This is a genomic window from Pseudomonas sp. S30 (assembly GCF_016518545.1).
Lineage (GTDB): Bacteria > Pseudomonadota > Gammaproteobacteria > Pseudomonadales > Pseudomonadaceae > Aquipseudomonas.
The window spans coordinates 230685-288355 of sequence record NZ_JACVTO010000004.1 but is presented as its reverse complement, the minus strand read 5'-3'; the positions used below and the strand labels follow the sequence as shown (position 1 = coordinate 288355).

46 protein-coding genes (2 of these 46 cut by a window edge) are annotated in these 57671 nt (G+C 61.9%); 27 read left to right on the top strand and 19 right to left on the bottom strand.

Translation table 11 applies throughout. From position 1 onward, the window contains the following. Together IAE34_RS07085 and IAE34_RS07080 are read left to right on the top strand one after the other, a co-directional pair. On the top strand, positions 1-810 hold the 3' portion of the coding sequence (locus IAE34_RS07085) for an ATP-binding protein (protein ID WP_200138155.1). The gene continues 486 nt to the left of window position 1, outside the view; the window shows 810 of its 1296 coding nt (coding positions 487-1296); its start codon lies off the left edge, out of view; its stop codon occupies positions 808-810. Further along, the gene (locus IAE34_RS07080) at positions 785-3025 is read left to right on the top strand and encodes a DEAD/DEAH box helicase (RefSeq protein WP_200138154.1); all 2241 of its coding nucleotides are present in this window, start codon (positions 785-787) and stop codon (positions 3023-3025) included. Before IAE34_RS07085 ends, IAE34_RS07080 begins: the two co-directional genes overlap by 26 nt. Positions 3026-3340: 315 nt before the next feature. On the opposite strand, the gene IAE34_RS07075 is transcribed toward IAE34_RS07080, so the two are convergent. After that, the gene (locus tag IAE34_RS07075) at positions 3341-3979 is read right to left on the bottom strand and encodes a DCL family protein (protein ID WP_200138153.1); all 639 of its coding nucleotides are present in this window, start codon (positions 3977-3979) and stop codon (positions 3341-3343) included. Positions 3980-3999: 20 nt separating this feature from the next. After that, positions 4000-4983 (bottom strand): 5'-nucleotidase, encoded by a 984-nt coding sequence (locus tag IAE34_RS07070; RefSeq protein WP_200138152.1) that lies wholly within the window; start codon positions 4981-4983, stop codon positions 4000-4002. A gap of 304 nt (positions 4984-5287) precedes the next feature. Between IAE34_RS07070 and IAE34_RS07065 the strand changes: the two genes are divergently transcribed. Then, entirely contained in the window at positions 5288-6205 is a 918-nt protein-coding gene (locus tag IAE34_RS07065) for a LysR family transcriptional regulator (protein WP_200138151.1), read from the top strand. 50 nt (positions 6206-6255) lie between these two features. On the opposite strand, the gene madM is transcribed toward IAE34_RS07065, so the two are convergent. Genes madM through mdcA form a run of 9 tightly spaced genes read right to left on the bottom strand, consistent with a single transcriptional unit; the run spans position 6256 to position 13480 of the window. Continuing rightward, positions 6256-7017: a malonate transporter subunit MadM gene (gene madM, locus IAE34_RS07060; RefSeq protein WP_200138150.1), complete on the bottom strand. Its 762-nt coding sequence runs from the start codon at positions 7015-7017 to the stop codon at positions 6256-6258. 1 nt (position 7018) lies between these two features. Next, the gene (gene madL, locus IAE34_RS07055; RefSeq protein WP_200138149.1) at positions 7019-7444 is read right to left on the bottom strand and encodes a malonate transporter subunit MadL; all 426 of its coding nucleotides are present in this window, start codon (positions 7442-7444) and stop codon (positions 7019-7021) included. Positions 7445-7503: 59 nt separating this feature from the next. Then, the gene (gene mdcH / locus IAE34_RS07050; protein ID WP_200138148.1) at positions 7504-8430 is read right to left on the bottom strand and encodes a malonate decarboxylase subunit epsilon; all 927 of its coding nucleotides are present in this window, start codon (positions 8428-8430) and stop codon (positions 7504-7506) included. Next, positions 8427-9032, bottom strand: coding sequence for a malonate decarboxylase holo-ACP synthase (locus IAE34_RS07045; protein ID WP_200138147.1), 606 nt, complete (start codon positions 9030-9032; stop codon positions 8427-8429). Before IAE34_RS07045 ends, mdcH begins: the two co-directional genes overlap by 4 nt. Positions 9033-9036: 4 nt before the next feature. After that, positions 9037-9819, bottom strand: coding sequence for a biotin-independent malonate decarboxylase subunit gamma (gene mdcE, locus IAE34_RS07040; protein ID WP_200138146.1), 783 nt, complete (start codon positions 9817-9819; stop codon positions 9037-9039). Further along, on the bottom strand, positions 9816-10670 hold the full coding sequence (locus tag IAE34_RS07035) for a biotin-independent malonate decarboxylase subunit beta (protein ID WP_200138145.1): 855 nt from the start codon (positions 10668-10670) through the stop codon (positions 9816-9818). The genes mdcE and IAE34_RS07035 overlap by 4 nt, the downstream gene beginning before the upstream one ends. Then, positions 10663-10962, bottom strand: coding sequence for a malonate decarboxylase subunit delta (locus IAE34_RS07030; RefSeq protein ID WP_200138144.1), 300 nt, complete (start codon positions 10960-10962; stop codon positions 10663-10665). Before IAE34_RS07030 ends, IAE34_RS07035 begins: the two co-directional genes overlap by 8 nt. A 2-nt stretch (positions 10963-10964) precedes the next feature. Continuing rightward, positions 10965-11819 (bottom strand): triphosphoribosyl-dephospho-CoA synthase, encoded by an 855-nt coding sequence (locus IAE34_RS07025; RefSeq protein WP_200138143.1) that lies wholly within the window; start codon positions 11817-11819, stop codon positions 10965-10967. Further along, a complete protein-coding gene (gene mdcA / locus IAE34_RS07020; protein WP_200138142.1) occupies positions 11819-13480 on the bottom strand; it encodes a malonate decarboxylase subunit alpha in 1662 nt (553 codons plus the stop codon). The genes IAE34_RS07025 and mdcA overlap by 1 nt, the downstream gene beginning before the upstream one ends. 348 nt (positions 13481-13828) lie before the next feature. Between mdcA and IAE34_RS07015 the strand changes: the two genes are divergently transcribed. Together IAE34_RS07015 and IAE34_RS07010 are read left to right on the top strand one after the other, a co-directional pair. Further along, on the top strand, positions 13829-20572 hold the full coding sequence (locus tag IAE34_RS07015; protein WP_200138141.1) for a hypothetical protein: 6744 nt from the start codon (positions 13829-13831) through the stop codon (positions 20570-20572). After that, on the top strand, positions 20569-26229 hold the full coding sequence (locus IAE34_RS07010) for an RHS repeat domain-containing protein (RefSeq protein ID WP_200138140.1): 5661 nt from the start codon (positions 20569-20571) through the stop codon (positions 26227-26229). Before IAE34_RS07015 ends, IAE34_RS07010 begins: the two co-directional genes overlap by 4 nt. Before the next feature lie 206 nt (positions 26230-26435). Here IAE34_RS07010 and IAE34_RS07005 read toward each other — a convergent pair whose 3' ends face one another. Next, positions 26436-27413: a LysR family transcriptional regulator gene (locus tag IAE34_RS07005; RefSeq protein WP_200138139.1), complete on the bottom strand. Its 978-nt coding sequence runs from the start codon at positions 27411-27413 to the stop codon at positions 26436-26438. A 154-nt stretch (positions 27414-27567) separates the two neighbouring features. On the opposite strand from IAE34_RS07005, the gene IAE34_RS07000 reads away from it, so the two are divergent. From IAE34_RS07000 to IAE34_RS06980, 5 genes are all read left to right on the top strand, one after another. Beyond that, positions 27568-28878 carry an MFS transporter gene (locus tag IAE34_RS07000; protein ID WP_200138138.1) on the top strand — a complete coding sequence of 437 codons (1311 nt, stop codon included), beginning with the start codon at positions 27568-27570 and terminating at the stop codon, positions 28876-28878. Continuing rightward, complete coding sequence (locus tag IAE34_RS06995) at positions 28878-29633, top strand: class II aldolase/adducin family protein (RefSeq protein ID WP_200138137.1); 756 nt, start codon at positions 28878-28880, stop codon at positions 29631-29633. The genes IAE34_RS07000 and IAE34_RS06995 overlap by 1 nt, the downstream gene beginning before the upstream one ends. A 2-nt stretch (positions 29634-29635) precedes the next feature. Then, a complete protein-coding gene (locus IAE34_RS06990; RefSeq protein ID WP_200138136.1) occupies positions 29636-30568 on the top strand; it encodes a 2-hydroxyacid dehydrogenase in 933 nt (310 codons plus the stop codon). 27 nt (positions 30569-30595) lie between these two features. Next, a complete protein-coding gene (locus IAE34_RS06985; protein WP_200138135.1) occupies positions 30596-31612 on the top strand; it encodes a histone deacetylase family protein in 1017 nt (338 codons plus the stop codon). Positions 31613-31824: 212 nt separating this feature from the next. Beyond that, complete coding sequence (locus IAE34_RS06980) at positions 31825-33171, top strand: OprD family porin (RefSeq protein WP_233630988.1); 1347 nt, start codon at positions 31825-31827, stop codon at positions 33169-33171. A gap of 133 nt (positions 33172-33304) precedes the next feature. Here the strand turns inward: IAE34_RS06980 and IAE34_RS06975 are convergent, their stop codons facing one another. The 3 genes from IAE34_RS06975 to IAE34_RS06965 form a co-directional block, all read right to left on the bottom strand. Continuing rightward, positions 33305-34369 (bottom strand): ornithine cyclodeaminase, encoded by a 1065-nt coding sequence (locus tag IAE34_RS06975; RefSeq protein ID WP_200138134.1) that lies wholly within the window; start codon positions 34367-34369, stop codon positions 33305-33307. A gap of 12 nt (positions 34370-34381) precedes the next feature. Beyond that, positions 34382-35794: an amino acid permease gene (locus IAE34_RS06970; RefSeq protein ID WP_200138133.1), complete on the bottom strand. Its 1413-nt coding sequence runs from the start codon at positions 35792-35794 to the stop codon at positions 34382-34384. A 92-nt stretch (positions 35795-35886) separates the two neighbouring features. Next, on the bottom strand, positions 35887-36918 hold the full coding sequence (locus IAE34_RS06965; protein ID WP_200138132.1) for a histone deacetylase family protein: 1032 nt from the start codon (positions 36916-36918) through the stop codon (positions 35887-35889). Positions 36919-37043: 125 nt separating this feature from the next. Between IAE34_RS06965 and IAE34_RS06960 the strand changes: the two genes are divergently transcribed. The 10 genes from IAE34_RS06960 to IAE34_RS06915 all read left to right on the top strand — a co-directional run bounded on the left by IAE34_RS06960 (position 37044) and on the right by IAE34_RS06915 (position 46442). Beyond that, positions 37044-37541, top strand: coding sequence for an Lrp/AsnC family transcriptional regulator (locus IAE34_RS06960; RefSeq protein WP_200138131.1), 498 nt, complete (start codon positions 37044-37046; stop codon positions 37539-37541). 247 nt (positions 37542-37788) lie between these two features. After that, positions 37789-39000 carry a methyl-accepting chemotaxis protein gene (locus IAE34_RS06955; RefSeq protein ID WP_200138130.1) on the top strand — a complete coding sequence of 404 codons (1212 nt, stop codon included), beginning with the start codon at positions 37789-37791 and terminating at the stop codon, positions 38998-39000. A 10-nt stretch (positions 39001-39010) separates the two neighbouring features. After that, positions 39011-39379, top strand: a complete 369-nt coding sequence (locus tag IAE34_RS06950; protein WP_029612024.1) for a response regulator — start codon at positions 39011-39013, stop codon at positions 39377-39379. 23 nt (positions 39380-39402) lie between these two features. Next, entirely contained in the window at positions 39403-39687 is a 285-nt protein-coding gene (locus IAE34_RS06945; protein ID WP_200138129.1) for an STAS domain-containing protein, read from the top strand. Positions 39688-39729: 42 nt separating this feature from the next. Next, positions 39730-41769 (top strand): chemotaxis protein CheA, encoded by a 2040-nt coding sequence (locus IAE34_RS06940; RefSeq protein ID WP_200138128.1) that lies wholly within the window; start codon positions 39730-39732, stop codon positions 41767-41769. 30 nt (positions 41770-41799) lie between these two features. Beyond that, complete coding sequence (locus IAE34_RS06935; RefSeq protein ID WP_200138127.1) at positions 41800-43458, top strand: methyl-accepting chemotaxis protein; 1659 nt, start codon at positions 41800-41802, stop codon at positions 43456-43458. A 35-nt stretch (positions 43459-43493) separates the two neighbouring features. Then, the gene (locus IAE34_RS06930) at positions 43494-44033 is read left to right on the top strand and encodes a chemotaxis protein CheW (protein ID WP_200138126.1); all 540 of its coding nucleotides are present in this window, start codon (positions 43494-43496) and stop codon (positions 44031-44033) included. Between the two features lie 9 nt (positions 44034-44042). After that, positions 44043-44852 (top strand): CheR family methyltransferase, encoded by an 810-nt coding sequence (locus IAE34_RS06925; protein WP_200138125.1) that lies wholly within the window; start codon positions 44043-44045, stop codon positions 44850-44852. After that, the gene (cheD, locus tag IAE34_RS06920; RefSeq protein WP_200138124.1) at positions 44849-45382 is read left to right on the top strand and encodes a chemoreceptor glutamine deamidase CheD; all 534 of its coding nucleotides are present in this window, start codon (positions 44849-44851) and stop codon (positions 45380-45382) included. Before IAE34_RS06925 ends, cheD begins: the two co-directional genes overlap by 4 nt. Further along, entirely contained in the window at positions 45345-46442 is a 1098-nt protein-coding gene (locus IAE34_RS06915; RefSeq protein WP_200138123.1) for a protein-glutamate methylesterase/protein-glutamine glutaminase, read from the top strand. Before cheD ends, IAE34_RS06915 begins: the two co-directional genes overlap by 38 nt. A 31-nt stretch (positions 46443-46473) precedes the next feature. Here the strand turns inward: IAE34_RS06915 and IAE34_RS06910 are convergent, their stop codons facing one another. Beyond that, the gene (locus tag IAE34_RS06910) at positions 46474-47373 is read right to left on the bottom strand and encodes a LysR substrate-binding domain-containing protein (protein WP_200138122.1); all 900 of its coding nucleotides are present in this window, start codon (positions 47371-47373) and stop codon (positions 46474-46476) included. Positions 47374-47563: 190 nt separating this feature from the next. Here IAE34_RS06910 and IAE34_RS06905 point away from each other — a divergent pair, with 190 nt between their 5' ends. The 7 genes from IAE34_RS06905 (at position 47564) to IAE34_RS06875 (ending at position 54115) form a co-directional block, all read left to right on the top strand. Beyond that, entirely contained in the window at positions 47564-48514 is a 951-nt protein-coding gene (locus IAE34_RS06905) for a branched-chain amino acid ABC transporter permease (protein ID WP_200138121.1), read from the top strand. Further along, positions 48511-49611 (top strand): branched-chain amino acid ABC transporter permease, encoded by a 1101-nt coding sequence (locus IAE34_RS06900; protein ID WP_233630987.1) that lies wholly within the window; start codon positions 48511-48513, stop codon positions 49609-49611. The genes IAE34_RS06905 and IAE34_RS06900 overlap by 4 nt, the downstream gene beginning before the upstream one ends. Further along, the gene (locus IAE34_RS06895; RefSeq protein ID WP_200138120.1) at positions 49608-50381 is read left to right on the top strand and encodes an ABC transporter ATP-binding protein; all 774 of its coding nucleotides are present in this window, start codon (positions 49608-49610) and stop codon (positions 50379-50381) included. Before IAE34_RS06900 ends, IAE34_RS06895 begins: the two co-directional genes overlap by 4 nt. A gap of 4 nt (positions 50382-50385) precedes the next feature. Next, positions 50386-51090 (top strand): ABC transporter ATP-binding protein, encoded by a 705-nt coding sequence (locus IAE34_RS06890; protein ID WP_233631002.1) that lies wholly within the window; start codon positions 50386-50388, stop codon positions 51088-51090. 83 nt (positions 51091-51173) lie between these two features. After that, a complete protein-coding gene (locus IAE34_RS06885; protein WP_200138178.1) occupies positions 51174-52319 on the top strand; it encodes a branched-chain amino acid ABC transporter substrate-binding protein in 1146 nt (381 codons plus the stop codon). A 72-nt stretch (positions 52320-52391) separates the two neighbouring features. Further along, positions 52392-52883: an L-2-amino-thiazoline-4-carboxylic acid hydrolase gene (locus IAE34_RS06880; protein WP_200138118.1), complete on the top strand. Its 492-nt coding sequence runs from the start codon at positions 52392-52394 to the stop codon at positions 52881-52883. Next, complete coding sequence (locus tag IAE34_RS06875; RefSeq protein ID WP_200138117.1) at positions 52880-54115, top strand: Zn-dependent hydrolase; 1236 nt, start codon at positions 52880-52882, stop codon at positions 54113-54115. The genes IAE34_RS06880 and IAE34_RS06875 overlap by 4 nt, the downstream gene beginning before the upstream one ends. Before the next feature lie 105 nt (positions 54116-54220). On the opposite strand, the gene IAE34_RS06870 is transcribed toward IAE34_RS06875, so the two are convergent. From IAE34_RS06870 to IAE34_RS06860, 3 genes are all read right to left on the bottom strand, one after another. After that, positions 54221-55360 carry a GNAT family N-acetyltransferase gene (locus tag IAE34_RS06870; RefSeq protein ID WP_200604676.1) on the bottom strand — a complete coding sequence of 380 codons (1140 nt, stop codon included), beginning with the start codon at positions 55358-55360 and terminating at the stop codon, positions 54221-54223. Between the two features lie 106 nt (positions 55361-55466). Then, positions 55467-55913, bottom strand: coding sequence for an NUDIX hydrolase (locus IAE34_RS06865; RefSeq protein ID WP_200138115.1), 447 nt, complete (start codon positions 55911-55913; stop codon positions 55467-55469). A 191-nt stretch (positions 55914-56104) separates the two neighbouring features. Next, on the bottom strand, positions 56105-57671 hold the 3' portion of the coding sequence (locus tag IAE34_RS06860; protein WP_200138114.1) for an ABC transporter ATP-binding protein. The gene runs 26 nt beyond the window's last position; 1567 of the gene's 1593 nt are visible here — the last part of the coding sequence; the start codon falls outside the window, past its right edge; it ends in the stop codon at positions 56105-56107.

Here is a 57671-nt window from a genome sequence, read left to right as displayed (position 1 = left end):
TATGACTTTGCCGACGTCATTGCTGCCTATTGTCGCGGTTTCGAGGAAGGCAATGAGCAGCTCAAGGCTGATGCCATCCGTTGGCTGCGCGGCGAATTTTCCACCAAGACCGATGCCCGGGCTGCGCTGGGCGTGCGTACGATCGTCGACGATGCATCCGTCTACGATCAGTTGAAATTGCTGTCACGGTTTGTGCGCCTGGCTGGCTTCGGCGGCTTGATGGTCTGCCTGGATGAATTGGTCAACCTGTACAAACTGGCAAATACGCAAGCCCGCAACGCCAATTACGAACAGATTCTGCGGATCCTCAATGATTCGCTGCAGGGTTCGACTGAAGGCCTGGGCTTTGTCTTGGGCGGCACACCAGAGTTTCTGATGGACACGCGTCGCGGGCTCTACAGCTACCCTGCCCTGCAATCGCGTCTCGCGGAAAACAGCTTTGCGAAGTCTGGCCTGGTTGACCTTTCTGGGCCTGTCATTCGGCTCAGCAGCCTGACCCCCGAAGACTTCTACGTGCTGCTGCAGAAGCTGCGCAATGTCTATGCCTTCGGCGAACCTGAGAAGTTCTTGCTGCCGGACGAAGCCATCCCAGCGTTTATGGCGCACTGCAACCAGCGCTTGGGCGAGGCCTATTTCCGGACGCCGCGCACGACCATTACGGCTTTTATCAATCTGCTCGCGGTAATCGAGCAGAACCCTACAGCGGACTGGCGCACTTTGCTCGGCGCCGTGGAGCTGGCCAAGGATGAGGCTGGGCAACAGGATCTTGAAGTTGAGGCCGACGATGAGCTCGCCAGCTTCAAGCTCTGACTCTTTTTCGTTTGAACGTCTACACCCCGAGGTTCAGCAATGGGTCTGGTCACAGGGGTGGACGTCGTTACGTGATGCTCAGGAGTGGGCGGTACCAGCATTGGTGGCCGCTGATCGCGATGTAATCATTGCAGCGTCCACCGCGGCAGGTAAAACAGAGGCCGCATTCCTACCTATCCTGACCAACCTGCTCAATAACAGTGAGCCCGCCGGCGCAGTGCTGTATATCAGCCCGCTCAAAGCACTGATCAACGACCAATGGGATAGACTTAGCCGGCTATGTGAGAGGCTCGAGGTGCCCGTGGTTGCATGGCACGGTGATGTGGCTGCAAGCAAGAAACAACGGTTTCTGAAATCGCCTGAGGGCATCTTGCTGATCACACCGGAGTCTCTTGAGGCACTCTTCGTAAACAGAGGATTGAGTTTACCTAGGGCTTTTCAGAACCTGCGCTACATCGTCGTCGATGAACTTCATGCCTTCATTGGCAGTGAGCGCGGCAAGCAACTGCAATCGCTCATGCAGCGGGTTGAGATTGTTGTAGGCAGAGCCCTGCCTCGTGTAGGGCTCTCTGCAACGCTTGGTGAGATGTCACTGGCCCGAAAATTCCTGAGGCCCGCTCGCCCCGATGACATCACCGTCATCGAGTCGAAATCCTCTGGCCAGGAGCTCCAGGTGCAGGTACGCGGCTACATTGAACAGCCGATGCAGCAGGTGGCGGCGGAACACCCTGGAAAAGCGTCAACAAGTGAAGACGCCGAACAGGAGGACACCTCTGGCACTAAGGTGGCAATTGCTGGCCACTTGTACAAGGTGCTGAGGGGGCAGAACAACCTGATCTTCCCCAATAGGCGCCAAGAAGTTGAATGGTTTGCCGACCGCCTGCGCTCACTGTGCGAGAACGATGGGGTACCAAACGAGTTCTGGCCGCACCACGGTAGCTTGTCCAAGGAACTGCGTCAGGATGCCGAGCGGGCGTTGAAAGCGGGAGATCCACCCGCTTCGGCCATATGCACTACTACACTTGAGCTGGGTATCGACATCGGTAACATCAGGGCGGTCGCACAGATCGGCAGCCCGCCCTCTGTGGCGAGTCTCAGGCAACGGCTTGGCCGCTCAGGTCGTCGACCGGGTGAGCCTGCCACGCTCAGGGTTTACTGCCGAGAGCGTCCCTTAACGGATGAGTCAGATCTCTCCGACCAGTTACGAGAGGGGTTAGTCCAAACGGTCGCCATGATCCGCTTGCTAATCAGTGGATGGTTTGAACCGCCTCGGTCGGGAGGTCTACACGCCTCGACACTGGTGCAGCAGTGTTTGTCTTCGATTGCTCAGCTCGGCGGTGCCTCGGCGGCGCAATTATGGGGAAATCTGGTATCAAGCGGCAGTTTTGCGAGCGTCACCAAGCCTGATTTTCTTTCTCTGCTCAAAGGGATGGGTGAAAAGGAGTTGATCGTCCAGGACAGTTCAGGACTACTGCTGCCAGGCGAGCTCGGGGAGCGCTTGATCAACCATTATGAGTTCTACACCGCATTCACGAGCGATGAAGAGTTTCGTTTGCTCCGGGATGGCAAACTACTTGGCTCGCTGCCCGTCAGCAAACCTCTGACCAAGGGGCAACGCATCATTTTCGGCGGCAAACGCTGGCAGGTTCAGGATGTCGATCTTGAAGCGAAGGTGATCGTAGTCACGCCGGCGCGGGGCGGCGAGCCCCCTCAGTTTGATGGGCTAGGTGCGCAGGTGGATGATCGTGTCAGGCTTGAAATGCGAAGCGTGCTGATGGAAACCACCCCCTGCCCTTTCCTGGACAAGCACGCTCAAGCCCTTCTGCAGGAGGCTCGGAGTAACTTCCGTGCCCTCGGATTGGGTAGCACGGCAATTGTCGGCTCCGCCAGTGTCAGCTACGTGGCGACCTGGCGAGGGGACTACACCAACGATGCGCTGGCCTTGCTCCTCCGGCATGTAGGCATTCACTGTGAAAATACAGGGCTCTTCCTGGAAGTTGCATTCAGTGAAGAGGATACGTTGCGAGCGTTGCGCGTGGTGGGTCAAGTGGATATTTCAGATGTAGAGCCCATCTTGGAGAGTGTCGAAAACATAATCCGAGAGAAATGGGATTGGGCCCTTCCCCGCTCGCTTCTAATGAAGTCATTCGCCTCAAGCCATCTTGATCTCCACGCCGCGGTTTTAATAGCACGACTTCTTGGCGAAGAGGTGTAGCGCAAGGTTTTTGTGGCGTTTATGAACATTCGACATCGCCCACTTGTTAAATGATGTTTTTGCGGAGCGTGATCAAACATTAACCCCAGATACCGCTGGTCGAAGCTCTGCAAGCGGTCGCGGTAATAATGGCAGTCACCTGCTCCCCCGCGCGCGCAGAACCGTACCCCACCTCGCTGGCACCGCAGCCGCCCTGAAATCGAGTCTTAGATACCTCTCCACCAGGGGTCCGGTATTAGGAAAGTCGGGCTTTTCGGCATCCTCAAGCCACTCATCTCCGGCTGATAGACGATGTGTTCGGAGTTCCCCCGATTTTCACTGCACACGACCGCCCTTGCGAACATTTGCTTGCCTGCTGGTCGGCTGCAACTGAGCGTGGCGAAAGTGATAGTCCACGAAAGCCTTGGTCACTTCTGGGTCTGCTAATTCGAGGGCCATTCCGTTACCCACGACGTCCAGATCGGGCAGAACAACCTGAGACTCGCTACAGAAGTTTGCCAGCAAGCGCCAGAACGCAACTTTATGATCGATGTGAAGGTCGTTCGGATGGGCTATTTCATCGCCGGTAATTGCACAGTTGACGGGCCATGAAAGGCTTGCCCTGAATGCCTCCATCTGTGGCCTCACTGCAAAGCGTAGCGCTTCACACACCTTCCCATGGTGGGATTGAGTAACGCCGGTGATGCAGCGCTTGTAGGAGAAGGTATCTCTCGTTCCGTCGATGCGAACTAAGTGTAAGCCTCGGCCCGCCAGCGGGTTTCGTTCCACGCAGAAGTGATCAACACCCACACCGATCTTGCGCTCAGCATCTGGATGCAGCGCAAGCAGCAAATGTAGTTTTTGCGTCGCTACATCATGAGTGATACGTCCGACATCCGCGGTTCTGATGAAGTGCTTCAGGCCATCCAGAAGCGCCTGTTTGGACGGGTATTCAAACGGGCCTAACCAATACATCCTTGTACTCCTTCAATGGTCTACGCATTATCCTCAGCAGGCACGGGCACTGCGGCAGGAGCTGGTTCGACAGCAGCCTGATTCGTGATACCAAAGGGGATGTGAACCGATGGAACCACAGCGCTGGCGGATTTCAGATGGCCGGATTGGTCATCGAAGAAAATGTGGGGCTTCAGAACAGCCAATACCTTGCCCTTTTCAATACCTCCTAGGAAAAAGGCATCGTTGGCCATAACGCCCCAACTTTTCAGTGTGTTCAAGGCGCGCTCGTGAGATGGAGCGTTGCGGGCGGTGACGATTGACACACGAATACGGTTCTTATACGTAGGATTGAGCTTTTTATGCGCCTCCTCGACTGACTGGATTTTCGCCAGGCGTACCATGAACTCCTTCAACGGCCCCGGGTTGTGCGGCTGCATGACATTCTTGACTTCGTGGTCATGGAACTTGACGAGCCCACCGGTCTGCATCACAGCTTCTGACTCGTCGCCAGCAAGGACGCCGTCAAAGTCGAATGCGATGCGCAGTGTATGGTCGCTCTCATCATCATCGAATTTGGAGTCGAGCATCTGCCCTGCAGGGTGACCAGCTTTGATAGCTGACTCCACGTCCTGCTTGTCTCCTGAAAGAAAGAGTGCAATGTTCAATGCCGGGATGTACTCGTAGGGTGACTGGCCTTGCATGAAAATCGCACGCGTCATGGGAAGGCCGTAGTGCTCGATGGTCTTCATCACGCGCATACCCGTATCGGGATCATTTTTAGAAAGCAGGACTACCTCAACCAGAGGGTCGGCTGGATCAGGCGAGAGGTCATTGACTGACAGGAGTCGCTTGATGAAAGGATAGGCGATTCCTTTTGGTAAAGGGTTAGCCAGGTTGGCCTCCTGGAATTTCCGGTATTTTTCCTCCCCTTCGCTTTTGAACACTGCGTCGGATTCTTGGAGATCAAACACGGCACTGGAGGCCACGCCAATGACCAATCGGCCTTCTAGCTCATACGGCATACAAACACTCCATTAGATGGCTTGGATGATGGCACTTTACAATAGGCCACGCCGGGCTTGGCCAAGCAACCGGAGTGCATTGCACTGCTCGAGTGTCATCGCCTGCTTGGGGCCGTTGCGGGTTGCAGCACCCATGTCGTAGATGCTGACCTACGCAATGTATCTTATGTGGGAGTCAATCCTAGCCGCGCTTCCTGAAACCACCCGAGTACAAAATTGCTCCCCAACCGCCTATCCTGACCCTGCCCCACGCCTCACCCGCAAGCAGCATCTGAAATCCGCCCCACCGCTCCCGAGGCCCACAATGCAGATCGACGAAGAGCTCACCCTGAAGAAGCTCGAAATATTCCTCGCCTTCATGCACAGCGGTAATCTGGCCCGTGCTGCAAACGCGCTGGACACCAGCAGTGTCAGCGTGCATCGGGCCATCCACTCGCTTGAAAATGCCTTGCGCTGCCCGCTGTTCAAGCACGAGGGCCGCACGCTGACGCCGCTGGAAAGTGCCTATGTGCTGGAAGAAAAAGCCCGCAAGCTGATCCAGGACACCACCGAGATGGTCCGAGCCACGCGCGAGGCGGCGGGGTTTTCGTCAGAGCGGTTCAAGCTCGGTGCGTTGTATTCGCTGACGGTGAAAACCGTACCGTTGCTGGTCATGGGCCTGAAGCTGCGCCTCAGCGAGCTGAACATCGACCTGACCTTGGGCTCGAACGTGGACTTGATGTACCGGCTGAAGAACTTCGAACTGGATGCGATTCTGGTGTCGCTGGATGAGAGCACCTGCGATGCGGCGTGCGAGCAACTGCCGTTGTTCTCCGACGATATCTTTCTGGCGGTGCCCAACGATTCGCCGTTCGCTCAGGAGCAGGAGGTCGACCTGGCGGATCTGGCCAACTCGACCTTCATCACCTTGACCCAGGGTTTTGCCACCCATCGCGATGGCGAGCGGGTTTTCCAGCAGGCGGGGTTCAAGCCGAATGTGGCGATGCAGGTCAATGACATCTTCACCCTGCTGAGCATGGTCAGCTCGGGCGTGGGTTATGCGTTGCTGCCGGGGCGGATTTCGGCGGTGTACGAAAACCGTATCCGGCTGATCCCGCTGCAGGCGCGCTACCGTCATCAGCAGCATATCGGTGCCGTGTTCCTGAAAACCCGCGAGCGCGATCCGAATCTGCTGGCGCTGGTTGCCGAGTGCCGCATGTACAGCCGCCAGCGCCAGGGTTGAGACACGAACGCCCCGGCATTCGGGGCTGGGGCGTTCGCCTTCGAGCGGTTTCAGCCGACCAGACCGCGCACGCAGAAGTACAGGATCGAGGGCCCCAGCAAACAACCCAGGCCGGTGTGGAACGTGGCGGTCAATGCGCCGTATGGCACCAGCCGGCGGTCGGTGGCGGCCAGGCCAGCGGTAACGCCGCTGACGGTGCCGGCCAGGCCGCCGAAGACCATGGCCGAGCGTGGATTGTCCAGCGCCAGCCAACGCGCCGAGACGGGGGTGAAGACCATCACCAGAATCGCCTTGATCAGCCCGGTAGCGATCGACAGCGCCATGATGTCAGAGCTGGCGCCCAGCGCGGCGCCGGTGATCGGGCCAACGATATAGGTGACGGCGCCAGCACCGATGGTGGTGATGCTCACCGCATCGCGGTAGCCGAAACTCCAAGCTACCACCGCGCCGACCATGAATGGCAGCACAGTGCCCAGCAACAAGGCGATGGCGCCGATCATGCCCGCCTTGCGCGCTTCGGTGGCCTGCACTTCGAAGGCAGTGGCGACGATGGCGAAGTCACGCAACATGGCGCCGCCCATCAGGCCGATACCGGAGAACAGAGTCATGTCGGCCAGGCCTTTTTGCCCACCGGTCAGGGTGCCGCCAACCCAGGCCAGCACCAGGCCAATGACGATGGCGATCGCCGAGCCGTGCACGCGGCCGAAGGTCAGGCGCCTGGAGAGAATCACCGAGATCCACATCACCGCACCGACTACGGCGAAGGCGGTGATCAGGCTGTTGTGTTCGAGTGCGTTGAGGATGATTTCCATATCAGCGAGCTCCGGCCGGTGCGACGGCGACAGGGGGGTCAAGGGGCTCAACACCCTCCTCTGCCAGCGGCTCGCCACGGTGAGTGCGGCTGATCAGGGCGATGGTCGCGCCACACAGCAGCACCGAGCCGATGGCCGCCAACACTGCGACCGGCCCGCCATGCAACGCAGTGACGACATTCTGCTGGGCGGCCATGGCCACCACGATGGGGATGTACAGGGCGCCCCAGAAGCCAACGCCCAGCTCGCACTCCTTGCTCATGCCACCGTTACGCTGCATGTACAGGCGGGCGAAAATCAGCAGGATCATGGCGATGCCAACCCCGCCAACGTTGGATTTGACCCCCAGCAGAACGCCGAGGAAGTCGCCGAGGATGACACCGGCAAGCGTGCAGATGGCCAGCAAGGCCACACCGTAGATGATCATTGTTGTTTTCCTCACGTTGAATCGAAGTTGTTTGTTGTTGTTCTTCGAAATGCGGGCCGTCAGTGTGTGGTGTTCACCTCCCGCCGCAACAGGGTGTCCATGGTGTCGGCGCGGGCGCTTTGGCAGGCGATCACCGTACCGGAGTCGAATACACGCCGCGCCAGTCCGCTGAGCACTGTGCCGGGAGGCAGTTCGATCAGCAGGCGTACGCCGCGCTCGTAGGCGTTGCACAGCGTGCCGTACCAGTCGACGGTACGGCACATGTTCAGCGCCAGGTCGCGGCGCAAGGCTTCGGGGTCATGCAGTGGGCGAGCGCTGGTGCTGCTCAGGTAACCCAGTTGCGGGCGCTTGAGCGGTACGTCGACGAAGGCGGCTGCCAGTTCGGCGGCAGGTGCAGCGAGCAACGCGCAGTGGGAGGGCACGCTCATCGCCAGGCGTTTGCACGCGCCGGCACCCAACGCCAGTGCCTGGCTGCCAAGTGCGGCCATGGCGGCATCACTGCCGGCGATCACGAACTGATTGTCGGCGTTGATGTTGGCCAGATACAGCGGCTGCGCCGAGGCCTGGAGCAGGCGTTCGAGCGTAGCTTGATCCAGACCGATGATCGCGGTCATGCCGTAACCCTCGGGGTAGGCCTGTTGCATCAGCTCGCCGCGCAACGCCACCAGCCGCAGCGCATCGGCAAAGCTCAAGGCGCCGGCGATGACGGCCGCCGGGTACGCGCCAATCGACAGGCCGGCAACGTAGTCCGGCGCTGGGCTGCGCGCCAGCAACCATCGTGCATGGGCGACCCCGACTATCAGCAGACACAGCTGCACGGCGCGAGTGGAGGCCAGTGACTGCGCGGTATCGAGCTGCAATAGCGATTGCTGGAGCACGTCGCTGGCTTCCTCCAGGCAGGTGCGAACGATGGCGGCATCCGGCAACTGCTGAAGCATGCCAGGCCGCTGCGCGCCTTGGCCGGGAAAGGCGAACAGGCTGCTCATGCCGAGAGTTCCAATGCCGACCACGGGTTGCTGACCAGGCAGGCGCCGTGGCGGCTTTTAAGCAGTACCCGCTTGGAGGCGCCGGCCCACTCGGCCAACGCGACGGCGCCGAATGGGGTTTCCAGCTGCAGGTCGATGCGGCAAGGGGCTGTGCCCAATGCCTGGAGCAGCGCTTTCGCCTCGACGCGACTCAAGGCGGCGGGTGTACGCAACAGCAGATCCAGATCGCTGCCCTGGTGCAGAACCGCGACACCGGTCGCCAACTGGTAGCCCACGCCGCCGGTCGGCCCCCAGGGCAGGCCGAGGCTGTCCATGAGCGGTGTGACAGCGTGCAGTGCCTGCAACGCAGGCACCTGCGCCCTCCCCCCACCACGCAACTGCTCGGGGCGGCACCGGCGCTGGATCGAAGCGACTGGCATTTCAGCCGCCAGGCGATCGCTGCGCTGGCCACCACGCACGCCGACCGCTACTCGCCCTGCACCGATCACAGCACGGCGCACCACCACTGGCCGAGCGGCCAGGAGCACCCGCCGCGCCCACTCGGGCGCGTCTAACGGTAACTGGTCCTGGGTCATGCCCCACAGCAGGTCGTGTGCGTCCATGGCCTCACCATTGCTCGCGCAGCAGCTGCCGGACCCGCGCTGACATCGCCCGGTTCGGCGCGCCAAGACGCCCACGCAGATCGGTGCTGTTGCCGATGTCCTGCACGGCGCTGACCAGCACGTCGCGAACCTTGCCGACATCGGCGGCTGTCGGCTGCTCGACTGCCTCCACCTCGACCCGCTCCCAGAGCAGGCCAAGCGAGGCATAGCTGGCGATGTCGTAGGCCATGGGCGGTACCTTCGCAGCCAGGGCTTCCAGTTCCTCGACACTGCGCAGGGTGATCCGCGCAGCTGCCGCCTTGCCCATGGCATGCACCATCACCCCTTGATCATCCAGTGCGATCAACCGCTGAGCCTGATAGCCGTGGGCGAGAAACGCGCCGGACATGGCCTTGCCCACCAGCAGCCCGATCAGCGCATGGCCGGCCAGTCGCGCCCGGGCATAGGCCTCCACCGCGCCGGCCAGCGCTTGATGGATACCCAGTGCTTCTTCGCGGCGGCCATAGGCCTGGCTGGGCACATCGACGACGGCGACCAGCACCCGCGGCGTGCCGCCCTGGTCAGCCTGGATCGCCTCATCGACAGCCTTGGCCAGGCCCCAACCTTCGAGCAGGCCGACCTCGCCATCGCGCGCCCGTGGAAAGGGATTCTGCGCATCCGGCACTACGGCGATGAAGCGCGTAGGGCGGTCGCCCAATTCGCCGTCGATGACTTTCACCGAGGCAGGATAGCCCGGCAGCTCGCGGCCTTGGGCCAACGCCCGAAGCCAATCAAGACCACGGCTCATTGCAGTTCTCCTCGATACAGCGCCCGCGTCAGGGCAGCGTCCACTTGCGCACACTCAGTGCCCAACGTACCCAGCATTGCCAGGAAGTCGGCATGGCGACGGCTGCGCGGCAATTCCGGTTCGCCTGCCGCCAATTGCGCCACCAGGGCTTCTCGCACCTGAGCCAGGTCGTCCGGTACGTAGGCGTCGGCAAGGCCGCACGCATGACGTTGCTCGCCGCCGGTCAGGCTCCAGATGAACGGCCGGTCGCGGGAGTCGTATTCGTCGATGCCGGCTTCCTGCTCGATGACCTGCGGCCCATTCAGGCCCAGACGGGCTTCGCGGGTGACGATCAACCGGCTGCACAGCCCGGCGGCAATCGACATGCCGCCAAAGCAACCGACCGAGCCTGCGATCAGGCCAATCACCGGCTGGTGCTGACGCAGCTCGACGATCGCCGCCTGGATTTCAGCGATGGCGGCAAGGCCCAGGTTGGCTTCCTGCAACCGCACGCCGCCGGTTTCCAGCAGCAGCACGGCGGCAGTGGGAATGCCGTTGCGGTTGTCTTCGACGGCCAGCTCGAGCGCTCCGGCGATTTTGGCGCCGCCGACTTCGCCCATGCTGCCGCCCTGGAACACGCCTTCGATGGCCGCCACCAGCAGGGGCTGGCCATTGAGGCTGCCCTTGGCGATGACCACGCCGTCGTCCGCTTGGGGCACGATGCCCTGCTGCGCCAGCCACGGCGACATCATCCGGTCGAAGGGCCCGAGCAGCTCGCGAAAGCTGCCAGTGTCCAGTAAGGCGCGGGCCCGCTCGCGGGCGCTCAGTTCGACGAAACTGCAAGCCTGCAGCAAACGGGCGACATCAGTCATGGCGGATCTCCTCGAAGCCTTGTTCCAGCCGCAGCCTCACGACACCTGGGGTGGCGCCGAAATCATGGATCTCGATGTTCATGGCAGGCAGCTCTTGGTCGGCGAACAGGCGCTGAAACAGCTGCTCCCAGCGCGGCGCGCTGCCATTGACCGAGGTCACTACCTGGATGTTCAGCTCGCCACGGGTGCCCGGTTCGAGCATCACCTCAAGGTCGCCGGAACCGACACAACCGACCAGTGCACGGTGATTTGCCGGCGCACCGGCAGGAAATGTGAAAGACAAGGTTTCCATGCTCAACGGCTCCCGAAGTTATCGAGCAGCAGGCAGGCCGCCAGCAGATCCGCCGCGCCGCCCGGTGAAGCGTTCAGCGCCAGCAGGCGCGTGTCCAGTTGCCGCAGCGCACGGCGGCCGTCCAAGGTGGCGCTGCCACCGCTGGCGAGCACCTGGCGTGCACCTTGGTGCATCGCCTGCAGGCCGTCCAGGCCTGCGCGCCACAGCACACAGGTGTCGGGCAACTGGCTCATGATCGCCAGCAAGGCATCCAGACGCGCATGCTGCTCGCCACTGCCATCAGCGCGGCTTCTGGCCAATTGCGGCAAGCCCTGGGTGATGACCGTCGGAAAGCCCAGCTGAGCTTCTTCACGAGCCCCGCGCACGCCGAAGCGGCGCTGTACCTGCAGACCATGGCTGTCGTGTCGCTGCGGTGCGTGGCGGTCGTCGATCAGGGCAATGCGCCCTGCCCGTGCGGCAATCGATGCAGCGTCGCGCTCGTCTGGCTCGAGCGCATGGGCCGCGACCAGCAGGCCCAGCGCCCAGATGGCACCTCGGTGAGTGTTGATACCCGCCGTGGTGACGTTCATGGCCGCTTCGCCTTCCCGGCCGATGCGGCCGAGGGCTTCGCGCAGAGGTTGGCCAACCTCGCCGTGGCGCATGGCCGCGTCGGCCATGTCTTTGAAGCAGGGCCACAGCGACAGCGCCGAAGCGTGCATCAGGCCAAGGTGCAGATCACTGTGGGCACCACTGCCACGGCGATCGACCAGGGCAGGCTTGGGCGACAGCTCGGCTTCGTCGATCAGCGCTTCGACGGCCAGGTCAGCCAGCTGGTGCGACAGCGGCAGCGGTCTGTGAATCTGAAGGGATGCAGTCATCACCAGCTCCTGAAGCGTGCGGGCGGGTTGTACAGGCCGCCGGACCAATCGACCAGCTCGGCGATGCTCTTGGCCGCCAGCAGCGATCGTGAAGCCTGATTGCGGTGGATGCCGAGGTCTTCGGGCAAGGCGATCAGCCCTTCGCGACGCAGGCGCGCAGTGTCCTTCGGGTCATGGCGCAAGCCGATGCTGGTCACGCCGGCAACCGCCGCGATCATCGCCTGGCGCTCCTCGAGCGTGCGCGCCTTGTACAGGTAGGCAATGCCTTCTTCGGTGAGCAAATGAGTAACGTCGTCGCCGTAGATCATCACCGGCGCCAGCGGCATGCCGGCCTTTTTCGCGACGTCCACGGCATCGAGGGTCTCGACGAAAGTCGGTTTACCGCCTTCCTGGAAGGTCTCGACCATCTGCACCACCAGCTTGCGACCGCGTTCGAGCAGGGTCACCGGGGTGGTCATGTCGAGCCATGCCGGTGTGGCATGGCGACGCCCGCGCGGGTCGTGGCCCATGTTCGGTGCGCCACCGAAACCGGCCAGGCGGCCACGGGTGACAGTCGAGGAATGGCCATCGCCGTCGACCTGCAGGGTAGCGCCGATGAACAGGTCGACCGCGTACTGCCCGGCCAATTGGCACATCATCCGGTTCGAGCGCATCGAGCCATCGCGGCCGGTGAAGAACACATCCGGGCGCTGTGAGATGTAGTCTTCCATGCCCAGTTCGGTACCGAAGCAATGCACGCTTTGCACCCAGCCGGTTTCGATCGCGGGAATCAACGTCGGGTGTGGGTTGAGCGTCCAGTTGCGGCAGATTTTGCCCTTGAGCCCCAGTGACTCGCCATAGGTCGGCAGGATCAGTTCGATGGCCGCGGTGTTGAATCCAATGCCGTGGTTGAGCGACTGCACATTGTGCTTTTCGTAGATGCCACGGATGGCCATCATTGCCATCAGCACATGCACGGGCTTGATATGGCGTGGGTCGCGGGTGAACAGCGGTTCGATGTAGAACGGCTTGTCGGCGACCACCACGAAGTCGACCCAGGATGCCGGGATATCCACCCGCGGCAGGTCGCGCACGTCATCCACCAACTGGTTGACCTGGACGATGACGATGCCATCGCTGAACGCCGTGGGTTCGACCAGCGCCGGCGTGTCTTCGGTGCTGGCGCCGGTGTAGATATTGCCCTCACGGTCAGCCACGAAGCCCGCCACCAGGGCGACATTGGGGATCAGGTCTACCAGCAGGCGCGAGTACAGCTCGATATAGGTGTGAATGGCGCCGACTTCGAGCAGGCCGTCTTCCAGCAACTGGCCGATGCGCAGGCTCTGCGGGCCGGCGAAGGAAAAATCGAGCTTGCGGGCGATGCCGCGCTCGAACAGGTCGAGGTGCTCGGCGCGGCTGACGCTCGGCATGATCATGTGCAGGTCATGCAACCGGCCAGGGTCAGCCTTGGCCAGTGAGCGCGAGAGAAAGTCGGCCTGCTTCTGGTTGTTGCCTTCGAGCACCACCCGGTCACCGGGGGCGACAAGGCGTTCGAGGGCTTCGACGATCCGCTCGCTGGGCAACACCACGCCATCGACAAGGTCTCGCACCTGCTCGAGCCGGCGCTGCTTTTCGCTGCGCCGCCGCGACCATTGCGGCGGGGGGGAGGTCGTTGTTGTCATTGTTCAAACTCCACGGATGCGCTTTCGTGGAGTCGATTTAAGGCTGGCTTCACGATCCGATCAATCAACGGCGCTCGGTGATCGTTACTCTCAGGTTAATGGATGTCCCTATGCCGCAATGCACCTTCGTCCGGTTTCCCTTGATTAGGCCGGTGGCCGGCGGCATCCCAATGCAATGTTCAGTGCAAGTGATCGGCCCCGCCAATCAGGCCGCCGAGCTCATCCAAGCGAGTATGCATTAGCCAGTCCACCCTCCCCACCACTCGCAAGCCTGGCATTTTTGCTAGTTGAGGATCTGCCTCGCCCGCCATTAACTGATGCTCTTCACGAATCCAAAGGAGTGCTCCCATGGCTTGGCAAAGGTGCAACACCGGCATCCCGCTCAACGACAAGTGGAGCAAGGCGGTACGCTCGTTCACCGTCCTCGACGCTGCCACCGGTGCTCACGTTCCTGGATCGCCAATGTCATTCAGCTTCGGTGATGACAGTACTCAGGACAAATGGCCTGCGCTGGTCCGCGCGAAACTCGCAGCCTCGCCGTTGGGCAACTACCTACGGCTGGGGACCGAAACCGCGGTGGATGGTGATATCGATGCTGAGAAGACCGTTGACTTCTGGCGCGCCTCCATACCATTGAGGATCAACATCGGTGGGTTCGAGGAAACCGATAAAGCGGCGACTTGGTCGTGCGCGCTGCGCAGGGCCGACGGCACTGATGCAACGCTGGCGCAGATGATGGAAGCATTCGTTCATGCCCCCGCTGGCGGCACGGGCAAGCGCAGGGTTCGCCTGGCCTTGCGGGACAAGTCGAATCATCGCGACCTGCATCACTGGGAGTGCGAGCTGAACTACAAGGCTGACGCAGACAATCTGCTCACCCGGGTCGACGAGCTGGTCAGCAGCATCAGCAAGCATATTCAAATCACTCACGTCATTCACGACTGCGGTAAAGCCGTTTCATCAAAAAGTGACAAGAAACAGTGGACGCTCTCCCTGCCCAGTGCCCTGGAACTTGAGTTGAAGCTGAGTCAGGTTGCTGGCCTTTCCGATGATCAAGGTGAAAGGTGGATAGCCTGTAACACCGGCATTCCACTCAATGACAAATGGAGCAAAACGTTACGCGTGTTCCAGGTGTACGACGACAGCACTGGCACTCATGTGCCTGGATCACCGCTGTCGTTCAGCTTCGGTGACGACTCTACCCACGACAAATGGCCTAGGCTAGTCAGGGCGAAGCTCGCAGCATCGCCCCTTGGCAATGTTTTGCGTTTGGGCACTCGAACGTCGGTCGATGGTGATATCGACAGCGAAGCCTCTGTCGACTTCTGGCATGCCGACAAACCGCTGCGTGTGTTCATTGGCGGATTCGAGGAGGTCGACAAGGTAGCAGCGTGGTCCTGCGCTCTGCAGAAGGCGGACGGTACCGACGCGACACTCGCCGATTTGATGGACGCCGTCTCCCCTGCGCCTGGGGACGGTACTGGCTCACGGCAGGTCAAGTTCGAATTACGAGACAAGATCAGCCGAGGGGTCGTTCGCAGTTGGGCGTGCGAATTACCCTACGCCCCTGGCGAAGACAACCTCCTGGCTCGGATCGAGGCGCTTGCCGACAGCATCGCGAGCAATATCCAGGTCGAACACGCCATTCACGACAAGGATAAACCGCGCACATCGAAGCTCGATAAAAAGGCATGGACACTGTCCTTGCCGACTGCATTGCTTCTGCAATTGAGCTTGAGTGGCGATGATCGCCCCGGCTCGGACACTGACCATTGGCTGGGTCTTGCCCGCGCCTCTGTGTTGGGCATTGCCGAATCCGCAAATACATTGAGCGATCAGTTTTCACAGCATTCGGTGCAAAGCCAAGTCTATGAATATGTGATCCCGCTCGCCGAGCAGGGGATGGCCATCCTCGTTCGCCGCACCTGCTTGAGCGATTCGCAAAATCTGGGTGATTCCCGGTTCACCTCACAACCGGCGCTTGATCTTGACCTGAGCACGGTGGACCTTGCGGCCTATCGCGAAGCCTGGATGGGTGTGCTGTCCTTGGCTGACCCAGGCAATCGGCAATTTACTTTTCGTGTAGCTGGCGAGAATGGCGTTTCCGATCATCATGCATCAGCCACGCTGTGTTCGCTGGCACACCAACTACCGAACCGTGATGCCTGGGTCAGTGCCACGTTGCACGGCACCCAATACCTTACCTTCGAGCATCAGGGGGAAACGATCCTACTGCCCGCCCCGGATGCAGGCTTCAAAATGCTTGCGTTGGAAACCCCGGTCTTCTGCGCTGGCAATAGCCTTCAATCCGTTTTGCTCATTCTTACTGGTCAAGACAATGCTGCGGACGAGGCGTTGAAGCATCTACTCGTGTTGCCTGCTGTTTGGCCGAGCGACAGCCCAGCGCTTCGTTGCAACGGGATTGCGCTGCTCAACGTTTATATCAATGATGATGAAAGCTCAGTGCAACTGCACGAGAATCGAACTGAGCTACCTGGCTACACTCATGGCGGTCAGATCGTGGCCAACGTTCAGCAGACACTACCGGCGCAGCTCTATGCATTGATAGAGGCTAACTGGGGTCTTGAATCCATTCAGCTGTCGATCTACGACACACTGATAGACCGTCAAGCCAACCTGCCCGAATTTCTGAATTCGGCACTGCCCGGCTGGGCTTTGCCCCCTGCCCCATTGCTGTTCAACTGGTCTGGAACGCCGGATACCTCGCTGGATGACTGGTTGCCCAACACAGTTGGTTTTGACTACGCCACCCGTCCCAGCGCAAGTGGTAGCTGGACCAGTTCTTGTTATCTACTGGCAGACAGGTCACTTGCAATCGGCGAAACGCTCCATGTGTTTGCCCAGTTGATCCAGGAAGGCGCGGTGGTGGAAAAGGTCAGTCTTCGCGCCACGCAGGAAAACCATCACCGCGATCGATGGCCCAAGGCGCTGGCTGAGCAAGTAAACGCCACGCTGGCACAGCGTGGGGCGCGCCTGCAGATAGGTGCCGATGCCACTGGGGTGTTGAAGATCGCCAGTGACACGCCGGACAGCAATGCCTTCGCCGCCCTGGATGGCGATCAGCGCGATGCCGTCAATCGCTTGTGGAGCTACGGCGACGATGTGCGCGTCTCCAGCACTGCGCCATTCATGGCCAACCTAGCGTGTGCTCTAACTTTACCGAGCACGGATTTGCTGCCGGATACCCGTCTGCATTTACAGGTACGTGACGCCACCAGCCAGCGTTTGCTCGAGACTCATCTGTTCACTGCGCAAGACGACTGCCTGGAGGCCCACCAGTGGCCGCAAGCGCTAGGGCACTTCATCAATTCCCGCAGTGAATGGCTCAAAGCAGGGCGGTTGTTCGGGCCATCGGCCTGGGTCATACCCTATGCAAGCGGTAATGGTATCTGGGTTCCTCAAGAGTCCAACCTGTCAGTGACGATCGAGCCGCTCTACTGGCAGAAATACACTACGTTCAGTGCACAAGCACCTTTTGAAAAAGGCCAGCGCCTCACGCTACATGTTCACGACCCTGTCACGGGCACCCCGATGCCCGGCTCGCCTTTGATTTTCAGTCCAGACCCGCAGTCATGCATCCAGACTTCATGGCCAGCCGCGTTGGCCAAGGCGTTGATGCAGTCGCCGCTTGCCGATTATCTTAGATTGGGCAAGGTCGATGCGCCCGGCGTCGGCCATCTTGACGAAGGCGAAACCTCGGGCGTCTGGTGGACGCCCAACCTGCCACTGAGAATCTGGTTCGATGGCCCTCAGGTTCAAGCACTGGATTGGCAAGCAGTGCTGGCGGATGACGGGCAGCCGCTGCTGCTGTCATCGCTCTACCGGGCTCCCTTCAGCGCCGTCGATATCCTTTTCAAGGACCGCCGGACGCAAACGATCGCGGAATATCTGGCATATACCCCGGAAATCACCGGTCAGGCACATGACAAAGCCAGTTGGTGCCGCGGGTTGTACCACAGTCTTCGGGCACACGGCCCAGTCTACTGTGCTATTGCCGCAAGCAAGCCCGGGGCCAATCGATGGGATGGCGCAGACAGTGACTTTGCAAAATGGCAGCTGTGGATTCCACGGCAAGCAGACATGGAAATGGTCGTCAGCGTTACGCCGCAAGGCCCGGTGATGCCTGAAGGCCAGTGGCCTGTTATCCATGACTATGCAGGCATCATGAAGGAAGGGAAGGAATACCTCATTCACGCCAGCGACGCCAGCACTGGAAAACCTGCATCGGGGTCGCCTGTCAAGTTCGTGGGTACAGCAGCCAACAAGGAACCCCTGCAATGGGCGCCCGCGCTAACTGCCCTACTGAACAGCAAGCCCTGGGGCCAAGGCGTCCTGATCGCTGTTCCCGACCCAGACAAGCCCCATAAAATCAGCTTCAGCAATAGCTCTTCGGATGTGCTCGTGGCCCTTGATCCGGCGATGTTGAGTACTCAATTCAGCGAAGCGCTAACCACTGAAGGTTCCACCCCTGCTCTTATAGGGGAGTGGTACAAGACACCCGCTACCGCCATCACGCTGGAATCGAACGCCAACGTTTTTGAGCGCGTAGCCTATGTTCCTGCCGCTGACGGAAGTGTGACGGACAAGCGCAGCTGGCTGCAGGGCTTTTACAATGCGTTGTTCTGCCAGGCGATGAAACAACAGTTGGACTTCATCGCAGTGAGTAAAGACTCCCCCGCACACGCCATCTGGGACTTCACCGAGCCTGATACCTCCAAAATCTGGCTCCGACAGGGTTCGGGACGCCTCACGATCAATTACTTGAAACACAGTGACAACGCGCCTGAGCCGTCACCCGTCTCGACGCCGGGCTTCAGCGATCCCTGTCTTGTCCAGGATATCCTGCTCCAACAGGGCAGTTTGCTCGCAGGCATTCCAGATTTGGTCACATGGACAGCAACCACTCCGATGCACGTATTCGAATCGCCCTACCGGACTTCTGCCATCAAGGCCGAGAAATCCGTGATCACGAACCTGGTCGAGTTGAGCAGCCTTCCCAGTAACCTTGCGCGGGATGACGTAATCTTCAACTTGAAAAGACGCATGACCTCTGGAAGTAGCCTGTACGACAGCCTGCTAACACTGCCAAAGCTCCATGCCGATACTGCGCTTCGTACAATGCTCGAAAAACTGGATGCCGGCACACTTCAGGAAGCCCTGCAATACCGCCTCAATCTGGATGAAGGGCAACGTCTGCATGAGCCTTCACGTTGGCTGATCCACTTCGATGGCAAGATACGTTCATTGGCACCGCTGCAGTGCAGTGGCAGGGAGCTGTCTGCACTGCTGACCACCCCCGAATCGCCGATGGTGTTCACGCTACGTTTGCTACCTGAGGTTTTCAAGGCAGGTGTTCGCCTGTTGTTCTGCCAGGTCACACCCGACAACTGCCTGAGCGTTGGCCTGTACCTTCCTGACTCCCCCGCCTGGCCAGTCGACCCGGTAACCACGCCGGTGCCACTGGCATCGACATACTTCACTACCGATAGCGTGCTCAACCACTCACCCAGACAGGTAAGCATCCTGCCCCCACTGCGCGGCCAGGTCTTCAAGCCACAAGACACGCTGTGCGCCGACTACAGCAACACCACGCAGTCCGAGGTTTACGACGTCAGCGGGGTGGTGGAAAACGGCGTCGACCCTCGCACCGGCTTGTTCCACGCCCACTACCCGATTGCCACCGTGCAGGGGGTCGAAGGCCTGGGACCCGTGCTTGAGCTGAACATTCACTATTCGGCACGGCGTGCCAACGAGGGCGCACTGGGTGACGGTTGGGCATTTCGTTTCTCATCGTTCGACAACCGGCTGCGCTTGCTCACGCTGGGTACTGGCCAGACCATCCAGCTCTCAGCTGCCGAGATCTACCAACTGTGCAAGACACCCCAACAGGTGCTGGACAAAGGTTTTTGCCAACTCAGTCAGGGCGTTGCCGATGGCGACCTTGACGAGAAGCTTACCTGCCTCAGCAGCGTGACCATTACCTACCTTTCCCATCGTGTAGAGGTTTTGGCCAAACCTGAAACACACGATGGAGAAGAGGCGAGCGAGTCATACCGCAAAGCGATCGAGTCTCGCCTGAACACTGTCAAGGCTAACCTGACACACTGGATCGACAACGAAGACATCACCGACGAGCAAAGCGAAAGCTTCAAAGCTTCCCGCACGGCTATCGAAGAAAACCTGCGCGATGTATCGCGCAAGGCATTCATCCTCACCACCAAGAACATTACCTCTCCCCAGGGTGGCAGCCTTGGCCTGAAATGGCAGGGCTGGAAGGGCCATGTTCGCTTGCTGAGTGTTCACAGTGGCGAGCGCTGTCTTGTGCGGGCGGCCCATGAACAGCCCGTCAGCAGTGGGCGTTACTCGAGTACTTTCGCGATCTGGCCGGGTACGGCCGAAGCCTATGAGGTCACCCTGGCCATCGAGGACTGTCTGCTCAGGACCCTCGTGCGCAGAGCCGATGAGCATTCTGCTGTGGTCCAGCAGGTGCATTACGGCTACCAGAACGATCAGGCCCTTGACCGAGTGCTCTGTTCCATCCGTGAAGAAGACGGTTCTCTGGAGGTTGTCAGTTACGAGCCGCAGGTCTCGCGGCAGAAACCCGACATGCAGGATGCCAGCCCGGGCTTGGGCATGTTCACTCATAGGGTAGCGCGCCTGAGCCCCAGGGACGCGGACCTGTCCACTCCCCTACCCCGTGTGGTGCGCCACACCGTGGTGCCTGGTGCAGGACAGGAAACCATCAGCCACCGGTGGCACTGGTCGGCATACGACCAGGATCCGCGCTTTGGCGACAGCAGTTTCACGTCGACCGAAACACTGGAAGTTCATGCGTCACCCGGCGCTCCGTTCACACAGCGTATCTGGGGTGTGCGAAATGGTATGGAAGTGCCGGTGGCAATCGTGGAGGAGACCCCCGGAAGTCTTCGCCGTACCACTACCAATACCTATCCGACCAGTACCGAGGCCACGGATGATCGCATCAAGAGCCTCCTTTTGAGCCAACCGATTGCTACAGAAATTACCTATGAAGACATAAGCGAGCAGGCCGCCAGGGAGCCGCAATCATGAGCAATGAAAAAATGCCGGTCGTCAAGGAACAATCAGTATTCGAGTACAGCGGCTTGGGCCTCGTCGTACGTTGCAGTAGCGATCAAAACGATACCTACAGCTGTTATTACCCAATTGCAGCTGCTTCTGACGGCGGTGATCGCAGCGACGGAGTGCCCGCACTCGACAGCTTGCTGAGCGGCTTCAAGATGGACGATGAAACGGCGCTTGACCAAGTACTGAAGCTCTCTTGCCCAACGCTTCCCGATGAACGCAACCCGCCTCTTCTAGGGCTGGCTCAATGCACGCTCGCGCCTGACGGCAGCAGATTGTTCGCGCGGGTAACGTTGTTCGGTTACCACCTGGCAACCCTTGACGATAAGGGAGTTCTGACCCCGAACACGGCGCTTACCCTGGAAAACATCACCGTCGACGTCTCCACCGCTCCCTGGACTGTCAGCCAGGCCAAAGATGCCGATGGGTTGAGGATCACTTTGCAACAAAACACCCGACTGCCCGCCAATAGCGGGTCGCAGCAAACCGTTACCTGCTGGTACAAGGACAACAGCACACGCGTCACGCACATGCTCACTGATGCCTTCAGTTATGACGCCGAAAACCTGACTCATCGTACCTGCACCACGACCACGCTGACCGAGGACGGCCGTGAGCTCACCCCGGTACTGTCGCAACAGGTGCGCAGCGCACTGAGTGGTCTGCTACTGCGTGAATCCAGTCAGGATGAACTGGGCCGCCCAATCACTGCCGTGACTCATGTCTACGACGCTAGAAAGCGCAAAGCCCTGAGCTACCTCACAGACTATGACGCCGTGACCTTCACGCAGGGTGCCGAAAGCCATGACGAGGGCCATGGCGTGCGTCGCGAGGAAACGGATAACGGCACGTGGGTGACTGTCACCGGTCCAGACGGCCGTTGTGGAAGGACGCTCTATGACGGGCTGCAGCGGCCGGTTCGCCGTGAGCTGCAGCGCTACCCTGGCGCCGATCACAGTGCGCACAATTACTGTCTGATTCAGCAAGTGCGCTATGACGCCCGTGGCAACATCGCTGAACAGAACCTGTATGACTACCTGCCAGGTGGACTGCGCCGCCGGCAGTCCAACCTGCAGCTGCCTGCCGGTTTGAAGGATTGGTTCTGGCAAGGTGAGATGTCCAGCACATCGACCGATGCGGCTGGCAACCTGTCGCAAATCACCGAGCGAACGCTGGGCAGCATCACCAGGGATACCCGCGCGACTGTGCGGCAAACCTTGACCAGCCACGCCGATGGCGGTTTCAGTCAGCTTCAGCAACGGTGGTCTGGCGCTGAAAGTGAGACCAATACCAGCCACGTCGACATACACCAGAAACTGGACGCACTAGGCCGAGTCGTCGAGCGGACTGAGACGGTTGGCAAGGCAGATGGCGGCAGGCCAGCGGCGCCCACCCGTAGCTGGCGCATGGGCTATGACACGCTTGGCCGCAAGACCAAGCAGGCGTGCCCCGACGGTATGACTGTCGAATACGACTATCAGGGTTATGCGAAAACTCCGACCAAGTTGACTGTCCGCAAGGGCGACCAAGTGCGCGTTCTGGGCAGCCAGACCCTCAAGGGGCAAGGATTGCAGGGCGATCAGGTCACGGGCATGACACGCGCGGAGGTGGCCAATGAAGGCGCACTGCAGTATCAGTACGAGGAGCATGCCACCCTACTGCCGGACAGCTCGAAAATCATCAGCGAAGCCAGCGCAGATGGCACGCGCGTCGACTTCTATGCCGAGTATCCTGCGCGCAAAGGCAAAGCACTCAAGCGGACTTTACTGGTCAGTTTCAAGCGCACACTGATCGCTCGGGCGATCAGCAAGGAGCGTCACGAAGATGGCGAGCATCAGGGCCAGAACGAGGAAATCATCGACTCGGCAGCGCTCCTGGGCACCTACAGCGTTCGCCAACAGGCTCGGGGGGCGAGCCATCGGCGACTTGCTCAACACAGTCTGCGCGGTGAGGTCGACAAGGTCTACCACGCCAACACGGTAGCAGGTCAGTGCTGGCACGATAACAATGGCCTGGTGCGCCGGGTTAAACGCGACGGCATGGAATATCTCTACGACTACACGGCTCGAGGTGAGATCAAGCAACTGATGGTGAAAGGTGCAACTGCGGACTGCGATCTTGAGATGAATCGCGCCTACGACATCTTCGGGCGTGAGATATCGAGGGAGTATCGCCTTGCGAACAACGGGCTGATCCGGCATGAACTTGAGTGGTCTGCAACCGGCCAACTGTTGAGTAAAGCCGTCTACCGGAACGGGGAGGCTCAGCCATCCAGCCGCCAAACCTACGCTTACGACTCACTGCGGGGATGGCTGCTGAACTGGACGATCGTTACCAACGAAAGTGACCAGGCCCATGACAGCGACGGCAACGTGCTGACCGGCCAGTCCTACGAATATGACTTGCTAGCCAACCTGACCCGATGCCGTAGCCAGCGCGCAGACGGCACCGTCGAGATTCGCGATTATGACTACCACGCTCACTACGCCACGCGCCGCGAAAGTGTGACCATCACCTTGCTCGACAAGGCGGGCAAAGAGACGTCTCGTACCACGCGGCAATTGTGCTACGACGCCAATGGCAATCTGGCCGAAAACGAACGGGGCCAGACACTGACCTATACACCCACCGGCAGATTGGCATCGGTATCGGACTCGACCGGGCTGCTGACGACGTATGAGTATGACGCCGACGATCGCCTGATCGGCCAATGGGACAACGGTGCAAAGCAGCGCAGGCTGCTGGCCTACAGTGGCGATCAACTGTGCATGGAGACGTGGCAGGATGCGGGCGGGGTCGTTGTCAGGCGACGGATCCTGGATGAGCAGGCCGGGCTTGTCGTTCGAGTGGTGAACGCGACGGACGACGGCACCAGCAGCCAAACGCTTTTCAATCTGGCTGACCCACAAGACGGCGGGGCCGACCAGTATCGCCTGGCAGCAGACGGTACATGGACACGATCGGGCGTGACTTTCTCACCGTGGGGGGAAGCGTCCACCCAGCAACTGCGCGCGCTCGAAGGGATTGGATTCAATCAGCAACGGGTTGACCCGATCACCGGGTGCTACCACCTGGGCAACGGATACCGCAGCTACGACCCCGGCGAGAAGCGCTTCCAGCAACCCGATGCCTGGAGTCCATTCGGCCTGGGCGGGCTCAACGACCGCGCTTACTGTGCTGGCGACCCGGTCAACTGGCATGACCCGAGTGGTCACTTCATGATCAGTCGTCAGGGCGCTGCAAGCCAATTGGCGAACCTGGATGAAATGATCCGCGACACGGCACCTCCTGTGCATGAGCGTGCGCCGTGGTGGGAGTGGGTGCTGATGGGGGCATTCGCCGTGATCGGCGTAATTGGCGCACTGCTGACGGGTGGTGCAATGATGATCTTCCTGCTGGCGATAGTGGTCATCAGTAGCGCACTGGAGATTGGCAGCCTCGCGACCAGACACAGCAACCCCAGACTTTCAAGAAAGTTAGGATACGGCGCATTGGCTGTAGGCCTTGCAGATGTCGCCCTCGTCGGGCTCAAGCAGGTAGGACAGGGTCTGAAATGGGCTGCGCGCCAAGCCAACCAGTTGCGAAAAGCGGTGAAGTTTCAGGGTGTTTTCAAGATGGCGCGCCGGTCAGGGCTTTATGTCAGCCACTTCGATGATATCGTCGAGATTGGCGCCGCTTCCAGCAAGGCACGCACTGCGAGCCTTGCCGGCAAACTGGACAACGCGTTTGATCTTGGAGGTGAAGCAAGGCATATCGGTGACCTGGTCGAAGACTCGCTAGGGATCACGACATGGGGCGGTAGACATACGGACTTCTCGGCGTTGAGCCCGAATACTTATAATGCGGGAGGCGTGTATGCAACGGTGGATCATTATCGCGTCGGCGCGACGATTGCCAGGAATAACGCTGAAATCGCTGACATCACTGAGGCAGCCAAGAAATACAGCAAGGTAGCCAAACAGCATAAAAGTAGCCAAGCGATTGCCCAGTCCAAAGTGATGACTGAGCAATCGGCGATAATCAAGCGCTTGCACGCCAGCATCGCCAAAGAACACAAAGTGTTGAAACGGTTGAAGTCGAAGCATGCACAGGCATTCGACGAAGTGACGACACTCAAAGGTGTACATGAAGAGCTGGTTGGCATGAGGACCCATCAAGACTTCCATTTCCAGCCCAACGCGGCGGATAGGCATTTTGGCATAGGCCATGGCCCAGAGGTGCCTGACATGGATCAGTTGCTTGGTGCCTCACGGCCGTCTAACCGCAAAGAGATCTATGACGAGCTGATAGAGTCCATTGAAATGTTCGAGCCCGCACCACGTCCGGGTGGTCGTTTCAGAAACGCCTTGGACGACGCTGCGGAGGCGGTCAGGTACTTGCACCCGGATGAATACGAGGTGGTCCACCCAATCACCGGGGAAAAGTCAAGTGTGCGTAAATTGCAAGAACAGTACTTCAGAACTACGTTGGGTCAGGACGACGCCAATACGTTGGGCGCTCTCAAGAAGGAAGCGCTGTTCAACCTGGCGAAAATGCTCGGCGAGGAGAAAGATGTCAAGAAACTCTGGGCGCTTGCCGCAGCGAAGTCTGACATTGCCGAACGGCATAACATGTTCAGGTTCATACATCAGAAATTGGTGAACGATAGTGCTTTAAAGCATGCCAGCGCTGTACAGCGACTTGAGAATGTCAATGCCAAACTGGGTGCACAGGCGAGCACTGTGCATAAGCTGTTCGATGAACAGGCCAACGCCTATCGAGCGTTCGGCGATGCGCGTACGAACTGGCTCGGCAGTGACATCCCGAGGCAAGATCTGGACCTCATGCGCACGCTGAAGACGCCGATGACCACGCCAAAGATGCGCTTGAACGTTTATGGTCATCTGGACCCAGTAGGTCTGAACGCCGCCGTCCATACCAGGGGAAGCGAAGTTATCCATGCAATCTCCGCCCCCCGATTCGAATTGCGGGTCTCCCATTGGGAAGATCGCACCAACGCTTTGCTCGCGGATCTTGAGAAAACAGGGCTCAAGAAAAACGAACTGCAGGAACTGAATATTGCGTTGGGAAAACGCTCATCCGTCGTTACCCAATGGTGGGGGCCAGAAAGGTTGAACCGTGAATTGATCAAAAAAGGCTTGCACCCAGACTCCTTCGATAACGTGCGATTGGTTATGTGTCACGGGGCTACCGGTGGTCAGTCTTCATTCGCCAGCAAATTTGCGATGACGTCCAATTCACAGGTGAAGGCCTTCGAAGGCAGCGTCACTTCCACCGGGTTCATAGAAGCAGCCGGCATCTGGGACTTGAATGGCCTGATCGAGCACCTGGGCCATCAGCGAAATGCCGGAGCATTGTCGAAAATGGAGTCCCGGTATGAGGCGCTTCTGGGTCAGGTGACTGCATCGAGTGAGGGTAAAGAGCTCACGGAACAGGTGTTTGAATCAGTTGTCGCCCTGCGGCACATCACTGACGAGGCCGGCAAGAGTCTGGACGCTGTCTACTTGTACCTCGCCAAACACAACAACGCTTACAATACCTATGTCCCACGTTACTTTTCTCCTCTGCGGGAGTTGGCCAGTCCGCACGTGGCAATGCACAGCCTGCCACCGGTAGACATCTAGAAAGCCATGGCATTGATCCATGTCCACCGTCACCACCCCGCCACATGCGGGATGGTGACGGCTATATTGAGCGCAATTGCCTATCTCTTGCAGATCATTGGCATCGTGAATCGCACAGGCTGTTCGATTCGGCGAGCGTGAATCAACCATTCCGGGCCTGTGATGGCCTCCCGCATCTTCGACCCCACCGCAATACCAGTCTCCAGTCAAAAACGCTCTGCCACGTCCGTTGTCATCAACATCTGCTGGAACCGCTCGAGAAAAATCGACTCCGCCTGGGTCAGTTTCTGCTCGCGGTTCCATAGCAGGTAAACATTGACATCGATGACGCCTTCCCAGGGTGGCAGTCGCCATAGTTCACCGGCTTGAACGTCCGCCACCACGATGTGCTCTGGCAGGCAGCCTATGCCGTAACCGGCGCCAACCATGCGCAGGATCTCATCCAGGCTCGGCGACGAGGCGATGAGTCGCCCGGTGAAGCCGTGCTGGTCACGAAACACCGTGAGCGGTGACAGGCTGCCGCCGATCTGGTCACTGGTGAAACTCACGAAATTCTCACCCTGCAGGTCCGCTACAGTGAGGTTCTTGCGCCCGAACAGCCGATGGCGTTTGCCGCAGTAGAACGCGTAGCGCTGCTCCAGCAATACCCGCTGCTCCAGACGCGGCTGGGGTGTGCGGCACAGGCCCAGGCCGAACGATGCGGTCTTTTGCAACAACCCGCTGATCACATCCGCGCTGCGCAGCACGTCGATTTCCAGTTCCACCTGCGGGTACTCGCCATGAAACTGCGCCAGAAACTCGTCATAGGCCCGCGATTGGATGCGGCTGATGCTCAACAGGCGGACCCTGCCCGTCACCGTCTCGGCGGGGCTGTCCAGTGCCGGGCCAAGGCGTGAGACCGTGCCGTACAGTTCGGCGGCGATCTGCATCACCTCCTCCCCCGCCTGCGACAGCGTGATACGGGGCCCACGGCGCACTACCAGCGCACTGTCTAGCTGCTCTTCCAGGCGGCGCAGCGCCTGGCTGATGGCCGGCTGGCTGAGGTGCAGACGCGCCGCCGCTCGGCTGATACTGCCCTCCTGTCCAATCACCAGAAAGGTGCGCAGCAGGTTCCAGTCCAGCCGATCGTTGAGAAACCGCTTGGCTTCCGGGTGTCTTGCATAGGGCGCGGCGGGTGTCGACATTATTGGTTCTTCTTATACTCGAGTATTTGAATTAGAAGCTTTTCCTAGAATAGGTGTTGCTTCAACATCTAGCAACGCACCGCCAGAGTGCCTGTGTCACCGCTACCCGGATTCTCCTTCTCCTGCCTATAACAATGACGCCCAGGAGCCTCAGATGACCAGCAAGACCCCCACCCCGCGTCGTGCCGCGGCGGCTGCCTTCGTTGGCACCACCATCGAATTCTACGATTTCTACATCTATGCCTTCGCCGCAGCCCTGGTCCTCGGGCAGCTGTTCTTCCCCAGCGAAAACCCGATGCTCAGTACCATGGCCGCGTTCGGCAGCTTCGCCGTCGGCTTCATCGCCAGGCCGTTCGCGGGCATGGTGTTCGGTCACCTGGGCGACCGCCTCGGGCGCAAGAAGATGCTGCTGGTGACCATCGTGCTGATGGGCGTGGCGACCACCTGCATCGGCCTGCTGCCGACCTACGCCCAGGCGGGTATCTGGGCACCCGCTGGCCTGATCTTCCTGCGCTTGCTGCAGGGCATATCGGTCGGCGGCGAGTGGGGCGGCGCGGTGCTCATGGCCAGCGAGCATGCGCCCAAGGGGCGCAAGGTATTCTTCGCCTCGTTCGCCCAGTGGGGCAGCCCGGCAGGCCTGTTGCTGGCGCTGATCGCCTTCCGCCTCATCACGACCCTCGAGCAGGACGATTTGATGAGCTGGGGCTGGCGCCTCCCGTTCCTGCTGAGTGGGCTGCTGATGATCGTCGGGCTGGTGATCCGCTTCGGCGTGCCGGAGTCACCGGAGTTCGCCGAGGTCAAGGAAAACGACCAGACCTCCGACAACCCGGTGCGGGACGTGCTGCGCGGGAACTGGCGCAACATCGTGTTCGCGGCGTTGGCCGTGACCATTGGCTCGGGGGGCTTCTTCTTCACCAACACGTTCATGATCACCTACGTCACCCAATACCAGGGCATCGCCCGCAGCACCATCCTCGACTGCCTGTTCGTGGTGACCATCCTGCAGTTCCTGTCGCAGCCCTGTTCGGCAATGCTGGCCGGGCGCATCGGCGAAGAGCGCTTCCTGAAATGGGTCGCCGTGCTGTGCATGCTGGTGCCGTACCCGATGTTCCTGCTGGTGCAGACGGGCAACCTGTTCTACATGACCGCCGGCATCGCCCTGGCTGTGGTGCTGTTGGCGGCGCTCTACGCGGTGATCGCCGGTTTCATGGCTGAATCCTTCCCAGCCCGGGTGCGTTACTCGGGCATCTCGATCGCCTATCAACTGGGCAGTGGCCTCACCGGTGGCCTGACGCCGATGCTGGGGACCTTCCTGGCCGGCCAATACGCCGGGCAATGGCTGCCGCTGGCGCTGTTCTTCAGTGTCCTGGCGCTGATGTCACTGACTGGCGTGCTGGGGTTGTCGCAACTGCGCAGCGCCCAGGCCCGGCCAACTGCCCTCCCCACCTCGCACGGAGTCGCCTGATGAGCAAGCCCATGAGCATGTCGGACCTCGAATGGCATGCGCGCTGCGAACTCGCCGCGCTGTATCGTCTGATCGCCTACTACCGCATGACCGACCTGATCGATACGCACATCACCCTGAGGGTGCCGGGCCCCGCTCGGCACTTCCTGATCAACCGCTACGGCGTGGCATTCGAAAAGATGCGCGCCAGTGACCTGGTGCTGATCGACCTGGATGGCACCGTGGTCGACAGCCACTACAAGGCCGGCAAGGTCAATGCAGCCGGGTTCGTCATCCACTCGGCGATCCACAACGCGCGCCCGGACCTGCACTGCATCATCCACACCCACACCGCCGCTGGCATGGCAGTGGCCGCGCAGCGTGACGGGCTGCTTCCGCTGACCCAGCACGCGCTGAAGTTCTACGGCAACCTGGCCTACCACACCTACGAAGGCATTGCCCTGTCGCTGGAGGAGCGTGAGCGCCTGGTCGCCGACCTTGGCCCGCACAAGGCGATGATTCTGCGCAATCACGGCCTGCTGGCCGCCGGTGCCAGCGTGGCGGCGGCTTTCCACGAGATCTACTTCCTCGAACGGGCCTGCCAGGCGCAGGTCCAGGCGCTGTCGGCCGGCGTCGCGCTGAACCTTCCCAGTGAAGCGGTGTGCCGCCACACCGCCGAGCAGTTTGGACGCGATGGGATCGACGGCATCATCGACATGGCCTGGCAGGCCGCGCTCAGTCTGATCGACGAACAACGACACGAGTGGTGCAGCTGACGATGAGCAAAATCCTAGTGCTTTGCCAGGACCCCACCCTCACCGACTGGTTGATCGCATTGTTCGCCGAACACGCTCCGCATCTGGAGGTCATGCGCCCCAACGATGCCCAGGCGCAGCTGGCAGAGGTGGCGGTGTGCTGGTTTCCGCCCGAAGGCAGTCTCGGCGCCTTACCCAGGCTGCGCCTGGTGCACTCGATCGGCTCGGGGGTCGATCACCTGGCCCAGGACCGCTCACGTGATGCGTCCGTGCCGGTATGCCGGGTGGTCGACCCAGACCACACCCAGGGCATGAGCGAATACGTGCATTGGGGCGTACTGCACTTTCACCGCGGTTTCGACCAGGTCATCGCCAATAACCCCAGGCAGCACTGGCAGCGGCCGGTACAGCGCAAGGCGCAGGATTACAAGGTCGGCGTGATGGGCCTGGGCGCGATTGGCGCACCCGTGGCGCAGCGCCTGGCGGCGGCCGGTTACCAGGTACGTGGCTGGGCTCGCAGTCCAAGGCACGTCCATGGCATCAGCACCTTTGCAGGTGCACCTGAGCTGCAGGATTTCCTCACCGGGGTGGATGTGCTGGTCAACCTGCTGCCGCTCACCGCCAGCACCCGTGGCGTGTTGAGCCAGGCGGTGTTCCGGCACATGGCCAAGGGCAGCGGTTTGATCAACTGCGGCCGCGGTCAGCACCTGGAGGCCGACGACCTGCGCCAGGCCCTGGCCAGCGGGCGACTGCGCGGGGCCTTGCTCGACGTCTTCGAGCGCGAGCCCCTGCCCGCCGACTCGCCGCTGTGGCACACGCCCGGGGTCTGGGTGACGCCGCACATGGCCTCGGCTGCGTCCGACCGATGCATCGCCCAGCAGGTGGCCGACAACGTGTCGCGCCTGGCCGCGGGGCTTGAGTTGAACAATCGGGTCGACCCCGAACTGGGCTATTGATCGCATGCGTAAGATGAGGTCTTCGAGATGAAAACGTTTTTCCACCCGGCGCAACGCCTGCACCACCCCCGCTCATATCTGTCCCGCGGCCAGATGCGCCAACCCCAGGAGTTGCCAGCGCGCATCGATCCCCTCCTGGCCGCCGTCGAGAAACTCGGCTACCCGCTGCACGAGCCTGCCGACCATGGCCTGGCGCCGTTGGCGGCAGTGCATGGCCCGGCGTACCTGGAGTATCTGGGCAGCGCCTACCAGCAGTGGCATGACGTGCCGGAAGACTGGGGCGATGAGGTCATGTCGAACATCTTCATCCGCGAAAACAACCCGCTGCGCGGTATCCTGGGCAAGACCGCACGCTATTTGGCCGACGGCAGTTGCCCGATCGGCGAGCACACCTGGCAGGCCGCCTACTGGTCGGCGCAAAGCGCGGTGGCTGCGGCCCATGCAGTGATCCAGGGCGATTCGCTCGCCTATGCCCTGTGCCGGCCACCGGGGCACCATGCCCGGGCTGAAGCCGCCGGCGGGTTCTGCTTCCTGAACAACGCCGCCATCGCCGCGCAGGTGCTGCGGGGCAGATTCGCCAAGGTCGCGGTGCTGGACACCGACATGCACCACGGCCAGGGCATACAGGAAATCTTCTATGACCGTGACGACGTGCTGTACGTGTCTATCCATGGTGACCCGACCAACTTCTATCCGGTGGTCGCCGGTTTCGACGACGAGACCGGGACCGGTGCCGGCGCCGGCTTCAACCTCAACCTGCCGATGGCCCATGGAGCCAGCGAGGCGGACTTCTTCGCCTGCATGGACAAGGCTGCAGCAGCGCTGCGTGCCTTCGCCCCAGAGGTGTTGGTGCTGTCGCTGGGTTTCGACATCTACGAGAACGATCCGCAGTCCAAGGTGGCCGTCAGCCACGAAGGTTTCCACCGTCTCGGACAGCGGATCAAGGCGCTGGGTTTGCCCTGCGTGGTGGTCCAGGAAGGCGGTTACGACATCGCCACCCTCGATGAAAACGCCACACGCTTCTTCGCCGGCCTGACCGAGTAGCAGCGATTGCTGGCAACCCGGCTCTGCACAGGAGCCGGCTTGCCGGCGACAGGCGAAATCCGGGTCCTGCAAGCGACACCACAATAAAAAACCGCAACTTGCCTCAACCACGAGTCAGCGGTGATGCCCCCGGCTGCCCGCTCGAAGGCCCAGGGCCAATAACAATAAATCTTCACGCTGCCATTCTTGAACCTGGCAATAAGGGAGTGTCCATGCTGCGCACGTTTTTTACATTGGGGCTGGCAGGTGCGAGTGCCTGCCTGTATGGGTCGCTCGTTCACGCGGCCGAGACCAGCGCTGGCTTCTTCGAAGACAGCCAGACCACGGTCGGTTTACGCAACTTCTACTGGAATGCCGACAACCGTAATGGCAGTTACCTGAACCCTGCGGGCGAGCGGCAAAGCTATCGCCAGGAATGGGCCCAGGGCGTGCTCGCCAAGTTCAACTCCGGCTTCACTCAAGGCCTGGTCGGTTTCGGCCTCGACCTGCATTACATGGGAGCGCTGAAGCTCGATGGCGGCCAGGGCCGGGTCGGTGACGGCGTCGGCAATGGCGGTATCGTCGCGCGCGACAACGAGGGTAAACCGAAAAGCGAGTTTTCCAAGGCCGGCGGCTCGCTGAAAATGCGCATCGGCAGCACCGAACTGGCCTATGGCGATCTGTTCCCCGACTCGCCCGTGCTTAAGTACGGCGATATCCGCCTGTTGCCCCAGACACTCAGGGGCTGGAACTTCACCGATCGCAGCTTCAACGGCCTGACCCTGAACGGTGGGCGTTTCACCTCCAGCAGCGACCGCGCCGAAACCCATCACGGCGGCCAGTTGGGCACGGTCTATGCCGGACGTCGGGCCGACAGCGACTTCGTCAGTTACTACGGTGGTATCTACTCCGGCTTCGACAACGTGAAGATCAAGCTGTATGGCTCGGAGCTGGACGATATCTGGCACCAGCAGTTCGCTTCCATCGAATACCGCCAGCCGTTGCAGGTTGGCGGCGTGCTCAACACCGGCGTCAACTACTACCGCACTCGCGACGCCGGTAACGCACTGCTTGGCGATATTCGCAACGATGCCTGGAGTACACGGGTGGGCTATGCCCTGGCCGGGCACAAGTTCGAAGTCGCCTACACACGCATCGACGGTGACCAGCCGTTCGACTACGTGTGGAACAGCTTCGATATCGAGCTTGACGCCGCCTCCCAGGCCAGCGATTTCAACAGCCCCAACGAACGCAGCTGGAGCGCCCGCTATGATCTGGATGCGGCCGTGTTCGGCGTACCAGGGCTGAGCTTCACGGCGCGCTACATCCGCGGTACCGACATCGATGGTCGCCATGCAGGCGGCGCGTACTCGCGCTACCAGGCGGTCAGCGACGGATCGCAGTGGGAACGCGACCTGTGGGTGAAGTATGTGGTGCAGTCGGGGCCGCTGAAGAACCTGACGCTGCGGCTGCTGCAGGCCTCCATGCGCACCGGCGGGGATTATGGAATGATCGCCAACGACCTGGACCAGACCCGGATCATTCTCGACTACCCGCTGGATCTGAGCTTTCTGAAGTAGCTTGGTTGACGCGCTGGTGCCCCAGGGCCAGATCGTCTGCACGTCTACAAGTCTGAAGCGCTGCGTGAAGCAGCGCTCTCAGACTTGGATTGGTGCGCGCTGCCCGCTTGTGTCACGGCAAGACGACAATCGGTCAAGCGATGCGGCGCAATGACTTGCGTGCTGTCCCAGAGCGGGTATGCCTGAATAGGTCCTTGGGATCGTCGTCATCGTCCTGTTCACCCCAGGGCACCAGCTCGATCCCGACCCCAAGATTGCCGGCTTCGGCTTGGGAGTTGACGTAGCGCAGCACCGAGTAATCTTCCAGGGCAAAGCCGACCGAGTCGAAGATGGTGAGCTGCTCGCGATTTTCTCGGCCGACCATCTGTCCAGCGAGCACCCGCCAAAGGTCGACGACCGGGAAATCGGCGGGCATTTGCTGGATGTCGCCTTCGATACGCGTCTGCGGTTCATACTCGACGAACACCTTGCCCGCGCGCAGGACGTCGGCATGCAGTTCGGTCTTGCCGGGGCAGTCACCGCCCACAGCATTGATGTGCATGCCCGGCTCGACCATCTCTGGCGTGAGGATGGTCGCCAGGGCCTTGTCTGCCGTTACGGTGGTGACGATATCGACGCCCTTCACGGCCTCAGCTGTCGATGCGGCCCGGCGCACCTTCAGAGACGAGTGCGCAGCCATGTTACGGATGAATTTCTCGGTAGCCAGGGGGTCGACGTCGTAGACCACGACCTCTTCGATGCCCAAGTGATAGTGAAAAGCCAACGCCTGGAACTCACTTTGTGCACCATTACCAATCAACGCCATGCGCCGCGAATCCGGTCGGGCGAGTGCACGTGCGGCCATCAATGATGTTGCACAGGTGCGCAGCGCCGTCGCCACAGTCAACTCGGACAGCAGCACGGGATAGCCTGTCTCGACGTCGGCTAGAACGCCGAATGCCATCACTGTGTACAGGCCACGCTGGGTATTCTTGGGGTGGCCATTGACATATTTGAACGCATAGCGCTGGGCGCTGGACACTGGCATCAGCTCGATCACACCGATGTCGGAATGGTTGGCCACCCGAGCTGACTTGTCGAAGTCTGGCCAGTTGATGAAATCCTCGCGAATCGTGTCGGCAAGCTCGCCGATGAAGCGTGAGATGCCGATGTGATCGACCAGGCGAGACATGGTGGGGACGTCTACGAAACGCGTCATGAACAGTTCCTCTCAGGATGGATTGGCGGCAGCGTTGCGCCGGCCATAGACGAGCAACAGGAAGATGAACCAGGCCGGCATCGCACAGAGCGCCATGCGTGTATCGGGTTCGAGGGCCAGCAGGACCAGCACGAAAGCCAGGAAGGTAAGCGTGACGAGCGCCATGGGCACGCCGCCAGGCGACTTGAAGGTCGAGGTCGAGTGGGCCGCTGGGTTGCGTTTACGGTACGCAATGTATGCCGCGAGAATCATTGACCAGGTGAAGATCACCAGGATCGCCGACACGGTGGAGATCAGCGTGAACACCGTCATCACCTCAGGAATGATGAACAGCAGTGTCAGCCCCGTCAGCATGCACGCCGCCGAAAACAGCAGGCTGTGGACGGGCACGCTCAACACTGAAAGCCTTGCCAGAATTGCTGGAGCGTGACGCCGTTCAGCCAGGCCGAACAGCATCCGGCAACCTGAATAGACGCCACTGTTGGCCGAAGAGGCGGCAGACGTTAGCACCACGAAGTTGATCATCCCAGCCGCGGCGGGAAAGCCCGCCAGCAGGAACAGTTCGACGAAGGGGCTTCGGTCGGCAGGGACCTGGCTCCAGGACACCACGCTGATGATGCACACCAAGGCGAGGATGTAGAACAGCAGAATCCTCAAGGGGATCGTGTTGATCGCCTTGGGCAAAGTGCGTTGCGGATTTTTTGCCTCAGCAGCTGTGGTACCGATCAACTCGGTACCGGCGAAGGAAAACACGGCGATCTGAAAACCGGCGAAGAAGCCGCTGATACCGTGGGGGAAAATCACCCCGGGCGCCACCACATTGGACAGCGACGCCACCACGCCATTGGGCGAGGTGTAGGACGTCGCGATCATCACGGTGGCAGTCAGAATCAACAGGACAATGGCGACGATCTTGATGATGCCGAACCAGAACTCGACTTCGCCGAAGATCCGCACCGCCAGCATGTTCAACCCCAGCAGGACGAAGAGGGTGAGAAAAGCAGGCATCCAGGCGGGCACATCAGGAAACCAGTACTGGAAGAACCCTGCTACCACCACGACATCCCCTACTACCGCAACGCTCCAGCTCAGCCAGTAGGACCAGCTCAGGACGAAACCCGCACGCGGGCCCAGGTAATGAGCAACGATATCCGCGAAGGATTTGAAACGCAGGTCGCAGAGCAGCAACTCACCCATGGCCCGCATCACGAAAAACAGGAAAAACCCGAGAATGGCGTAGACCAGCAAGATGGAGGTGCCCGACAGCGCAATGACTTTGCCGGACCCCATGAACAGACCCGTACCGATCGCGCCACCGATAGAGATCAATTGGATGTGGCGGTTTTCCAGCGTGCGTTTGAGATGGCCATCACTGGGCGGTGCTCCAGTGCAACGCTCATCGAGGCTTGCGGATAAAGGTTTCATGGGCGACCTCTTGTTATTGTCTGAGTGTCAACGCCCGTGGCCGGCCCGGTGTCGTCCACAAGGCCGAGCGTGCGGGGGGCAGGTCATGGCGCTCAGCGCCCGCCTTCGAACCCTTGCAGGGTATTCACGGCGTTGATGCCGATCTCATCGACCATGTAGCCGCCTTCCATCACGAACAGCGTCGCGATGCCAGCGCCGGCGATGTCCGCGCCCAGGCGCAGGAAGTCGTCGCTGGTCAGTTTGAAATGGCTGATGGGGTCGCCCTCGAAGGTGTCGACGCCCAGCGAGACCACCAGGAAGTCGGGCTTGTAGGCGACGATTCGGCCCAGGGCGTCACTCAGCGCCTGCCGATAGCCGGTCCAGACGGTGCCCCTGGCCAGGGGGTAGTTCAGGGTGAAGCCCTCCCCGGCTCCCGCCCCCCGCTCGTGTTCGAAACCCGAGAAGTACGGGTAGGACACATGGGGGTCGCCGTGGATCGAGGCGAAGAACACGTCCGGGCGGTCGTAGAAAATGTTCTGCGTGCCATTGCCGTGGTGGAAATCCACATCTAGCACGGCCACTCGTTCAGCTCCCTGGCTCAGGCAGCGTTCTGCGGCGATGGCCGCATTGTTCAGGTAGCAGTAACCACCCATGTATTCTCGTGCCGCGTGGTGGCCCGGCGGACGGCAAAGGGCGAACGCACTGGGCGCACCGTCGATCACCCTCTGCATTGCGGTCAAGGCCACGTCGGCACTGCTGCGCACGGCCTGCCAGGTGCCCGCGGTAATCGGCGCACCGGCGTCCATGGCGTAGAAGCCGAGTTTGCCGTCGATGAAGCCTGGCTCGCGGTCGATGGCCAGGTCACGGACCGGCCATACCAGGGGCAAGGCATCATGGGTCTTGCCGGTTGCCGTCCACTCGGCCCACGCGTTCTCCAGAAAGGCCACGTAGCGCTCACTGTGTGCGGCGACATAGCAGGCACGATCGAACGCCTGCGCACCGATCACATCACCCAGGCCGGCGCTCCTGACGCGTGCCAATACGGTATCGGCGCGCTGCGGATTCTCGAACGATGGCGTTACGGCGCCGTCCTTGAGCTCGCATCCATGGTGCAATCGATGGTTGTCACTGAAGACTGTCAGCACGCGACTATCCTTTTGCTCAGGCCATTATTGGATGAGCAATCTTCGCGCGATGTCGCCGAAAATGTTTTGCTATATGCTCAGGCAATCCCGCTCCTTGAGCAAGGTATTCACAGGAATGCTGACACATGGGCAAAGACTTTGCTTTGGATCAACTTGACGCCGTCGACCTCGACCTGCTGCGCCTCTTGCAAGACGACGGCACGCTCTCCAGCGCTGCACTGGGCGAACGGCTGTCGATGACCGTCACCCCCTGCTGGCGCCGGCGAAAACGCATGGAAGAACTGGGCGTCATCAAGGACTATCAGGCCAACCTGGATCGACGAAAGCTGGGCTATGACGTGATGGCATTCGCTCAGGTACGCTTCGGAAATCACTCGGCGAACGCGCCGGATGACTTCGAGCAGGTCATCATGAAGTTGCCCCAGGTACTGTCGTGCCACAAGGTCACGGGTGAGGCCGATTATGTATTGACCGTGTTGGCCAGCGACCTGGAAAGCTATGGGCGATTCGTCGAAGAGGTACTTCGCCGCCAGCCGGGTATCGCCTCGATTCAGTCCAGCCTGGCATTGCGCGAAGTGAAAGCGGTCACGCGGATCCCGGTGGACCAGCCTGACCGGTCGTGATCCATATCAGCACTGCGCAGGCAGGTGCGCTGCGGCAAGGTGTTCTCACTGGAATGGGTGAAGGTTGGTCGTTGCCCTTCTTCGAGTCGCTGGCAGGGGGATCATTCTCGCCTTGAATGGCCTCCAGGATCAGGTGTACAGGTTACAAAAAAACGACAGAAGGCATTCTGAAAACCCTCAAGTCGAGGAGCGCAGCGCAGATAACCCTTCTATCGTTAATGCCGAAACATCTTCCAAGGACGGAATCATGACCCAGCGTCAATCCCCCCTCCTCCCTGCCCCCACCCCGCCGCGCTTGCTCTGGTTCGCCTTGATCCCCGTGCTGCCTGCGGTGGTGTGGATACTCACTCGATCGACCGCTACAACCAACCTGCTGGCCTGCGTGATCATCGTGCTCGCGGGCCTGGGCGCCGGCGTCTTGAGCGCCAGATCGCAGGCGGCGGCGGTGCGGCGGGCACAGGCGCTCGCGCTGGATCACGTCGCGGCCGATGCAACCCAGGTCGACAAGGCCTCGCGCGCGCAGCTCGACGAAGTGCTGCTCGGCGCGATGCCGATCTGGGCCAAGCAGGTGGAAAGCTCGCGGCAGCAGACCGAAGAGGCGATCGTCACCCTGGCCAACCGCTTCACCGGCATCGCCCAGCGCCTGCAGGACACCGTGCAGGCCTCCCAGCACGCTGCCGGCGAGCTGGATGGACAGAGCGCCGAGGGGGCGCTCAAGGTGCTGGCGCGCAGCGACAGCGAGCTGAGCCAGGTCATCGACTCGCTCAAGGCTACCCAGACCAGCCGCGATCAGACTCTGGCGCAGGTGCGCAGCCTCACGGCCTACACCGGTGAACTGCGGACCATGGCCGCGGACGTGGCTGCCATCGCTGCGCAGACCAACCTGCTGGCGCTCAATGCGGCCATCGAAGCGGCGCGGGCCGGCGAGGCCGGGCGCGGTTTCGCCGTGGTGGCCGATGCCGTGCGCAGCCTGTCGAGCAAATCCAGCGAGACCGGCCAGCAGATGTCGGCCAAGGTCGACATCATCAACAACGCCATCACCCAACTGGTGCAGGCCGCCTCCAGCAGCGCCGAGCAGGACGGCCTCTCGGTGAGCGAATCCGAGCAGAGCATCCAGCAGGTGCTCGAACGCTTCCAGAGCATCACCGGACGCCTGGCCGATTCGGCCGACCTGCTCAAGCAGGAAAGCTACGGGATTCGCGACGAGATGACCGAGGTGCTGGTCAACCTGCAGTTCCAGGACCGTGTCAGCCAGATCCTCAGCCATGTGCGCGACAACATGCAGGCCCTGCACGAGCACCTGCAACAGGCCAGCCAGGCGCCGGATCAGGCCGTGGCGGTCGATGCCCGCCAGTGGCTGGCGCGCATGGAGGCGACCTACGCCACCGACGAACAACGCCGCAACCACCACGGAAAAGCGGCCGAGCAGCAGCATTCCCAAGACATCACCTTCTTTTAGGACGCACACCATGGCGAAGAACGTATTAGTGGTCGACGACTCCAGCAGCGTACGGCAGGTGGTCGGCATTGCCCTGAAAAGCGCCGGCTACGAGGTGATCGAGGCCCGTGATGGCCAGGATGCCTTGAGCAAGCTCACCGGGCAGAAAGTCCACTTGATCATCAGCGACGTGAACATGCCGAACATGGACGGCATCACCTTCGTCAAGGAGGTGAAGAAGCTGGCCAGCTACAAGTTCACGCCCATCATCATGCTCACTACCGAGTCCCAGGAATCGAAAAAGGCCGAGGGCCAGGCCGCTGGGGCCAAGGCCTGGGTGGTCAAGCCGTTCCAGCCGGCGCAGATGCTGGCAGCGGTCTCCAAACTGATCTTGCCCTGAGGTTCGTGGACCAGGAGTTCTCCATGCCGATCACCCGCGAAGTGCTGGACGGCACCACCCATGTCGCCATCGACGGTGAACTGACGATCTACACCGTGGCCGATCTGGCCGCCGCGCTGCTGCCAGAGATGGTCGCGTCACCGCGTGTGCAGCTGAATCTGTCCCAGGTCACGGAAATGGACGGCGCCGGTGTGCAACTGCTGGCGGTCGTTCACCGTGAGGCCAGCGCGGGCGGCACGGCCTTGACCCTCAGCGAACAGAGCCAGGCGGTCAGACAGGCGTTGCAACTATGTCGTTGCCTCGTCTAGCCCCCGAAACACGACGTTCAACAATCGACAAGGACCGTTCAGGTGAGCATCAATCTCGACCAGGCACTGCAAACCTTCATCGTCGAGGCGCGTGAGCTGTTGCAGGCCATGGAGCAATCACTGCTGCAACTGGAAAGCGAGCCTGGCGACGAGGATGCCATCGGCGCGGTGTTTCGTGCCGCTCACACCATCAAGGGCTCTGCCGGGCTGTTCGGGCTGACGCCGATCGTCGGTTTCACCCATGTCGTGGAAGATGTGCTCGACCGCTTGCGCGACGGGCACATCGCGGTCGATGCCGCGTTGATCGCCGTGCTGCTCAAGTCCGGTGACCACATGCTGGAGCTGATCGAGGTCGTCGCCAGCCGCGGTGAAGCGCTCTCCTGCGCCGCGCTCGAGCACGAGGACGTATTGCGCCAGGCGCTCAATGGCTATAGGCAAATGGACACCCCGGTCGCCGGCATCGACACCGTCTCCCCCGCTGACGAGGCAGAAGGTGAGGTGCTGTGGCACATCTCGCTGCGCTTCGGCGTGGACGTGTTTCGCAATGGCATGGACCCGCTGTCCTTCCTGCGCTATCTCGAAACCCTGGGGCAGATCGTGGAGTTGCGCACGCTCACCGAGCAGGTTCCGGACCTGAACAGTTGGGACCCTGAAAGCTGCTACCTGGGCTTCGAGCTGGATCTGAGTTCCAGCGCCGGCTACGCCAGCATCGATGAAGTCTTCGATTTCGTGCGTGAAGACTGCGACGTGCGCATCAGCCGCGTCGAGCAGACGTGCGAAAGCACCCCGGCCACCAGCACCGAGCTGGTCGCCCAGCGCGAAGCCGCGCCGCTGGCGGGCACGCCCCAGCGCGTGGCGGCGCCCGCCGAAGCCAGGCCCCGCGACGGCAATTATGTGCGGGTCAACGCCGACAAACTCGATGAGCTGATCAACCTGGTGGGCGAGCTGGTCATCGCCAGTGCCGGGGCGAGCCTGCTGGCCCGCGCGTGCGCTGACGACCCGTTGCAGGAGGCCACCTCCAGCGTGTCGGGTCTGGTCGAGGAGATTCTCGACAGCGCCCTGCACCTGCGCATGATCCCCATCGGCGACACCTTCAATCGCTTTCGCCGGGTGGTGCGCGATGTCAGTCAGGAACTGGGCAAGGATATCGAGTTGATCATCAGCGGCGCGGAAACCGAGCTGGACAAGACGGTGGTCGAGAAGATCGGCGATCCGTTGATGCATCTGCTGCGCAACGCCATGGATCACGGCATCGAGAATGCCCAGGCGCGGCAGGCGGCCGGCAAGCCCAGCAAAGGCCATCTGCGGCTCAATGCCTATCACGACTCCGGCAGCATCGTCATCGAAATCGCCGACGACGGTGCCGGTCTCGACCGTGAGCGCATCCTGCACAAGGCGCAGGAGCGCGGCCTGGTCGCCAGCGGCGCGACACTGAGCGACCAGGAGATCTACAACCTGATCTTCGAACCGGGATTTTCCACCGCCGAAGCGGTGACCGACCTGTCCGGGCGCGGCGTGGGCATGGACGTGGTCAAGCGCAACATCACCCTGCTGCGCGGCACCGTCGATCTGGATAGCCGGCAAGGCCAGGGCACGCTGGTGCGCATTCGCCTGCCGCTGACCTTGGCCATCATCAATGGCTTCCTGGTCGGCATCGATAAGTCCACCTATGTGATCCCGCTGGACATGGTCCAGGAGTGCATCGAGCTGGACGAACACCAGCCAGTCTCGACGCGCGACCAGGGCTATCTGGATTTGCGCGGCGAGGTACTGCCGCTGGTGGACCTGCGCGAGCATTTCAACCACGAAGGTGCGCCTGCGCGGCGCCAGAACGTCGTGGTGGTGCGTTACGCCGAGCACAAGGCCGGACTGGTGGTGGACGAACTGCTCGGCGAGTTCCAGACCGTGATCAAGCCCCTGGGCAAGTTGTTCGGCGCGCTGCGCGGCATCAGTGGCTCGACCATCCTGGGCAGCGGTGCGGTGGCACTGATCCTGGACGTGCCTGCCCTGCTCAATCAAATCGTACAACGGGAAGCTCGCCCGGTTCCGGCGACCCAGGCCCTGTCAGGCGCCACGCGTTGACGTTCTAGCACTTCCATGGAGGTTTCCCCGATGCAATGGTTCTATGACCTGAAAATATCCATCAAGCTGATCAGCTCGTTCCTGCTGGTCCTGGCGCTCACCGCGGTGATGGGCGTGTTCGCCATCGTCCAGCTGGGCGGCGTCAACCAGGCGGCGCAGGACATCAAGAGCAACTGGATGCCGTCGATGCGCGCGGCGGCAGGCATGCGCTTTTTCGCCGCCAACTACCGTCTGAAGGAAAACCGCAGCATCGGCACCGACATCGCCGAGCAAAAAGCCCAGGCCGAACTCGAAGCGGCCGATGCGCGCAAGGAATTCGAGACTCGGCTGGAAACCTATGAAGGCCTGATCGTCAGCGACGAGGACCGGCAACTGCTGGCCAACGTGAAGAGCGCCTGGGCCGAGTACCTGAAGGCCAGCGCTCGACTGTTCGAGCTGTCCCGCCAGAATCAGGAGGCCGAGGCCCGCAGCCTGATCAGGGGCGAGTCCAAGACCCACTTCGACGAGGTCACCGGCCACCTGCAGAAGATGGTCGAGCTCAACGACGCGGGTGCCACCGCAGCCGGTGAAAAGGGCAGCGCGCTGTATGAAAGCTCGCGCTGGTCGATCATCGCCGTGCTTGGCGCGGCACTGCTCATTGGCTTGGGCCTGGCCTTGTTCATCGCCCGCAGCATCGCCCGCCCGTTGCGCCAGGCCGCGCTGGCCGCCGAGCAACTGGCCGAGGGCAACCTCAGTACCCGGATCGAACCGGGCGCGAAGGACGAAACCGGCATGGTGCTCAACGCCATGCGCAACATGGTCGGCAAGCTGGCGCATATCATCGGCGAGGTACGCAATGCCGCCGACAACCTGGCCAGCGCCTCGGAGCAGGTCAGCGCCACCGCGCAGTCGATGAGCCAGGCCACCAGCGAACAGGCGGCCAGCGTCGAGCAGACCAGTGCGTCGGTGGAGCAGATGAGCGCCAGCATCAACCAGAACACCGAAAACGCCAAGGTCACCGATGGCATGGCCAGCAAGGCGGCCAGGGAAGCCACCGACGGCGGCGACTCGGTGCAGCAGACCGTGGTGGCGATGAAGAAGATCGCCCAGCGCATCAGCATCATCGATGACATCGCCTACCAGACCAATCTGCTTGCCCTGAACGCCGCGATCGAGGCCGCGCGTGCCGGCGAGCACGGCAAGGGGTTCGCCGTGGTGGCCGCCGAAGTGCGCAAGCTCGCCGAGCGCAGCCAGGTGGCCGCCCAGGAAATCGGCGAGCTGTCTTCGAGCAGCGTCGACATGGCCGAGAAGGCCGGCAAGTTGCTCGACGAGATGGTGCCGTCGATCAACAAGACCTCCGACCTGGTGCAGGAAATCAGCGCCGCGTCCGAGGAACAGGCCGCAGGCGTCGCGCAGATCAACACCGCCATGACCCAGCTCAACCAGGTCACCCAGCAGAACGCCTCGAGCAGCGAGGAACTGGCGGCCACCGCCGAGGAGATGAGCAGCCAGGCCGAGCAGTTGCAACAGGCCATGAGCTTCTTCGTGCTGGACTCGACCACCAAGGCCGTGGCCCATGGCAACAGCGCCGATACCAGCAGCGGCACGCTCGCCCGCCCCTCGCCACGACCGGTCCAGCAGGCGCCACGCAAGGCCTTCGCCTACAGCATGGCCGGTGCGCCGGACGAGTCGGAGTTCACCCGTTTCTGACCAGGGCATTGGCAAGGACCAACCAGGAGAATCACATGGGCGCAGTCATCGCCACCCGTCAGACCACCGTTGCAGCGGACGAGGACGGGCAGTACCTGACTTTCATGCTCGGTGGCGAGATGTTCGCCCTCGGCATTCTGGGCATCAAGGAAATCATCGAGTACGGCAGCCTGACCGTGGTGCCGATGATGCCCGCCTTCGTGCGCGGCGTGATCAACCTGCGCGGCGCGGTGGTGCCGGTGGTGGACCTGTCGGCGCGCTTCGGCCGGGCCAGTTCCACCATCACACGGCGCTCTTGCGTGATCATCCTCGAGGCCACTAGCCAGGAAGGACAGACCCAGGACCTTGGGCTGCTGGTCGATACCGTGTCTGCCGTGCAGGAAGTGCCGGCCGCGCAGATCGAGCCGCCGCCCAGCTTCGGCGCACGGATTCGCGCCGACTTCATCAGCGGCATGGCCAAGATCGATGGCAAGTTCGTCATCGTCCTGGCGGTGGACCACGTACTGTCCCTCGATGAGATGTCGAGCCTGGCCGAGGCTGGCCAGTTGTCGGCGCTTGAAACCGACGGGCGATGAGGTGCGATCATGACCGACACTTCAGCGTTGAACGACCGGGAATTCGGTCAGTTCCAGGCCTGGCTGCACCGCGCGGCCGGCATCAACCTGTCGCCGGCCAAGAAAGCGCTGGTGGCCGGGCGTCTGTTCAAGCGCCTCAAGCACTACGAGCTGGACAGTTACGGGGACTACTTCCAGCTGATCATGGGCGGTCAGCGCCAGGGCGAGTTGCAGGTGGCGCTGGATTTGCTGACCACCAACGAGACCTATTTCTTCCGCGAACCCAAGCACTTCGATTTCCTGCGCCAGCAGGTGCTGCCCAAGGCGCCGCCGGGCAAGCTGTTTCGTGTATGGAGCGCGGCCAGCTCCTCGGGGGAAGAGCCTTACAGCCTTGCGATGACCCTGGCCGAAGGGTTGAGCACCACGCCCTGGGAGGTGATTGGCTCGGACATCAGTACCCAGGTGCTGGCCAAGGCCCGCAGCGGGCACTACGCCATGGAACGCGCCAGCACCCTGCCCCAACCGCTGCTGAGCAAGTACTGCCTGAAGGGCATCGGCCGCCAGGAAGGTACATTCCTGATCGACAAATCGCTGCGCAACCGGGTCAATTTCATCCAGGTCAATCTCAACGAACCGCTGCCTGGCCTGGGTGAGTTCGACGTGATCCTGCTGCGCAACGTCATGATCTACTTCGATCAACCGACCAAGCGCCAGGTGGTCGCGCGCCTGCTGCCTCAGCTCAAACCCGGTGGCTACTTCATGATCAGCCACTCGGAAAGCCTGCACGGCGTCAATGACACGTTGAAGCTGGTGGCGCCCTCGATCTATCGCAAGCCATGAAAAAGTCCCTGATTGCACCCGAGCTGGTGCTGGCGCCCGGCCAGGTCAGCTTTGCCACACGCCCTCTCCGGCTGCGCACGCTGCTCGGCTCCTGCGTGGCGCTCACCTTGTGGCACCCGCAACGCCTGATCGGCGGCATGTGCCATTTCATGCTGCCGGCCCGCACCCGTCGCGACCAGTCGCTGGATGGCAAGTACGCCGACGAGGCCCTCGAATTGCTGCTACGCCACGCCAGGGCCCATGGCACGCGTGCGCGTGACTATCAGGTGAAAGCGTTCGGCGGCGGCGAGATGTTTCCAGAGCAGCACCGCCACCTGCCCGATCAGAACGTGGCCAGCCTGAACATTCGCGCAGCACTGGCCCTGGCCGAACGTCATCACCTGCACCTGGCCGCCCAGGACATGGGCAGCACCGGCTACCGCACCATCCTGTTCGACCTGTGGACTGGAAATGTCTGGGTCCGGCACCAACCAATGGGAACCCTCCGTAAAGATGCCTACCAAAAAAATCAACGTACTGCTGGTCGATGACTCGGCCGTGGTGCGCCAGGTGCTGTTGGCGATACTCAACGAAACGCCGGACATTCGCGTGATGGGCGCCGCTTCCGATCCGATCTTCGCCATGGACAAGCTGGCGCGCGAGTGGCCGGACGTGATCGTGCTGGATGTGGAAATGCCGCGCATGGACGGCATCACGTTTCTCAGAAAAATCATGAGCGAGCGCCCCACACCGGTGGTGATCTGCTCGTCGCTGACGCAAAAAGGCGCGGAAACCTCGTTGCAGGCCCTCTCGGCCGGCGCTGTCGAGATCATCACCAAACCCACCACCGGGCTGAAGAGCTTCCTGATGGAGTCTGCCGCCGAGCTGGTCGGGGCGATCCGTGCAGCGGCCAATTCCAACGTGAAGAACCTCAGCAAGCGTGGGGCGCGCCCCGCGCCCATGGCTGCGCCCGCCAGCAAGCTCAGTGCGGACGCCATCCTGCCCGCCGGTAGCGGCCAGGCCATGGCCCAGACCACCGAGCGCATCGTTGCCATCGGCACCTCGACCGGCGGTACCCAGGCATTGGAAACGGTGCTTACCGCGCTGCCCAGAGTGTGCCCTGGCCTGGTGATCGTGCAGCACATGCCCGAGAAATTCACGGCCTCCTTCGCCGAGCGCCTGAACAGCATCTGCCAGATCGAAGTGCGCGAGGCGCGTAACAATGACCGGGTTCTGCCCGGTCTGGCATTGATCGCGCCTGGGGGCAAGCACCTGATGGTGACGCGCAGCGGCGCCTACTATCACGCCCAGGTGGTCGAAGGCCCGCTGGTCAATCGGCATCGTCCGTCGGTCGACGTGCTGTTTCGCTCAGTGGCCCGGTTCGCCGGCAGAAACGCGACCGGCATCATCATGACCGGCATGGGCGACGACGGGGCGCGCGGCCTGAAGGAGATGCTCGATGCCGGCGCCGCCACCGTCGCCCAGGACGAAGCCAGTTGCGTGGTGTTCGGCATGCCCAAGGAAGCCATCAAGCTCAACGCCGCCCAACGCATCATGGCGCTCGGCGACATTCATCAGGCGATCGTGCACAAGCCGGGCACATCAGGCTGACACACCCGCGCGTGCCGATGACCAGCGGTGGCTAAGTGCCCACCAGGCTGCGCCGGATCCAGCTGTACAGGTTCAGCCCTTCCCGGGACAGCTCGCTGTCCGCGCGCCGGCACAGATAGTAGCCACGGCCGTCGTCGACCGTCGTGTCGAACAACCGCACCAGCTCGCCGTTTTGCAGATAAGGCGCCACCAGGGGCTCGCGCAGCAGTGCACAGCCTAGCCCGGTCAGGGCCGCGGTCAGCGCCAGTTGACCATCCTCGAACAGCAAGCCATTGAGTGCCGTGGGATGGCGCACACCGCTCTGCTGGAACCACTGCGCCCAGGTGCCGCGCTCTTCGTCGTGCAACAGCGGCAGGCCGATCAATGCCTCAGGCGTGTCGATCGGGCCGTGGCGCTGCAGGAACTCGCGGCTGCAACACGCCGCCACCGCCCCCGAGATCAGCGATTCACTGTGATAGCCGGGCCAGTGCCCGGTGCCGAAGCGGATCGAGATGTCTGCCGCATCGCTGGGGTAGCTGCGGTGGTTGGCGTAGGTGACGTTGATGTCCAGGCCGGGATTTTCCTCGAGAAACTCCGCCAGCCGGGGGATGAACAGGTTGATGCCGAACAGCGGGATCAGGCTGATCGTCACCTGGCGCAGCGCAGACTTTTCCCGGACATGGTCGGTGGCGCTGCGCAGCACCGCGAAAGCAGAGCGGATGGCCCGGTAATACTCGCGGCCTTCCTCGGTGAGGATCAGGTTGCGCCCCTGACGAATAGTCAGCGATTGCTGGAGAAACTCCTCGAGCAGGCGCAACTGGTGACTGATCGCCGATGCAGAAATGTCCAGCTCACGGGCAGCGGCATTGACCCCGCCGTGGCGGGCGAAAGCTTCGAAGGTGCGTACGGCACGCAGTGGCGGATCGTTATCCAATCGTTCTGTATTTTTCATGTGATGAGCATATTATAAATATAAAGCGCTGAAAATACGAATTTATAGGCTAGTAAGTGGCATTTTTGTTTGGTTATAAGAATAGTGTTTTCTGATATTTGATTAAAACAGAATGTATCTCTACTGTTGCGCCTCTCCCTGCCCCAGCCGCGTGCGCGCGGGCACCCGCTGCAAGAGATTTGTCCCAACGATGGATACCTTGATTCAACAACTGCTCAACGGGCTGATGCTCGGCAGCCTGTATGCCCTGATCGCGCTGGGCTACACCATGGTGTACGGCATTTTGCGCATCATCAACTTCGCCCATGGCGACCTGTTGATGATGGGGGCACTGATCGGGCTGTCGATCATCCGTGTGCTGCAATCACTGTTCCCTGCCCTTCCGGGCTTGCTGGTCCTGGCGCTGGCCACGCTCGGTGCGATGGCGGCCTGCGCCGCGCTGGCCGTGCTGATCGAACGCGTCGCCTACCGCCGCCTGCGCCATGCCCCGCGCCTGGCACCGCTGATCAGCGGGATCGGCGTGTCGCTGTTGCTGCAGACCGTGGCCATGCTGATCTGGTCGCGCAACCCGCAGATGTTCGTGCAGTTGCTGCCGCTCGATCCCATCGAAGTGACCGCAGGCGACGCCAGCCATGCGCCGGCCATCACCAACGTCACGGCCATCGCCACGGTGGGCATCGCACTGGCGGTGATGGCAGGGCTGTTGCTATTGGTCGACCACACCCGCCTGGGGCGCGCCATGCGGGCCGTGGCGGAGAATCCGCAGGTGGCGAGCCTGATGGGCATCAATCCCAACCAGGTGATCGTACTGACCTTCGCCATCGGCGGCGCGCTGGCGGCACTGGCCGGAATCATGATGGCCAGCAACTATGGCAGCGCCCATTTCTACATGGGCTTTCTACCCGGAATCAAGGCCTTCACCGCCGCCGTGCTGGGCGGGATCGGCAATCTCAAGGGCGCCATGCTCGGCGGGATCCTCCTGGGGCTGATCGAGGCCCTTGGCACCGGCTACCTGGGCGAGGCCACAGGTGGCGTGTTCGGCAGCAACTACCAGGATGTGTTCGCCTTCATGGTGCTGATCGCCGTACTGGTGCTGCGTCCTTCCGGCCTTCTGGGCGAACGACTGGCGAGCCGCGCATGACTGCCCTGACGATGCTGCACAATTGCGCGCCACGGGCCAGGATCGGCCTGGTGCTGTTCGCCCTGGCACTGCTGCTTGCGCCCTGGCTGGTGGGCCATGCGGGCGGTAACGCCTGGGTGCGTACCCTGGACTTCGCCCTGCTGTACATCATGCTCGCGCTGGGCTTGAACATCGTGGTCGGCTACGCCGGTCTGCTGGATATGGGCTTCATTGCCTTCTATGCCGTCGGCGCCTATCTGGCCGCCCTGCTTTCATCGCCTCACCTGCTCGATCAGTTTCCGGCGCTGGCCGCCGTGTTGCCGGGCGGCCTGCACACGCCACTCTGGCTGATCCTGCCGCTGGCCGCGTTGCTGGCGGCCGGTCTGGGCATCCTGCTCGGCGCGCCGACCCTGCGTCTGCGCGGCGACTACCTGGCCATCGTCACCCTGGGTTTCGGCGAGATCATTCGGATCTTCATGCGCAACCTCGATCGGCCGATCAACCTCACCAATGGTGCCAAGGGCATCGCCTCGGTGGATCCGGTGCACCTGTTCGGCGTCAACCTGGCCCGCACCCAGGACGTGTTCGGCCTGCGGCTGCCATCGGTGTATCTCTATTACTACCTGTTCGCAGCGGCCATGGTGCTGATCCTGTTCGCCTGCATCCGCCTGCAGCATTCGCGTATCGGCCGAGCCTGGCTGGCCATTCGCGAGGATGAGCAAGCCGCCGCGGCCATGGGCCTGAACACCCGCAACCTCAAGCTGCTGGCCTTCGCCCTCGGCGCAGCGTTCGGCGGCGTTGGCGGCGCGCTGTTCGCATCCTTCCAAGGCTTCGTCTCGCCGGAGTCCTTCAGCCTCAACGAATCCATCGCCGTGCTGGCGATGGTGGTGCTCGGTGGCATGGGCCACATTCCAGGCGTGATCCTGGGATGTGTGCTGCTGGCAGCGCTCCCGGAAATCCTGCGAGCGAGCATGGGCAGCCTGCAGCAGACGCTGTTCGGCCAGGTGCTGGTGGACCCCGAGGTCATCCGCCAGCTCTTCTACGGGCTGGCACTGATTCTCGCCATGCTCTACCGCCCTGCCGGACTCTGGCCGGCCCGTGAAGGAGGTGCACGATGAGCACGCCGTTGTTGCAGCTCGAACAGGTGGGCAAGCGCTTTGGGGGCGTCGCGGCGTTATCCGGGGTGAACCTGAGCATCGCGTCAGGGCATATCCATGGCCTGATCGGACCCAACGGTGCCGGCAAGACCACCCTGTTCAACGTCATGACCGGTCTGTACACGGCCGACTCAGGCCAGTTCATCCTGGACGGCACGCGCTACCGGCCGACGTCGGTGCACAAGGTGGCCCAGGCCGGAATTGCCCGCACGTTCCAGAACATACGCCTTTTCAACGCGATGAGCGCGCTGGAGAACGTCATGGTCGGCCGTCACATTCGCACCCGCAATGGCGTGTGGGCGGCCCTGAGCCGCCATCGACGCGCCCGCGAGGAAGAGCGCCAGAGCCGGGAACGCGCCCGCGAGCTGCTGGAGTACGTGGGCATCGGCGCTTTCACCGACTACCGCGCCGACAGCCTGTCTTACGGGCATCAGCGGCGCCTGGAAATTGCTCGAGCACTGGCCACCGAACCGCGTCTGCTGGCGCTCGACGAGCCGGCCGCCGGCATGAACCTGAGTGAAAAACAGCAGCTGCGCACCCTGCTGGAAAAGATCCGCGACGATGGCCACACCCTGTTGCTGATCGAGCATGACGTCAAGCTGGTGATGGGCATCTGCGATCGCCTGACGGTGCTCGACCACGGCCAAGTGATCGCCGAAGGCCCGCCCGAGCTCGTGCGTCATCAGCCTGCCGTGGTGCAGGCCTACCTGGGAGCTGGCGCCCATGTCTGATGCCCTGTTGCAGATTCGAGGCCTGAGCGTGCACTACGGTGCCATCGCTGCGGTGAAGAGCCTGGATCTGGAGGTGCGCGCAGGCGAGCGCGTGACCCTGATCGGTGCCAATGGTGCCGGCAAGACCTCGACCCTCAAGGCACTGACCGGGCTACTGCCGGCCAGCGCCGGCGCGATTCGTTTCGACGGCAGGCCGATCCATGGCCAGGCGGCGCACGAGCTGCTGCGCCAGGGCATCGCCATGGTGCCGGAAGGCCGCGGCATCTTTGGCCGCATGAGTGTGGTGGAAAACCTGCAGGCCGGCGCTTTCCTGCGCCGGGACCGCGCCCAGGTCGACGACGAAATCGCGCAGTGGCTGGACCTGTTCCCGCACCTGGAACGTCGTGCCCGGCAACCTGCGGGCCTGCTTTCCGGTGGCGAGCAGCAGATGCTGGCGCTGGCCCGCGCACTGATGTCCCGCCCGCGCCTGCTGGTGCTGGACGAGCCGTCGATGGGCCTGGCGCCGATCATGGTGGAGAAGATCTTCGAAGTGATCGATCAGGTCTGCAAGGACGGCATGACCCTGCTGCTGGTCGAGCAGAACGCCCGCCTCGCCCTGCAGGTCTGCCAGCGCGCCTATGTCATGGACAGCGGGCGGATCACCTTGCACGGCGCCGCTGACGACCTGCTGGACGACCCTCACGTGCGCGCCGCCTACCTCGGCGAATGAACCCGAACCGCCACCGGGCCTCCGGAGCCAACATGAACAGCGCCCATCGCGGGCGCGATCTGCCACAGGAAGCACACATGCACATGTCTACCCTCATCAAGCGCGCCGCCCTGATCGGCGTCGCCGTCAGCAGCCTGGCCACCGCCGTGGCCCAGGCCGACCAGACCGTGCTGATCGGCCTGGCCGGCCCACTGACCGGCCCGTCGGCGCGGATCGGCAAGGACCTGGAGAACGGCGCGCAGCTGGCCATCGACGCCGCCAACGCGCGACATCCGACCCTCGATGGCGAGGCGGTGACGTACAAGCTGGTGTCCGAGGACGATCAATCCGACCCGCGCACGGCCGTGACCGTCGCCCAGCGCCTGGTCGATGCCGGGGTGGTCGGCGTGGTCGGCCACTGGAACACCGGCACCAGCATTCCGGCCGCGCGCGTCTATCACGATGCAGGCATCGCCCAGGTGGCGCCCGTCGCGACAGGCCACGCCTACACGCAGCAGGGCTTCGACACCAGTTTCCGCATCATGGGCCACGACGATGACGGCGGCCAGGTGGCCGGCCGCTACGCGCTGGATACCTTGAAGGCCAAACGCATCGCGGTGATCGACGACCGCACCGCCTTCGGCCAGGGCCTGGCCGATCAGTTCGTCAAGTCCATCGAGGCGGGCGGCGGCAATTTGGTTTCCCGGGAGTACGTGGACGACAAGACCGTGGACTTCAGCGCGGTGCTGACCACCGTGCGCAGCAAGAATCCCGACCTGATTTTCTTCGGCGGTGTCGACGCCCAGGCCGCGCCCCTGGCCCGGCGCATCAAGCAGCTGGGGATGAAGGCGACGCTCATGGGCGCAGGCGGCTTCGTCAGCCAGACCTTCCTGGAACTGGCACAGAAGGAAGGCGACGGCGTGATCGCCCTGGAACCTGGCCTGGCCGTGGCCCAGATGCCAGGCGGCAAGGACTTCGAGCAACGCTACCAGCAGCGTTACAAGACGCATATCGAACTGCATGCACCCTTCGCCTATGACGGTGTGGGCGTGCTCATCGCGGCCATCGAAAAGGCCGGCTCCACCGATCCTGCCAAGTACCTGCCCGTGCTCAAGGCCAGCCAGTACCAGGGCGTCACCGGCCTGATCGCCTTCGATGCCGAAGGCAACCTGAAAAACCCCACCTTCACCGTCTACCAGGTGAAGGCCAATGCCTGGCAGCCGGTCAGCGTAGCCGGCGGCAAGCCCTGATTCGACCGGGGTCGGCGGCGCGCGCGCGGCCCACCTCCGGCTGATCCGTGAGAACCGATGGAGGCACCCCACATGAGTCAACATGACGGTGAACTGGGCATCCTGGCCCGGCGGCGCATCGAAGCCGAAATCATCAAACCCATCTACGAGATCCTCGTGCGCGACTACGGCAAGGACAAGGCCGGTGCCGTCATCGGCGAGGCGGTGTCCCAGGCGGCGGTCGATGCCGGCAAGCAGTTCGCCGCCCGAGAACCCAACGGGCCCGACCTGCAGGGCTTCATCGCGCTCCAGGAACTCTGGGAAAAGGACGACGCGCTGAAAGTGGACGTGATCGCCACCGACGCCACCCATTTCGACTACGACGTGCACCGCTGCCGCTACGCCGAGATGTACCACGCCATGGGCCTGGGCGAAATCGGTCACTTGCTGTCGTGCAACCGCGACGAGCTGTTCATCGTCGGTTATGACCCTCGGGTCGAACTCACGCGCACCCAGACCATCATGGGCGGCGCTTCCCATTGCGACTTCCGCTACAAGGTCAAATCGTCGGAGCCTGAAGCATGAGCAAGACACTGCGCATCGACGGCGAGCGCCTGTGGGGCTCGCTGATGGACATGGCGCGCATCGGCGCCACCGAGAACGGCGGAGTGTCACGCCTGGCGTTGACCGAAGAGGATCGCCAGGGGCGCGACCTGTTCGTCGAATGGGCCCGGGAGGCCGGGTGCAGCATCCGGGTGGACGCCATGGGCAACATCTTCGCCCGCCGCGAGGGCCGTGATGCCAGCCTGGCGCCGGTGGTGACCGGCTCTCATGGCGATTCGCAACCGATGGGTGGCAAGTTCGACGGCATCTACGGTGTGCTGGCGGGGCTGGAGGTGATCCGCACCCTCAATGACCTGGGCATCCAGACCGAGCGCTCCCTCGAAGTCATCAACTGGACCAACGAGGAAGGCTCGCGTTTCGCCCCGGCGATGATCGCCTCGGGTGTGTATGCCGGGGTGTTCGATCTGGCGTACGGCCTGTCGCGTACCGATGCCAACGGCGTGACCATCGGCCAGGCGTTGCAGGCCATCGGCTATGACGGTGACGCGCCCATGGGCGGGCGGGATATCCATGCCGCGTTCGAACTGCACATCGAGCAAGGCCCGATTCTCGAAGCGCAGAACCTGACCATCGGCGTGGTCACCGCAGCCCAGGGCCAGCGCTGGTACGAAGTCGAGCTCACCGGCCGCAGCGCCCACGCCGGCACTACGCCGATGAACCACCGTCTCGACGCCCTGCTGGGCATGGCGCGGGTGGCCGAGGCGGTCAATGCGCTTGGCCTGGCACAAGGCGATGAAGGACGCGCCACCATCGGCCTGGTCAACGTGTATCCTAATTCGCGCAACGTGGTACCGGGCCGGGTCTTTTTCAGTGTCGAGTTTCGCCATCCACGGGAAATGGCCCTTGAAGCACTCGACTTCGCGTTTCGCGAGAAGGTGCAGCAGATCGCCGACGGTATTGGCCTGCATGCGAAGGTCGAGCAGATCTTCCAGTACGCGCCGATCGCCTTCGAGCAAAGCTGTATCGAAAGCGTGCGCCGCGCGACCCAGCAGCTGGGTTACAGCCACAGGGACATGGTGTCCGGCGCCGGTCATGACGCCTGCTACCTGAACCGCGTGGCGCCCACATCGATGATCTTCGTGCCCTGCGTCGGAGGCCTCAGCCACAACGAGGCCGAGCACATTCATCCCGAGTGGGCCGAAGCGGGCGCCAACGTGCTGCTGCTGGCGATGCTCGACAAGAGCGCACGTTGAGCACGGGCCATGGGGCCTCGAGCCTCGTGGCGACGCTCACCTTGCAGAACCGCGATTCGGCGACCGGGGGAAATGCCCTTGAACGAACGACGCTGCGCATGGACGTCACCCGTTCTCGAAGGCTTCCCTGTCCCGTCGATACACCAGCGTGTCGCAGATACCGAATTTCTCCGACTGCCGATCACCGACGATGACCTTCACCTGGCGCAAGCCCACCGCCTCGGCCAGTCTCTGGCTGGCCTGGTTCGCCGAAGAGGTGGTCAGGTACAGCGAATGCCCCTTCAGGGCGGCCACCAGCGCGGCCAACGCCTCGCTCATCAGCCCCTTGCCCGCGTGACGCTGGTTGGCCCAGTAGCCGAGTTCGAACGGGTCGGTTTCGTCACAACCCGGGGTGAGCCCGATGCAGCCGACGATATCGGCAGGCTCTCTGCCCGTGATCACGAAATAACGCTTTTCTCCGGCCGAAAGAAAATAATCCCGCGCTGCGCCCTCCAGGCTTTGCTGCGCCTGCTGGCGAGTCCAGTGCGGCTGGCTCCACGGTAAGAAATCCCGGTGCAACTCGAAACTGGCGTTCAGAGCATCGGCCAGCGGCTGCGCCAGTGGCGCCTGGGCGGGTATCAGTGCCACCCGTTCGGTTCTCAGGCTGAACGGCACCCGCAGCGACCTTGGCTGGGCATGGGTCCAGGCTGCAATCGGAACCAGTGCCGGTTGCGCAATGGCTTCGCGCTTCTCCAGCAGGTGCACCTTTGGATCATCTTCACGCGGGCCCAGGTCCTGCCAGCCCTGCTTGCGATAGAAATGCCACGCAGGTGTATTGGTCGGGCTCGCGGACAGCCGAATCGACTGGCAACCCAGGCCGCTCAGGTAGGTCCATGCATAGGCCTCCAGCAAGCGTCCCAACCCCCGCCCCCGAGCGTGGGCACGCAAGTAGAACAGATTGACGTAGCCGATGGCAGGATCGCTCGGCGTGCGGCCCATTTCGATCTGCCCGATGATCGTGTCGCCCTGCCACAGATGCACCAGGCAACCCGGCATGCGCTCGGCGCGGGTGCGCAGCCAGTCTGCATAACGCTCGGCGCCCAGGCCGTCGCGCTCGTGAAAACGCTCGGCGGAGCCGAATCCGCACACGCAGGTGTCGATTCGAAAGTCCACACAGGTTTGCAGGTGCGCGTCCAGATCGACGGGTCTGAACACCAGGGGCGGGCCTGCCTCGGCGCGGACGGCCGATGGTGAAATCCTATTCACAGTGACTCCTTGTTTATAGCGATCGGCAAGGGCCGATGTTGCATTCTGTCTCATTCGCAACAGACCCTGGACACGCTGCAAGCCAGTGAACAGGCCTACGCGCCCTTCAGCCCAATAATGACAGCGAGGTCAACAGCGCCTGCAAGCCCTCGGGCACCAGAGGGGACGCGTCGCTGAACGATGTACTGTCGCACCATTTCGCCCTGAAGACTGCGCCGTCGCTCTCCACGCCTTCCAGCCAGGGTAGCCGATACAGCGTGGCGTCTTCGAAGCGAGCGTCATAGACCTGCACCACCTCATGTCCGGGCTTGCCCAGGTAGGTGAAAATGCTCTCCAGCGTACCGATCAGGCGCAGGTCGGTGATGGGCTGATCCAGCTCTTCGCGAATTTCCCGCACGATGGCGTCAGCGCTGCGCTCGCCGAATTCGATACCGCCACCCAGCGGACGATACAACGTCGATCCTTTCACAGGGTCGACGAATTCATTCACCAGAATTCTGCCCTGATGATGGAAGATGCACAGGGCCAGGTGGCGAATACGCGGTTCAGGCATGATGTCGAAGACCTTGAGATGAACGGGACGATGCAACCGGCGGCATCGTTCTTGCTGTCACGCCGCTGACTGTACATGGCACCCTACCAGGAAATTCCCATGACCATGACCGCCGACGCGCTCTTCGACATCGCGTTCTCTCTCTCGAGAGGGTGTCGACCGCTTCCTGATAGCCGGCGCCGCACGGGTTCCTACTGAGTATTCAGGTTATCTGACTCGATCAGCGAAGCGACCAGTAGCTCATGGGTATAGGGATGCCGGGGCGATTCGAACAACTGCTCGGTCGCTCCCGCCTCGACCACTACCCCGTTCTTGATCACGACAAGATCATGGGCCAACGCCCTGACCACGGCCAGGTCGTGACTGATGAACAGGTACGTGAATCCGTGTCTGGCCTGCAACGATTTCAACAGGGCGATAACCTGTTTCTGCACCGTCCGGTCCAGTGCAGAGGTCGGCTCGTCCAGTAGAATCAGCTCAGGTTCGAGCACCAGGGCTCGCGCGATCGCCACGCGCTGGCGCTGTCCACCGGAAAACTCGTGGGGAAAGCGATGGCGCATATCCGGGTCGAGCCCTACTTCTCGCAGCACCTCGACGACCTGCGCTTCACGTTGCCTGGCGTCGAGCGAGGTGTGCACGCGCAACCCCTCCTCGAGGATCTGCTGCACGCTCATGCGCGGGCTGAGGCTGCCATAGGGGTCCTGGAACACGATCTGCAGCTTCTTGCGCCAGGGCTGCAAGGCCTTGCCCGTGAGACGATCCAGCGCCTGGCCCGCGTAGCGAATACTGCCGTTCGAATCGATCAGTCGCAGGATCGCCTGGCCCAGCGTCGACTTTCCGGAGCCCGATTCGCCGACGATGCCCAAGGTTTTCCCGCGTTGCAGCCGCAGCTGCACGCCATCGACCGCCTTGATGGGCGCTCGGCGTCGCAACCACCCGCCTTGCGCGAACCAGACCCGCAGGTCGTCCACTTCCAGCAACGGCTCGCGCGCTGGGGTCGGCACTGCCCTGCCATCAGGCTCGGCCGCGAGCAGCTGGCGTGTGTAAGGGTGCGCAGGCGCAGCGAACAAGGTCTCGCGATCAGCGGTCTCGACGATGCTACCCGCCCGCATGACGGCCACCCGTTGAGCGATGGTACGGACCACGTTCAGGTCATGGCTGATCAGCAACAGCGCCATGCCCGTGGTCTGCTGAAGGCGCTTGAGCAGCGCCAGGATGCGCCGCTGCACCGTCACATCCAGGGCCGTGGTGGGTTCATCGGCGATGAGCAGCAGCGGCTCGCAGGCCAGCGCCATGGCGATCATCACACGCTGCCTCTGCCCGCCCGACAACTGGTGCGGGTAAGCCGTGAGGCGACGTTCGGCGTGCTGAATACCTACCCGCTCCAACAGCTCCAATACCCGTCGCCGGGCCGCAGCGCCGCTGATGCCCTTGTGCAGCGTCAGGGTCTCGGCCAACTGCCGCTCGATGGTGTAGAGCGGGTTGAGGGACGTCATGGGTTCTTGAAAGATCATCGCGATGCGATCACCGCGGATCTGCTGCAGGCGTTTGGGCGAAGCGCCGATCAGCTCCTCGCCCTGAAACACGATACTGCCTGTGGTGTGGGTGACATGGCGTGGCAGCAGTTGAAGAATCGAGTGGGCCGTCACCGATTTGCCGGAACCCGACTCTCCGACCAATGCCAGGCATTCGCCCGGACGGATGTCCAGATCGATGCCACGTACAGCGCCGTGGCCGTCGAATTCGACGTTCAGGCCA

What these genes read in the sequence shown, in the direction of transcription:
- IAE34_RS06935 (WP_200138127.1), top strand. Translation starts at nt 41,800, where the DNA reads ATGCAATGGTTCTATGACCTGAAAATATCCATCAAGCTGATCAGCTCG.
- mdcE (WP_200138146.1), bottom strand. Translation starts at nt 9,819, where the DNA reads ATGAGCCGTGGTCTTGATTGGCTTCGGGCGTTGGCCCAAGGCCGCGAG.
- IAE34_RS07005 (WP_200138139.1), bottom strand. Translation starts at nt 27,413, where the DNA reads ATGTCGACACCCGCCGCGCCCTATGCAAGACACCCGGAAGCCAAGCGG.
- IAE34_RS06990 (WP_200138136.1), top strand. Translation starts at nt 29,636, where the DNA reads ATGAGCAAAATCCTAGTGCTTTGCCAGGACCCCACCCTCACCGACTGG.
- IAE34_RS06995 (WP_200138137.1), top strand. Translation starts at nt 28,878, where the DNA reads ATGAGCAAGCCCATGAGCATGTCGGACCTCGAATGGCATGCGCGCTGC.
- cheD (WP_200138124.1), top strand. Translation starts at nt 44,849, where the DNA reads ATGAAAAAGTCCCTGATTGCACCCGAGCTGGTGCTGGCGCCCGGCCAG.
- IAE34_RS06910 (WP_200138122.1), bottom strand. Translation starts at nt 47,373, where the DNA reads ATGAAAAATACAGAACGATTGGATAACGATCCGCCACTGCGTGCCGTA.
- IAE34_RS06880 (WP_200138118.1), top strand. Translation starts at nt 52,392, where the DNA reads ATGAGTCAACATGACGGTGAACTGGGCATCCTGGCCCGGCGGCGCATC.
- IAE34_RS06930 (WP_200138126.1), top strand. Translation starts at nt 43,494, where the DNA reads ATGGGCGCAGTCATCGCCACCCGTCAGACCACCGTTGCAGCGGACGAG.
- IAE34_RS07015 (WP_200138141.1), top strand. Translation starts at nt 13,829, where the DNA reads ATGGCTTGGCAAAGGTGCAACACCGGCATCCCGCTCAACGACAAGTGG.
- IAE34_RS07075 (WP_200138153.1), bottom strand. Translation starts at nt 3,979, where the DNA reads ATGTATTGGTTAGGCCCGTTTGAATACCCGTCCAAACAGGCGCTTCTG.
- IAE34_RS06900 (WP_233630987.1), top strand. Translation starts at nt 48,511, where the DNA reads ATGACTGCCCTGACGATGCTGCACAATTGCGCGCCACGGGCCAGGATC.
- IAE34_RS06950 (WP_029612024.1), top strand. Translation starts at nt 39,011, where the DNA reads ATGGCGAAGAACGTATTAGTGGTCGACGACTCCAGCAGCGTACGGCAG.
- IAE34_RS07010 (WP_200138140.1), top strand. Translation starts at nt 20,569, where the DNA reads ATGAGCAATGAAAAAATGCCGGTCGTCAAGGAACAATCAGTATTCGAG.
- IAE34_RS06875 (WP_200138117.1), top strand. Translation starts at nt 52,880, where the DNA reads ATGAGCAAGACACTGCGCATCGACGGCGAGCGCCTGTGGGGCTCGCTG.
- IAE34_RS07000 (WP_200138138.1), top strand. Translation starts at nt 27,568, where the DNA reads ATGACCAGCAAGACCCCCACCCCGCGTCGTGCCGCGGCGGCTGCCTTC.
- madM (WP_200138150.1), bottom strand. Translation starts at nt 7,017, where the DNA reads ATGGAAATCATCCTCAACGCACTCGAACACAACAGCCTGATCACCGCC.
- IAE34_RS07080 (WP_200138154.1), top strand. Translation starts at nt 785, where the DNA reads ATGAGCTCGCCAGCTTCAAGCTCTGACTCTTTTTCGTTTGAACGTCTA.
- IAE34_RS06925 (WP_200138125.1), top strand. Translation starts at nt 44,043, where the DNA reads ATGACCGACACTTCAGCGTTGAACGACCGGGAATTCGGTCAGTTCCAG.
- IAE34_RS06955 (WP_200138130.1), top strand. Translation starts at nt 37,789, where the DNA reads ATGACCCAGCGTCAATCCCCCCTCCTCCCTGCCCCCACCCCGCCGCGC.
- IAE34_RS06960 (WP_200138131.1), top strand. Translation starts at nt 37,044, where the DNA reads ATGGGCAAAGACTTTGCTTTGGATCAACTTGACGCCGTCGACCTCGAC.
- madL (WP_200138149.1), bottom strand. Translation starts at nt 7,444, where the DNA reads ATGATCATCTACGGTGTGGCCTTGCTGGCCATCTGCACGCTTGCCGGT.
- IAE34_RS07065 (WP_200138151.1), top strand. Translation starts at nt 5,288, where the DNA reads ATGCAGATCGACGAAGAGCTCACCCTGAAGAAGCTCGAAATATTCCTC.
- IAE34_RS06980 (WP_233630988.1), top strand. Translation starts at nt 31,825, where the DNA reads ATGCTGCGCACGTTTTTTACATTGGGGCTGGCAGGTGCGAGTGCCTGC.
- IAE34_RS06985 (WP_200138135.1), top strand. Translation starts at nt 30,596, where the DNA reads ATGAAAACGTTTTTCCACCCGGCGCAACGCCTGCACCACCCCCGCTCA.
- IAE34_RS06885 (WP_200138178.1), top strand. Translation starts at nt 51,174, where the DNA reads ATGTCTACCCTCATCAAGCGCGCCGCCCTGATCGGCGTCGCCGTCAGC.
- IAE34_RS06895 (WP_200138120.1), top strand. Translation starts at nt 49,608, where the DNA reads ATGAGCACGCCGTTGTTGCAGCTCGAACAGGTGGGCAAGCGCTTTGGG.
- IAE34_RS07070 (WP_200138152.1), bottom strand. Translation starts at nt 4,983, where the DNA reads ATGCCGTATGAGCTAGAAGGCCGATTGGTCATTGGCGTGGCCTCCAGT.
- mdcA (WP_200138142.1), bottom strand. Translation starts at nt 13,480, where the DNA reads ATGACAACAACGACCTCCCCCCCGCCGCAATGGTCGCGGCGGCGCAGC.
- IAE34_RS06865 (WP_200138115.1), bottom strand. Translation starts at nt 55,913, where the DNA reads ATGCCTGAACCGCGTATTCGCCACCTGGCCCTGTGCATCTTCCATCAT.
- IAE34_RS07045 (WP_200138147.1), bottom strand. Translation starts at nt 9,032, where the DNA reads ATGGACGCACACGACCTGCTGTGGGGCATGACCCAGGACCAGTTACCG.
- IAE34_RS06945 (WP_200138129.1), top strand. Translation starts at nt 39,403, where the DNA reads ATGCCGATCACCCGCGAAGTGCTGGACGGCACCACCCATGTCGCCATC.
- IAE34_RS07025 (WP_200138143.1), bottom strand. Translation starts at nt 11,819, where the DNA reads ATGACTGCATCCCTTCAGATTCACAGACCGCTGCCGCTGTCGCACCAG.
- IAE34_RS06905 (WP_200138121.1), top strand. Translation starts at nt 47,564, where the DNA reads ATGGATACCTTGATTCAACAACTGCTCAACGGGCTGATGCTCGGCAGC.
- mdcH (WP_200138148.1), bottom strand. Translation starts at nt 8,430, where the DNA reads ATGAGCAGCCTGTTCGCCTTTCCCGGCCAAGGCGCGCAGCGGCCTGGC.
- IAE34_RS07030 (WP_200138144.1), bottom strand. Translation starts at nt 10,962, where the DNA reads ATGGAAACCTTGTCTTTCACATTTCCTGCCGGTGCGCCGGCAAATCAC.
- IAE34_RS06915 (WP_200138123.1), top strand. Translation starts at nt 45,345, where the DNA reads ATGCCTACCAAAAAAATCAACGTACTGCTGGTCGATGACTCGGCCGTG.
- IAE34_RS07035 (WP_200138145.1), bottom strand. Translation starts at nt 10,670, where the DNA reads ATGACTGATGTCGCCCGTTTGCTGCAGGCTTGCAGTTTCGTCGAACTG.
- IAE34_RS06975 (WP_200138134.1), bottom strand. Translation starts at nt 34,369, where the DNA reads ATGACGCGTTTCGTAGACGTCCCCACCATGTCTCGCCTGGTCGATCAC.
- IAE34_RS06970 (WP_200138133.1), bottom strand. Translation starts at nt 35,794, where the DNA reads ATGAAACCTTTATCCGCAAGCCTCGATGAGCGTTGCACTGGAGCACCG.